Annotated in this window: 52 protein-coding genes and 1 tRNA gene (1 of these 53 only partly in view); 22 read left to right on the forward strand and 31 right to left on the reverse strand. The window is 69.8% G+C overall.

Annotation, left to right across the window (positions count from 1 at the left end):
* Window positions 1–347: 347 nt before the first annotated feature.
* The gene (locus tag ACTHK2_RS17430) at window positions 348–842 is read left to right on the forward strand and encodes a hypothetical protein (RefSeq protein WP_440247009.1); all 495 of its coding nucleotides are present in this window, start codon (window positions 348–350) and stop codon (window positions 840–842) included.
* A gap of 57 nt (window positions 843–899) precedes the next feature.
* Window positions 900–1,817: a branched-chain amino acid transaminase gene (locus ACTHK2_RS17435; RefSeq protein ID WP_440247010.1), complete on the forward strand. Its 918-nt coding sequence runs from the start codon at window positions 900–902 to the stop codon at window positions 1,815–1,817.
* 89 nt (window positions 1,818–1,906) lie between these two features.
* On the opposite strand, the gene ACTHK2_RS17440 is transcribed toward ACTHK2_RS17435, so the two are convergent.
* The 10 genes from ACTHK2_RS17440 to ACTHK2_RS17485 form a co-directional block, all read right to left on the reverse strand.
* Entirely contained in the window at window positions 1,907–3,352 is a 1,446-nt protein-coding gene (locus ACTHK2_RS17440; RefSeq protein ID WP_440247011.1) for a choice-of-anchor Q domain-containing protein, read from the reverse strand.
* An 88-nt stretch (window positions 3,353–3,440) separates the two neighbouring features.
* Entirely contained in the window at window positions 3,441–4,733 is a 1,293-nt protein-coding gene (locus ACTHK2_RS17445; RefSeq protein WP_440247012.1) for a sensor histidine kinase, read from the reverse strand.
* Window positions 4,717–5,403: a response regulator transcription factor gene (locus tag ACTHK2_RS17450; protein WP_131992204.1), complete on the reverse strand. Its 687-nt coding sequence runs from the start codon at window positions 5,401–5,403 to the stop codon at window positions 4,717–4,719. The genes ACTHK2_RS17445 and ACTHK2_RS17450 overlap by 17 nt, the downstream gene beginning before the upstream one ends.
* A gap of 405 nt (window positions 5,404–5,808) precedes the next feature.
* Entirely contained in the window at window positions 5,809–7,611 is a 1,803-nt protein-coding gene (locus ACTHK2_RS17455; protein WP_440247013.1) for a TonB family protein, read from the reverse strand.
* Complete coding sequence (locus ACTHK2_RS17460) at window positions 7,608–8,003, reverse strand: BlaI/MecI/CopY family transcriptional regulator (RefSeq protein ID WP_440247014.1); 396 nt, start codon at window positions 8,001–8,003, stop codon at window positions 7,608–7,610. Before ACTHK2_RS17460 ends, ACTHK2_RS17455 begins: the two co-directional genes overlap by 4 nt.
* Before the next feature lie 108 nt (window positions 8,004–8,111).
* Window positions 8,112–8,597 (reverse strand): hypothetical protein, encoded by a 486-nt coding sequence (locus ACTHK2_RS17465; protein ID WP_440247015.1) that lies wholly within the window; start codon window positions 8,595–8,597, stop codon window positions 8,112–8,114.
* 108 nt (window positions 8,598–8,705) lie between these two features.
* Window positions 8,706–9,344, reverse strand: coding sequence for a hypothetical protein (locus ACTHK2_RS17470; protein ID WP_440247016.1), 639 nt, complete (start codon window positions 9,342–9,344; stop codon window positions 8,706–8,708).
* Window positions 9,345–9,465: 121 nt separating this feature from the next.
* Entirely contained in the window at window positions 9,466–10,380 is a 915-nt protein-coding gene (rimK, locus tag ACTHK2_RS17475) for a 30S ribosomal protein S6--L-glutamate ligase (protein WP_440247017.1), read from the reverse strand.
* Window positions 10,377–10,862 carry an ATP-dependent zinc protease family protein gene (locus tag ACTHK2_RS17480; protein WP_440247018.1) on the reverse strand — a complete coding sequence of 162 codons (486 nt, stop codon included), beginning with the start codon at window positions 10,860–10,862 and terminating at the stop codon, window positions 10,377–10,379. Before ACTHK2_RS17480 ends, rimK begins: the two co-directional genes overlap by 4 nt.
* A 111-nt stretch (window positions 10,863–10,973) precedes the next feature.
* Window positions 10,974–11,047 (reverse strand) — tRNA-Gly (locus tag ACTHK2_RS17485).
* A 279-nt stretch (window positions 11,048–11,326) separates the two neighbouring features.
* Between ACTHK2_RS17485 and ACTHK2_RS17490 the strand changes: the two genes are divergently transcribed.
* From ACTHK2_RS17490 to ACTHK2_RS17520, 7 genes are all read left to right on the forward strand, one after another.
* Window positions 11,327–13,669: a DUF6600 domain-containing protein gene (locus ACTHK2_RS17490; RefSeq protein WP_440247019.1), complete on the forward strand. Its 2,343-nt coding sequence runs from the start codon at window positions 11,327–11,329 to the stop codon at window positions 13,667–13,669.
* Between the two features lie 300 nt (window positions 13,670–13,969).
* Window positions 13,970–14,170 carry a sulfur carrier protein ThiS gene (thiS, locus tag ACTHK2_RS17495; protein ID WP_440247020.1) on the forward strand — a complete coding sequence of 67 codons (201 nt, stop codon included), beginning with the start codon at window positions 13,970–13,972 and terminating at the stop codon, window positions 14,168–14,170.
* A gap of 100 nt (window positions 14,171–14,270) precedes the next feature.
* Window positions 14,271–15,074 (forward strand): thiazole synthase, encoded by an 804-nt coding sequence (locus ACTHK2_RS17500; protein ID WP_440247021.1) that lies wholly within the window; start codon window positions 14,271–14,273, stop codon window positions 15,072–15,074.
* Between the two features lie 81 nt (window positions 15,075–15,155).
* A complete protein-coding gene (trmB, locus tag ACTHK2_RS17505; RefSeq protein ID WP_440247022.1) occupies window positions 15,156–15,854 on the forward strand; it encodes a tRNA (guanosine(46)-N7)-methyltransferase TrmB in 699 nt (232 codons plus the stop codon).
* Window positions 15,855–15,989: 135 nt separating this feature from the next.
* Window positions 15,990–17,840, forward strand: a complete 1,851-nt coding sequence (locus ACTHK2_RS17510) for an SLC13 family permease (RefSeq protein WP_440247023.1) — start codon at window positions 15,990–15,992, stop codon at window positions 17,838–17,840.
* 65 nt (window positions 17,841–17,905) lie between these two features.
* The gene (locus tag ACTHK2_RS17515; protein ID WP_440247024.1) at window positions 17,906–20,113 is read left to right on the forward strand and encodes a hypothetical protein; all 2,208 of its coding nucleotides are present in this window, start codon (window positions 17,906–17,908) and stop codon (window positions 20,111–20,113) included.
* A 101-nt stretch (window positions 20,114–20,214) separates the two neighbouring features.
* Complete coding sequence (locus ACTHK2_RS17520) at window positions 20,215–20,583, forward strand: hypothetical protein (protein ID WP_440247025.1); 369 nt, start codon at window positions 20,215–20,217, stop codon at window positions 20,581–20,583.
* Window positions 20,584–20,589: 6 nt separating this feature from the next.
* Here ACTHK2_RS17520 and ACTHK2_RS17525 read toward each other — a convergent pair whose 3' ends face one another.
* Window positions 20,590–20,919, reverse strand: a complete 330-nt coding sequence (locus ACTHK2_RS17525; RefSeq protein ID WP_440247026.1) for a Rieske (2Fe-2S) protein — start codon at window positions 20,917–20,919, stop codon at window positions 20,590–20,592.
* Window positions 20,920–21,131: 212 nt separating this feature from the next.
* Here ACTHK2_RS17525 and ACTHK2_RS17530 point away from each other — a divergent pair, with 212 nt between their 5' ends.
* The 3 genes from ACTHK2_RS17530 to ACTHK2_RS17540 all read left to right on the forward strand — a co-directional run bounded on the left by ACTHK2_RS17530 (window position 21,132) and on the right by ACTHK2_RS17540 (window position 23,767).
* Window positions 21,132–21,419, forward strand: coding sequence for a hypothetical protein (locus tag ACTHK2_RS17530; RefSeq protein WP_440247027.1), 288 nt, complete (start codon window positions 21,132–21,134; stop codon window positions 21,417–21,419).
* A 157-nt stretch (window positions 21,420–21,576) separates the two neighbouring features.
* A complete protein-coding gene (gene yedA, locus ACTHK2_RS17535; protein WP_440247028.1) occupies window positions 21,577–22,497 on the forward strand; it encodes a drug/metabolite exporter YedA in 921 nt (306 codons plus the stop codon).
* A 304-nt stretch (window positions 22,498–22,801) separates the two neighbouring features.
* On the forward strand, window positions 22,802–23,767 hold the full coding sequence (locus tag ACTHK2_RS17540) for a TraB/GumN family protein (protein WP_440247029.1): 966 nt from the start codon (window positions 22,802–22,804) through the stop codon (window positions 23,765–23,767).
* Window positions 23,768–23,842: 75 nt separating this feature from the next.
* Here the strand turns inward: ACTHK2_RS17540 and ACTHK2_RS17545 are convergent, their stop codons facing one another.
* The 8 genes from ACTHK2_RS17545 to ACTHK2_RS17580 all read right to left on the reverse strand — a co-directional run bounded on the left by ACTHK2_RS17545 (window position 23,843) and on the right by ACTHK2_RS17580 (window position 32,001).
* Window positions 23,843–24,163: a YXWGXW repeat-containing protein gene (locus ACTHK2_RS17545; protein ID WP_440247030.1), complete on the reverse strand. Its 321-nt coding sequence runs from the start codon at window positions 24,161–24,163 to the stop codon at window positions 23,843–23,845.
* Window positions 24,164–24,253: 90 nt separating this feature from the next.
* Window positions 24,254–25,546 (reverse strand): kynureninase, encoded by a 1,293-nt coding sequence (gene kynU, locus ACTHK2_RS17550; protein ID WP_440247031.1) that lies wholly within the window; start codon window positions 25,544–25,546, stop codon window positions 24,254–24,256.
* A gap of 2 nt (window positions 25,547–25,548) precedes the next feature.
* Window positions 25,549–26,070 carry a hypothetical protein gene (locus tag ACTHK2_RS17555; RefSeq protein WP_440247032.1) on the reverse strand — a complete coding sequence of 174 codons (522 nt, stop codon included), beginning with the start codon at window positions 26,068–26,070 and terminating at the stop codon, window positions 25,549–25,551.
* A 3-nt stretch (window positions 26,071–26,073) separates the two neighbouring features.
* On the reverse strand, window positions 26,074–27,093 hold the full coding sequence (locus tag ACTHK2_RS17560) for an amidohydrolase family protein (RefSeq protein WP_440247033.1): 1,020 nt from the start codon (window positions 27,091–27,093) through the stop codon (window positions 26,074–26,076).
* Between the two features lie 257 nt (window positions 27,094–27,350).
* A complete protein-coding gene (locus ACTHK2_RS17565) occupies window positions 27,351–28,676 on the reverse strand; it encodes an ABC transporter permease (RefSeq protein ID WP_440247034.1) in 1,326 nt (441 codons plus the stop codon).
* Between the two features lie 11 nt (window positions 28,677–28,687).
* On the reverse strand, window positions 28,688–29,848 hold the full coding sequence (locus ACTHK2_RS17570; RefSeq protein ID WP_440247035.1) for an ABC transporter permease: 1,161 nt from the start codon (window positions 29,846–29,848) through the stop codon (window positions 28,688–28,690).
* 75 nt (window positions 29,849–29,923) lie between these two features.
* Window positions 29,924–30,616, reverse strand: coding sequence for an ABC transporter ATP-binding protein (locus ACTHK2_RS17575; protein ID WP_440247036.1), 693 nt, complete (start codon window positions 30,614–30,616; stop codon window positions 29,924–29,926).
* Between the two features lie 143 nt (window positions 30,617–30,759).
* Window positions 30,760–32,001 carry an efflux RND transporter periplasmic adaptor subunit gene (locus tag ACTHK2_RS17580; protein WP_440247037.1) on the reverse strand — a complete coding sequence of 414 codons (1,242 nt, stop codon included), beginning with the start codon at window positions 31,999–32,001 and terminating at the stop codon, window positions 30,760–30,762.
* A gap of 103 nt (window positions 32,002–32,104) precedes the next feature.
* Between ACTHK2_RS17580 and ACTHK2_RS17585 the strand changes: the two genes are divergently transcribed.
* From ACTHK2_RS17585 to ACTHK2_RS17600, 4 genes are all read left to right on the forward strand, one after another.
* A complete protein-coding gene (locus ACTHK2_RS17585) occupies window positions 32,105–32,527 on the forward strand; it encodes a DUF3052 domain-containing protein (RefSeq protein ID WP_440247038.1) in 423 nt (140 codons plus the stop codon).
* A 43-nt stretch (window positions 32,528–32,570) separates the two neighbouring features.
* Entirely contained in the window at window positions 32,571–33,257 is a 687-nt protein-coding gene (locus ACTHK2_RS17590; RefSeq protein ID WP_440247039.1) for a fumarylacetoacetate hydrolase family protein, read from the forward strand.
* Window positions 33,258–33,364: 107 nt separating this feature from the next.
* Entirely contained in the window at window positions 33,365–33,760 is a 396-nt protein-coding gene (gene mscL, locus ACTHK2_RS17595) for a large-conductance mechanosensitive channel protein MscL (protein ID WP_440247040.1), read from the forward strand.
* Between the two features lie 125 nt (window positions 33,761–33,885).
* Window positions 33,886–35,310, forward strand: a complete 1,425-nt coding sequence (locus ACTHK2_RS17600; protein ID WP_440247041.1) for a M28 family peptidase — start codon at window positions 33,886–33,888, stop codon at window positions 35,308–35,310.
* Between the two features lie 105 nt (window positions 35,311–35,415).
* On the opposite strand, the gene ACTHK2_RS17605 is transcribed toward ACTHK2_RS17600, so the two are convergent.
* The 6 genes from ACTHK2_RS17605 to ACTHK2_RS17630 form a co-directional block, all read right to left on the reverse strand.
* Window positions 35,416–36,387, reverse strand: a complete 972-nt coding sequence (locus ACTHK2_RS17605; protein WP_440247042.1) for a TrmH family RNA methyltransferase — start codon at window positions 36,385–36,387, stop codon at window positions 35,416–35,418.
* A 10-nt stretch (window positions 36,388–36,397) separates the two neighbouring features.
* Window positions 36,398–37,003: a GNAT family N-acetyltransferase gene (locus ACTHK2_RS17610; RefSeq protein WP_440247043.1), complete on the reverse strand. Its 606-nt coding sequence runs from the start codon at window positions 37,001–37,003 to the stop codon at window positions 36,398–36,400.
* Between the two features lie 176 nt (window positions 37,004–37,179).
* Window positions 37,180–38,709, reverse strand: a complete 1,530-nt coding sequence (locus tag ACTHK2_RS17615) for an MDR family MFS transporter (protein WP_440247044.1) — start codon at window positions 38,707–38,709, stop codon at window positions 37,180–37,182.
* A gap of 5 nt (window positions 38,710–38,714) precedes the next feature.
* Complete coding sequence (locus tag ACTHK2_RS17620) at window positions 38,715–38,924, reverse strand: hypothetical protein (protein ID WP_440247045.1); 210 nt, start codon at window positions 38,922–38,924, stop codon at window positions 38,715–38,717.
* A 64-nt stretch (window positions 38,925–38,988) separates the two neighbouring features.
* Window positions 38,989–40,104, reverse strand: a complete 1,116-nt coding sequence (locus ACTHK2_RS17625) for an HlyD family secretion protein (protein ID WP_440247046.1) — start codon at window positions 40,102–40,104, stop codon at window positions 38,989–38,991.
* Entirely contained in the window at window positions 40,101–40,568 is a 468-nt protein-coding gene (locus ACTHK2_RS17630; protein ID WP_440247047.1) for a MarR family winged helix-turn-helix transcriptional regulator, read from the reverse strand. The genes ACTHK2_RS17625 and ACTHK2_RS17630 overlap by 4 nt, the downstream gene beginning before the upstream one ends.
* Window positions 40,569–40,878: 310 nt before the next feature.
* Here ACTHK2_RS17630 and ACTHK2_RS17635 point away from each other — a divergent pair, with 310 nt between their 5' ends.
* From ACTHK2_RS17635 to ACTHK2_RS17650, 4 genes are all read left to right on the forward strand, one after another.
* Window positions 40,879–41,427 (forward strand): O-acetyl-ADP-ribose deacetylase, encoded by a 549-nt coding sequence (locus ACTHK2_RS17635; RefSeq protein ID WP_440247048.1) that lies wholly within the window; start codon window positions 40,879–40,881, stop codon window positions 41,425–41,427.
* A 134-nt stretch (window positions 41,428–41,561) separates the two neighbouring features.
* Window positions 41,562–43,382: an assimilatory sulfite reductase (NADPH) flavoprotein subunit gene (locus tag ACTHK2_RS17640; protein WP_440247049.1), complete on the forward strand. Its 1,821-nt coding sequence runs from the start codon at window positions 41,562–41,564 to the stop codon at window positions 43,380–43,382.
* 216 nt (window positions 43,383–43,598) lie between these two features.
* Entirely contained in the window at window positions 43,599–45,350 is a 1,752-nt protein-coding gene (gene cysI / locus ACTHK2_RS17645) for an assimilatory sulfite reductase (NADPH) hemoprotein subunit (protein ID WP_440247050.1), read from the forward strand.
* A complete protein-coding gene (locus ACTHK2_RS17650; RefSeq protein ID WP_440247051.1) occupies window positions 45,347–46,069 on the forward strand; it encodes a phosphoadenylyl-sulfate reductase in 723 nt (240 codons plus the stop codon). The genes cysI and ACTHK2_RS17650 overlap by 4 nt, the downstream gene beginning before the upstream one ends.
* Before the next feature lie 47 nt (window positions 46,070–46,116).
* Here the strand turns inward: ACTHK2_RS17650 and ACTHK2_RS17655 are convergent, their stop codons facing one another.
* Window positions 46,117–47,106 carry a LysR substrate-binding domain-containing protein gene (locus tag ACTHK2_RS17655; protein ID WP_440247052.1) on the reverse strand — a complete coding sequence of 330 codons (990 nt, stop codon included), beginning with the start codon at window positions 47,104–47,106 and terminating at the stop codon, window positions 46,117–46,119.
* Between the two features lie 322 nt (window positions 47,107–47,428).
* Between ACTHK2_RS17655 and cysG the strand changes: the two genes are divergently transcribed.
* A complete protein-coding gene (cysG, locus tag ACTHK2_RS17660) occupies window positions 47,429–48,901 on the forward strand; it encodes a siroheme synthase CysG (RefSeq protein ID WP_440247053.1) in 1,473 nt (490 codons plus the stop codon).
* Between the two features lie 62 nt (window positions 48,902–48,963).
* Window positions 48,964–49,920, forward strand: coding sequence for a cysteine synthase A (gene cysK, locus ACTHK2_RS17665; protein ID WP_440247054.1), 957 nt, complete (start codon window positions 48,964–48,966; stop codon window positions 49,918–49,920).
* A 71-nt stretch (window positions 49,921–49,991) separates the two neighbouring features.
* Here the strand turns inward: cysK and ACTHK2_RS17670 are convergent, their stop codons facing one another.
* The 5 genes from ACTHK2_RS17670 to ACTHK2_RS17690 form a co-directional block, all read right to left on the reverse strand.
* Entirely contained in the window at window positions 49,992–52,721 is a 2,730-nt protein-coding gene (locus ACTHK2_RS17670; protein WP_440247055.1) for a protein kinase domain-containing protein, read from the reverse strand.
* A gap of 94 nt (window positions 52,722–52,815) precedes the next feature.
* Window positions 52,816–53,526, reverse strand: coding sequence for an aspartate/glutamate racemase family protein (locus tag ACTHK2_RS17675; RefSeq protein WP_440247056.1), 711 nt, complete (start codon window positions 53,524–53,526; stop codon window positions 52,816–52,818).
* Between the two features lie 121 nt (window positions 53,527–53,647).
* A complete protein-coding gene (locus ACTHK2_RS17680) occupies window positions 53,648–54,658 on the reverse strand; it encodes a class I fructose-bisphosphate aldolase (protein ID WP_440247057.1) in 1,011 nt (336 codons plus the stop codon).
* 139 nt (window positions 54,659–54,797) lie between these two features.
* On the reverse strand, window positions 54,798–55,826 hold the full coding sequence (locus ACTHK2_RS17685) for a hypothetical protein (RefSeq protein WP_440247058.1): 1,029 nt from the start codon (window positions 55,824–55,826) through the stop codon (window positions 54,798–54,800).
* 25 nt (window positions 55,827–55,851) lie between these two features.
* Window positions 55,852–56,193 carry the 3' end of a WD40 repeat domain-containing serine/threonine protein kinase gene (locus ACTHK2_RS17690; protein ID WP_440247059.1) on the reverse strand. The gene runs 2,637 nt beyond the window's last position, so only the last 342 of its 2,979 coding nucleotides appear in the window; its start codon lies off the right edge, out of view; its stop codon occupies window positions 55,852–55,854.

A 56,193-nucleotide genomic window follows, 5' to 3' on the forward strand; every position in this document is an offset into this window, starting at 1 on the left:
GCCTTCCCGGCCCGCTGGGTGGGTTTCACGCCGCCTGCGGGCCCGGCTGGGGGTGGGGGGGGCGATCCCCCTCGCTTCGGCCCCCCCAAAACGACGACGCCCCGCACTGGGCGGGCTTTCGTCTCGTGTCGGTGATGTTGCAAACGACCTACACGCCGGCCCTCCGGTGCGAGCTGGCGTTATTGTTCGAAGCAACCGCGCGCAGGTTCGCGCACGCGCGGGGCGCGGGCTCGACGTGCTGCAGGCGGGCGGTGCGAATGGTCATGGCCGCACTACAGCACGGCCGCGCCGCGTCCGCAAGAGGGGCCGGTGTGCGCCGGTCCACGGCCGGGTGATAGCCTCGGGCCATGCGGATCACGTGCCGGCTACTGCTGTTCCCGATCGCCCTCGCCACGGCGCGTGCCCTCGCCCAGGACGTGGATGGCGACGGCCAGCGCGTGCACCGCTGCATCGGCCTGCATGGTGAAGTCGTGTTTTCCGGCTTCAAGTGCAATGCGAACGAGCAGGCCGGCATCAGCGCCGGCGCGCTCGCCGATCCGCTCGCTCCACCGCCGGCCGACGCGTGTCCCGCGTCATTCGAGGACCTGCGCGAACGCCTCGCCGCCGCGATCGCCCGCCACGACGCCAATGCGATCGCCGGCATGCTGCACTGGCGGGGTGTCGGTGGTGGCGCCGCGAAGCAACGGATGCGCGAATTGCGCGAGCTCGTGCGCGAGCCGTTGCTCTCGCTCGAACAAGGCGAGGGACTGCTCGTGCGCACGGGCAGCAACACCACCGGCGGCGTGCGCGAGCATGCATTCGGCATCGAAGTCGAAGCCGGCTGCTGGTGGCTGAGCTGGTGAAATGAGGCGGGTGGGCGGCACTGGTATCATCGGTGTTTTCCAGCGGAACCGGACGCCATGGCGCAGACCTACCCCGATCACATCTGGCACAACGGGCGCATCAAGCCATGGGCCGAAGCGACCGTGCATGTGATGGCGCACGCGCTGCACTATGGCTCGTCGGTGTTCGAAGGCATCCGCAGCTACGAGACGCCGCACGGCCCGGTGATCTTTCGCCTTACCGAGCACAACAAGCGCCTGTTCAACTCGGCGAAGATCTACGACATCCAGATCCCGTACACGCTCGAGGACATCAACGCGGCGTGCCGCGCGGTGATCAAGGCCAATGGCTTGTCCAAGGGCTACCTGCGCCCGGTCGCCTATCGCGGCCTCGGCGGCTTTGGTCTTTCCGCCGACACGCCGACCGACGTCGCGGTCGCCGCGTGGCAAATGGGCGCCTACCTCGGCGCGGGCGTGCTCGAACAGGGCATCGACGCCTGCGTGTCGAGCTGGCAGCGTTTCGCGCCGAACACGATCCCGGCGGGCGCGAAGGCCGGCGGTAACTATCTTTCCGGCCAGCTCGTCGCGCGCGAGGCGCGCCGGCTCGGTTTCGGCGAAGGCATCGCGCTCGCCTCGACCGGCCTGCTCAGCGAAGGCGCCGGCGAGAACCTGTTCCTCGTCTTCGACGGCGCGCTGCACACGACGCCGGTGAGTGCGGCACTGCTCAATGGCATCACGCGCAACACGCTCATCACGCTCGCGCGCGCGAACGGCATCGAGGTGGTCGAGCGCGACATTCCGCGCGAGTACCTCTATCTCTGCGACGAGCTCTTCATGTGCGGCACCGCCGCCGAGATCACGCCGATCCGGTCGGTCGACGGCAAGCCGGTCGGCGCAGGCAAGCCGGGACCGCTGACGCATCGCATCCAGGAATTGTTCTTCGGCCTGTTCAGCGGCAAGACCGAAGACCGCTGGGGCTGGCTCGAGCCGGTGTGACCTTCAGCGCGGGAGTCGGACGAACCGCGTGTTCTTCGCTCTCGTTCACCCGTGAAGCCGAGGGCGTCGCCCGGCGGCCACCCGCTCCGCTATCCGCCGGAACACGTCGGTGGATCGTCGAACCCGTCCACGAAGACGACATCGCCCTGCTGCACTTCGTAAGCGCCGATGTCGGCCGCTGCACCGGACACGCGCGCGAAGGGCGCTCCGCGCTGGTCCACGGCGAACGGGACGGTATTGTTGCCCTGGTCGATGGCGGGACTGCTCCACCACAACGCATGCGTCTGCGTCGGGCCTCCGTTGTCGCGCAACGGCCCGAGCTGCGGACATACGCCGGTCGTCATCGTGTTCTGCAGGCCGAGCAGCTCGGTCGCGAAAACGAGGTTGGCCTGCCCGCTGATCGGCACCAGGTTGATGCTGGAGAAATGCGCCACGCCGAGGTCGTCCGCACTGGTCGGCGGCGTGCCGTAGGCATTGTTCGAAAACACCGAGCTCTGCAGCGTCACCACCTTGAAGCCGTAGTGATTGATGTCGGTGTAGTAGGCGCCGGCGTCGGAAACCGCGAAGCCCGGCGCGTAGTGCGTCGAAGAGCCCGTCGCGGTACCTGCCGTGTTGAACGCCACGGTCGAGTTCTTGACGTCGATCGTTCCCGCATTCGTCAGCACGCCGCCGACGCGATCGGTCGCGGAGTTGCCGGATACCGTGCTGTCGAGCAGGGCGAACGACTGGGCGTTGCTCGCATAGTAGAGCTGGACGATGCCGCCGCCGCGGCGCGCAATGTTGCCCGAGATCGTGGATGCGACGATCGTCGCATCGCCGAGCAGGGCGCGCGCGCCGCCGCCGTCGCCGGCGGCCGCCGAGTTGCCGCTGACCGTGCTGTTGCCGAGGAAGATGTCGTGGTAGCTGAAGATGCCGCCACCATCGCCGACGGTGCCGGACCCCGAGCTGGTCGCGACGTTGCCGGAGATGTCGCTGTACTTCGCGAAGACGAGCTCGCGGGCGTAGACGCCTCCGCCGTGCGCCGACGCGCCGACCGCGGACACACGGCACGCGCGCACGCCGACGCGCGTCAAGTAGGCCTTGCCGTTCGAGGCGATGCAGCCGCCGTTGGCTTCCGCCCCCACGGAAGGGTGGACGTAGCCGTTGGCAGCCGTCAGGTCCTCGAGATTGAACGCGCCGTGCCCGGTGTGCCGGAACACACAATCGTTGTCGCCGGAGACGGTGAGCGCCTCCCTGCCCGGGCCTTTCAGCGTGATGTCGTCTTGTGCAAGCAGGACCGCACCGGTGGTCAGCGAGATCGTGCTGCAGGCGAGGGCGGTCATGTCGATGGTGTCGCCGGCGGCCGCGTTCGCGGCCGCGTAGCGCAGGCTACCGGTCGTGCCGCTGCCGGTCGCGGCCTCGTCGCAGGTGTCGACGGTCCAGGTGGTGGCGGCTGCCGCCGGCATGGCCGTGCCCAGGCACAGCGCGGCGGCGAGGCCGATACCCAGCGGCGTGCGGCGTGCGGATGCGTGCACGCGCGAAATCGAATCGAACATGGCGCTCTCCCGGCGTCGTGGTCGGCGGAATACCTCGCGGCCCGACGCCGCGCAGTCCTGCCTGCTACGCGAAAGAGTGCCGCGAAACCTAACGCGGGGAATTGAATTCAAGCGTCGCCGTCGCACCGCCCTGCGGCCGCGGCGCGAGCGACACGGTCCAGCCGTAGAGCTCGCACAGGCGCCGCACGATCGCGAGGCCGAGCCCGCCGCCCTTGCCGACGGTGGTGCCGCGCACACCGCGCTCGAACAGCTTGTCGGCGTCCTCGGGCTTGATGCCGGGACCGGTGTCCTCGACGGTGACGCGGCCGTGGCCGACCGTGACGATGACCTCGCCGGCCTGCGTGTACTTGAACGCGTTGCCGATCAGGTTGCTCAGTGCGACCGCGACGACCGACGACGGAGCGACGGTCGCGAGCGGCTGCTCGATCTCGACGCGCACGTCGACCGGCTTGTTCGCGACGTGCGGCCGCTGCGCGTCGACGACCTGCTCGACGACGCGGGCAACGTCGGTCGTCTCGCCGTCGGTCGGAGCCTGCCGTTCGCGTCGCGACAGCAGCAGCAGCGCGTCGATGAGTTCGCTCGACTGGCGTACCGCTCGCTCGATACGCCGGAGACGCTCGCGCAACTTGTCGGTGAGGTCGGGGGAACCCTGCAGCAGTTCGGTCGTGCTCGCGATAACCGCGAGCGGCGTGCGCAGCTCGTGGCTGACGTCCGCGTTGAACTCGCGGTCGCGCTGGACCATCTCGGTCAGGCGCGTCGAATAATCGTCGAGCGCGGCGGCGAGTTGGCCGACTTCGTCGTCGGCGAAATGTCCCTTGAGCAGTTCCGGCCGGCCCGAGCGGCTCATCGCGCGCACGCGGTTGGCGAGCTCGATCACCGGGCTCATCACGCGCGCCGACAGCCAGAAGCCGATCACCAGCGAGAGCACCGCGAACGCGAGCACCGAGGCCGCGAGCACGGTCAGCAGCTGGCGTTCGCCCAGCTTCTGCGTGCTCACGTCGAAACGCAGGTACGCCCAGAAATCGCCGTCCTTGTACACGGCGAGCTTGTACGGCCGCGTCTTGCCCTCGCGGCCGATGTCCTCGATGTCGTAGACACCGGCCTCGAAGTTCTGCCAGGCGAGCGGCACCGTCGCGGTGCGTCCGGCACGCACGATCTGCAACTGGATCAACGACATCGGGAACTGCGCGTCGGGCGAGAGGTTCTCGCGCTTGAAATCGACGAAATGGCGCAGCTCGCGCTCGAGCGTGGTGTTGACGAGCTGGTCCTCGAGGCGCGTGCGCATGTACACCGTCGCGGCGGCGAACAGCGCGGTCAGGCCGAGCCCGAACAGCGCGAAGGAGATGATGATGCGTGAGCGGAGCCTACGCCGGTAGCGCATCCGGATCGACCATGCGGTAGCCGATGCCGTGGCGGGTCTGGATCAGCGCCTTGTCGAACGGCTTGTCGATCTGGGCGCGCAGCCCGTGGATGTGCACGCGCAGCGAATCGCTGTCGGGCAGTTCCTCGCCCCAGACGCGTGTTTCGAGTTCCTGGCGGGTCACCACCGACGGCGCCGCCTCCATCAGCGACTGCAGCAGCTTGAGGCCGATCGGGTTGAGCGTGATCTGCTTGCCGGCGCGGCTGATCGTCAGCGTGTCGAGGTTGTAGGTGAGGTCGGCCAGCTGCAGCACGCGGCTCTTGCCGCCCTTGCCGCGACGGCCGAGCACTTCGAGGCGCGCGGCCAGTTCCTGCAGCGCGAACGGCTTGACCATGTAGTCGTCCGCGCCCGATTCGAAACCAGTGAGCTTGTTGTCGAGCGAATCGCGCGCGGTGAGCATGAGCACCGGCGTCTGGCGCTTCGCTTCCTGGCGCAGCTTGCGGCAGACCTCGAGTCCGTCCATGCCGGGCAGGCCGAGGTCGAGCACGATCACGTCGAAGTCGTTGACGACCGCGAGGTGCAGCCCGGTGACGCCATCGCCCGCGAAGTCGACCACATGGCCCTTGTCGGCGAGGAAGTCGCCGATGTTCGCCGCGATGTCGCTGTTGTCTTCGATGACCAGAATGCGCATGGGTATCTACTTTAACGCGTGGATCCGCCGATGCGGAGCACACCGGCGCGTAGGAAGTTCCTCACCATGAGGCCACGCCGGCCAATGCCAAGCGCCCGGTGCGTGTGCTCTTCATGGAAGTGCGGCCATGGATGGCCGCTCTGGACTGACCGCAAGCAGAAAATCCACATGCCGGGTCGATCCCTGTCCGAGGCAGCGATCACGGATGATCGCAAAAGCAAAAGAAAATGGCCCAAGGAGGTGTCATTGGGGGAACACACCTCGCTTGGGCCAAAAAGCTACTGCCCCGATTACCGTACTCTGCCAGTCACCAGACCTGACTTAGGAGTGTCGAGCAGAACTACAGTGGGACGGACTATAGGTACGGATTGATTAAACGATCGTTAAGCCCCTCTGAGGCTTGCGTTAACCACCGTTCTTCGGCGGCCATGCATTCACGTTCGAAACCTGCGCCGGCCGCCCTTCGGCCGGGTCGCGGCAGATCAGGGAGCCGGGCGATTGCACGCATTCGTCATGCGTCGCGCCACGCCCCTTCGGTGCGAACACGAATGCCTGCGTGTAGCGCATCGGATGGTCGGGCAGCGAGGCGGGGTCGAATCGCCACTGGCGCAATGCGCGTTCCGCCGCACGCTCGAAGGCGCCGTCCTGGCCGCCGTGGAATTCGATGTCCTTGACCGATCCGTCAGAAGCGATCGAGAACGTTGCCTCGACGCGGCCGCTCTGCGAGGAGTAGTAGTTCGGGAAACTCGGCGCAACCACGTAGGTCGCGACCGGCGCCTTCACCGGCGCGGGTGCGGCGACGGGTTCCACCGGCGCCGACGCGATGTCGGTCGCGGGCTTGGCGATCGCCGGCGTGGAGGCGGCCGGCGCGGAGGTCATCGTGGCCTGTTGGATCGCGTCGGTCGCCGGCACGGCGGCGGCCGGCGCGCGTGCGACCGGCGCAGATGCCGGCGGCGCGACGACGTCGCCGGCGGGCGCCGGAACGACTTCGCGCAGTGGCTCGGCCACGGCGGCCGCGGCGGCCGTCGCGAGGCCTGCCGTCGTCGGCGCGGGCGTTTCGGCCGACGGCGCGGGCTCGGGCGGCATCACGCTGGCAAGGCGCAGGCGCGGGCGCTCGTACGGCAGCGACAGCGCAGCGAACGGGAGCGTGCGCATGTCGGTCGAGCGGATCCAGTCGATCGACAATGCCTGAGGATTGAACACGCGGTTCGCACGCTCGATCCGTTGCGCGACGAACAGCGCACCGATGAACGCCGCGCCGATCAACAGCCAGCGCCCGGGATGGCGCGCCTGCGCGGTCGCGCGCGGTGCAGGCAGGCCGACGATGCGCCGCACGCGCTCGATCAACTGGCCGCCGCTCGCGGCGAGCACGACCGGCGCGGCCGTCTGCCGCAGTTCCTCGAGTGCCGCGAGCGTACGCGCGTATTCACGCGGCTCGCCGCGGACGAGGCGCAGCACGAGCGCGTCACAGCACAGTTCGCGTTCATTGCGCACTTCGCGCGAGATCCAGTGCACGACCGGATGGTAGAAGAGCAGCGTCTCGAGCACGGCCTGGGCGAGATTGACCAGGTGGTCGTAACGACGCAGATGGCCCAGTTCGTGAGCGAGAATCAGTTCCACTTGCTGGCGCGGAAAACCGAGCGCGACCGCCGTGGGCAGCAGCACGACCGGGCGCAGCCAGCCGAGCAGCATCGGCGTATCGATGCGTTCGGAGACGAGCACGCGCACGCGGCGCACGAAGCCGAAGCGACGCGTCAGCGCGACCAGCATCGCATCCAGTTCGGGGCTCGATTCGGCCCACTGGCGCGCGATGCGCGCGAAGCGCCGCCACTGCTGCAGCGCGCGGCCGGCGACGCCGATCACGCCGGCGAGCCAGAGCAGGACCAGCCAGGGCAGCACGCGATCGATGCTCGCTGCGACATCGAAGGCGGCCTCGGCCTGGGCCAGTACCGCCGCGCCGCCAGCGGCGGCAACGGGCGCGAACGCCACTTCGACGGGGCCCTGCGGTCGCAACGCCACCAGCGTCGCGAGCGGCCAGAGCGCGAGCAGCGCGAGCGCGGCCAGGCCGACGGCGTAGCGGGCATTGCAATGTGATTTCGGCAGCAGCGCGCGCGCGGCGGCGTAGCCTGCACCGATGACCAGTCCCTGCCAGAGAAAATGCACCAGGGTCCAACCCAGCGCATGGATCCACGGCAGTGCGGCGCTCATGACTGCGTGCCTTCGAGCTTGTCGAGCAGCGCGCGGATCTCGTCGAGCTCCTCGCGCGTCGCCTTCGGCCGGCCGCCGAGCGCCTGCAGCACGAGCTGCGAGGGGGAGCCGTCGAACACGCGCTGCACCATGTCGACGACGAAGCGCTTCTGCGTGCGCTCCTTGCTGACTGCCGGGCGGAACACGTGCGCGCGCTCGGAGTCGTCGCGCAGCACCAGGCCCTTGCCGTGCATGATCTGCAGGAGCTTCAGCGCCGTGGTGTAGCCGGCTCCCTCGTCGCGGTAGAGCGCTTCGTGCACATCGCGCACCGTGCTCGGCCCGCGTTCCCACAGCACGTTGAGGATGCCGAGTTCGGCCTCGGTGGGCTTGGGCAGATTTTCGGTCTTGGACACGGCGTTCACCTGACCTCGCAGTGCTTTCGTACGAGAAGACTACACGATCCCGGCCCGATTGCCAGATCGCCCGCCCCGGCCGGGATCCGGGGCGGGCGGCGGGTTGGATCAGCCGCCGGCGGAGGACTTCAGCTGAGGCGTGTTCTGCGTGCGCTGCAGGTATTGCGAGTCGTTGCGGCGGCGCGCTTCGAGTTCACCCGCGGTCTTGCAGGTCTTCACCGGGATGTTCGAGCCGATCGGCTTCTCGTTCTTGCAGATCAGGCGCTCGTTGTCGCGCTTGGCGAGGATCGCGTTGACCTCTTCCTGCTTGTTGAACATCGCCGTCTTGTCGGCGTCGCTCATCTGCGCCACCTCGGTCTTGTCGCCGAACAGGCGCTCCATCTCGTCGAGGCGCGCATTGACCTTGCTGCGCTCGTCCGGGGTCACGTACGAATAGCGCCCGCCGGCGTCCATCTGCTTGCGTACCCAGGTGGACACCGTCTCGAACGCGTACTTGCTGCTGGCGTTGACGGCGGGATCGACCTTTTCCTTGGCCGCGAGCGGCAGCGACACGAGGAAAGCGACGGCGAAGGCGAACGAAAGAACGGGCTTCATCACAACAGGATCTCCGGAAACGTTACGAGGGATGGAGGCGACCCGTCCGCGGGGCGGACGCGGGAGCGCCGAATGCAGTTACCCGCGCGGCGGGTGTCGGGGGACGACTCAGCGCCCTGCGCTGGCAGCTTGGAGGCGTTCCGTCGCGTTGCGCATGCGCGGCAGGCCGCATCCGCCTTCGCCGCCGCGACCGGGCGTGCTGCCGGTACACTGGGAATGGGCCCAGGTATCCATCTGGCGTTCGGTCTCCCGACGCCCTTCCTTCGCCTGGGCGTACGTATGGCAGTACGTTTCCATGATGTGCGAACCGACCTTGGTGCGGCGCTCGCAGATCACGCGGTCGTCCTCGCGGCCCGCCTTTGCGGCGGCTCGCGTCATGCGGGACGTCGCCGGACCGGCCTGCTCGGCCAGCACGCTGTCGTGCGTGGCGAGCAGCGCATTGACCTCTTCCTGCGTGTTGTACAACGCGACCTTGTCTTCCGCACGCATGCGGTCGATCGAGCCGTTCTTTTCGAAAAGGTCCTGCATGCGAGCGAACTTCGCATCCAGCGCCACGCGATCGGCCGGATCGAGCGAAGCGTAGCGGCCGCCCGCCTTCATCTCGTCGTGGACCCAGGTGACGACCTGCTGGAACGTATCGGCGCTGTCGGCGTTGGTGGCCTGACGGTAACTGGATTCCTTCGCCTGGATCGTGCCCGCAAGGCAGGCCAGCGCGCCTGCGCACAGCATCGTGATGATCGGTTTCATGCGATTGCCCCTTGTTTCGTGGCGCGGCGTTCGCGCGCGGATCGCTCGCGGCGCCGGGCGGCGGAGGAGCACGCGCCTATCCTAGGAAGCCCTCGCACGCATGTCAACGATTCCTGTCGTACTATTTTTTTCGTGCTGGACGGCGGCGCGGGCGCGCCGCGGCACCGCGCCCGCGCTGCAGGTACTCGACGATCGCACCGGCGACGTCGACCCCGCTCGCCGCCTCGATTCCTTCCAGCCCGGGCGAGGAGTTGACCTCGAGCACGAGCGGGCCCCGCGCCGAGCGCAGCAGGTCGACGCCGGCCACGCCGAGCCCCATCACGCGCGCCGCACGCAAGGCGGTCTCCCGCTCGGTGGCCGACAGGGTCACCGCGGTCGCGCTGCCGCCGCGGTGGATGTTCGCGCGGAAGTCGCCTTCCGGCGCCTGCCGGCGCATCGCCGCGACGACTTCGTCGCCGACCACGAAGCAGCGCAGGTCCGCACCGTCCGCCTCGCGGATGAACTCCTGCACGAGGAAGTTCGCATAGAGGCTGCGGAACGCTTCGATCATGCCAAGCGCGGCGCCGCGTTTCTCCGCGAGCATCACGCCCTGCCCCTGCGCGCCTTCATTGAGCTTGATCACGTGCGGCGGCTCGCCGAGCATCGTCAGCAGGTCGCGCGTGTCATCGGGGTTGTCGCCGAACACCGTCACGGGCAGCTCGATGCCTTCGCGCGCGAGCAGTTGCAGCGAACGCAGCTTGTCGCGCGCACGCAGGATCGCGTCGGAGGAATTGGGCGTGTACACGCCCATCATCTCGAACTGGCGCACGACGGCCGTGCCGTAGAACGTGATCGAGGCGCCGATGCGCGGGATCACCGCGTCGAAGCCGCGCAGCGCGCGTCCCTTGCAGTGGATCTCGAAGGCACCGGCGGCGATGCGCATGTAGCAGCGCAGTGGGTCGAGCACGCGCACGCTGTGGCCGCGCGCACGCGCGGCCTCGACCAGGCGGAGGGTGGAATACAGGCGCGCGTTGCGCGACAGGATGGCGATCTTCATGCGCGGAGCGGCGATGGCCCGGTCGGCGCCCGCGCCGGGCGCGGGCAGGTGTAGGAAAGGTCGGGATCGATGCGGAACCGCCCGGCGAGGGCCGAGCGCCCGAGCAGCAGCGGGAACAGCATCGCACCGCGATCGGTCAGGTTCATTTCGGTTGTGTAGCGATGGCCGGCGATCTCGACCTCGGTCGCGATGAACCAGCGCTCGTTGCGATGCCCGCCCGAATCGGTGACGTGGCGACGGTCGAGCACGGGCGCCGTGCACGCGACGTAACGATCGAGCCGGCGCCGCAGGCGCACGCGAAAGCGGACCTGCAGCACGCCGTCCGCATGGAACGTCTCGATCGCCTCGACGTGCAGCGACGACGATCGCGCACCGCTGTCGAGCTTGGCCTTGATCGAAGCGATGCCGAGGCCCGGCAGGCCGGCCCGTTCGCGCCAGCCCAGGCTGATGCGGTCGGCGGCGGGCGACGCGGCGATGGGCATGGCGTCTTGGCGGGGCACGTGCGGAACCTCGGACGGCGCGCATCGATACCGGGCGAACCGGCTCGCGTGCATGGGAAACGGCGTGTCGGCGTGGCGCCGATCGCAATCGGATGGAGCGGGTGAAGGGAATCGAACCCTCGTCAGTAGCTTGGGAAGCTACAGCTCTACCATTGAGCTACACCCGCGCAGGACCGGCGATACGCGTGCCGCGCACCCGGCGTCGGCGAAGCGTAGCCGTGGCGCCGCACGCCGACAAGCGGCCCACGCCACGGGGCGCGCCGGCAGGCTGAACGCAGGTTCAGCGCCGTTTTGAGGAAGCGTAAGCACGGGCCGCGCGGAAAGTCGGCATTCAGCCTCGTTCGGCGGATACTGTTCCCGGCCTGTCGACCTCGGGCGGCCGATGCACTGGGGGAATAACGGTCCCACCGCGGCCGGGGTCGGCGTAGGCTCCATGGAGACCATCGATGTACACGAAGCGTTTCTTTCCACGTGCGTGGTGCGCCGCCGCACTGGCAACCGTGCTCGGCGCGTTTGCGAGCGCTGCGTTGGCGGACCCACCCGAGCGTGTCGCGCGCGTCGGGTTCCTGCGCGGTGAAGTGAGCTTCCAGCCGGCCGGCGACGAGCGCTGGGTCGAGGCGTCGTTGAACCGCCCGCTCGGCACCGGCGACAAGGTCTATACCGATCGCGATTCACGCGCCGAGTTCGAAGTCGGCGCGGCGGTCATGCGCATCGACGAGCGCACCACCTTCAACCTGCTCAACCTCGACGATGAGATCGCGCAGATCGAGCTCACCGAAGGCGTGTTGAACCTGCGCGTGCGCCGGCTCGAACGCGGCGAGAGCTACGAGGTGGATACCCCCACCCTCGCGTTCGTCGTCAACGAGCCGGGTGAGTACCGCATCGACATCGCCCCGCAGGGCGACTCGACGATGGTCACCGTGTTCGACGGCGGCGGCGACGTCTACGGCGAGAACAACGCGAGCTACAGCGTTCGCGCGGGCAATTCGTACCGCTTCAACGATTCCGCGCTGCGCGACTACGAAGTGCTCGACCTGCCGCGCGCCGACGATTTCGACAACTGGGTCGCCTCGCGCAACCAGCGCTACCAACGCTCGGTGTCGAGCCGCTACGTCGCCGAGGACATGATCGGATATGCCGACCTCGACGATGCCGGCTCGTGGGAAGACGATCGCGAATACGGCAGCGTCTGGTATCCGACCTCGGTATCGGTCGGCTGGGCGCCCTACCGGTACGGCCACTGGTCGTGGGTCGACCCATGGGGATGGACCTGGATCGACAACGCGTCGTGGGGCTTCGCGCCGTTCCATTACGGTCGCTGGGTCTACGCGCGCAACCGCTGGGGCTGGTGCCCGGGTCCGCGCCACGTGCGGGCGGTGTACGCACCGGCCCTGGTGGCCTTCGTCGGCGGCAGCGGCTGGGGCGCCAACATCTCCATCGGCGGCGGCGGCCCGGTCGGGTGGTTCCCGCTCGGCCCGCGTGACGTCTACGTGCCGTGGTACCGCGCCTCGCGCGGTTACTTCCACAACGTCAACGTGCGCAACACGACCGTGATCAACAACACCTACATCACGAACGTGTACAACAACTACTCGGCCGGTCGCCCGATCGTCAACGCCGAGTACGCCTATCGCAACAATGTGCAGGCCGTCACCGCAGTGTCGCGTGACGTGTTCGTCGGTGCCCGTCCGGTCGGCGAAGCGCGCGTGCAGGTCAACCCGGCGCAGTTGCGCAATGCGCAGGTGGCGAGCCGCCTCGCGATCGCGCCGACGCAGGCGAGCTTCGTCGCCGCCAATGCGCAGCGTGCACGGGCGACGCCGCAGGCCGCGGCGGTCGATCGCCGCGTGATCGCGCGCACCGCGCCGCCGCCGCAGCCGGTCGCCACCGCCGCGCGCGTGCAGGCGATCCAGCGCAACAACGCGCAGCCGCTCGCACGTGACGAGCAGCGCCAGCTCGCCGCGCGCCGCCCGGCCGCCGAGAGCGCCGTCGCCCAGCGCGTGCAGGTGGTCGGCCAGGGCCGGGGCGCGACGCCGCCGCAGCCGCTGCCGACGCGTGGCGCTGCCGCTGCACGCACGCCGGCGGCGGAGCGCGCCGTGCCGGGGAATACGCGCGGGCCGGTGAACGCACCGGGGAACGCAGGCAACGCCGTGCAGCGCGGCGACACCGTGCGTACACCGCAGCAGGAACGCGGCCTCCCGTCGTCGCGCTTCGCCCCGCACGGCGACCGCTCGACGCCGGCGCAGGACCGTGGCAACGCCGCGCCGCAGCGCCAGGCGCTGCCGCAGCGCGAAACGCGCGAGACGCCGCAGCCGCGCCAGGCACCGCAGCGCGAAACCCGCGAGGCGCCGCCGATGCGCCAGACGCCGCAGCGCGAAACGCGTGAAGCGCCGCAGATGCGCCAGGCGACGCCGCAGCGCGAAACGCGTGAAGCGCCGCAGATGCGCCAGGCTCCGCCGCAGCGTGAAACGCGTGAAGCGCCGCAGATGCGCCAGGCTCCGCCGCAGCGCGAGTTGCGCGAGGCTCCGCAGATGCGCCAGGCTCCGCCGCAGCGCGAAGTGCGCGAGGCCCCGCAGATGCGCCAGGCTCCGCCGCAACGCGAAGTGCGCGAGGCCCCGCAGATGCGCCAGGCACCACCGCAGCGCGAAGTGCGCGAGGCGCCGCAGATGCGCCAAGCGCCGCCGCAGCGCGAGGCGCGCCCGGCGCCGCAGCGCCAGGAACCGCAGCAGCGTTCGCAACCGCAGGAGCGCCGCCAGGACGACAAGAAGGACGACGACAACCGCCGCCGCTGAGCCGATGGCGATGAGACCGGACGCCGCGCCTCGTGCGCGGCGTCTTTTTTGACTCAGTCGGGATGCGGCCTTCGATGCCGAGGTAAGCAACGCCGTCATTGGAAGCCGGAATCCGGCTCCTCTGCGGCGCGAGCGCGCTCGCTGCCGATGCGGGTGGAACGTGGCCACGGCACCGGCCTTCGAAAGTACCCTGATGCGGCGGGCGTCTCACCCCCGTCGACACTGTCCAGAGCAGTGGGAAGGCGGCCAAAGCCCCCACGACCCGCGGCATCGCCGCGACGCGCCGTTACAATCCCCCGCATGAACATCCTCCTCAACGGCGACTCGCGCGAAGTCGCCGACACCTGCACGCTCGCGCAACTCCTCGACGAGTCCGGCTACGCCGCCAGGCGCATCGCGGTCGAGGTCAACCGCGAGATCGTTCCGCGCAGCCGCCATGCCGAGGTTCGCCTCGCCGACGGCGATCGCGTCGAGATCGTGCACGCGATCGGCGGCGGTTGAGCCTCGCGCGATGATGCGCCCGACGCAGGCGCGCGGGGCCGCGCATGCGCGGCCCGAAATCGGCGAAAATGCTGCGTTCGACCCAGCCGATGCCGCCGCCATGAACACGCTTGCCCAATCGCCGCTCGCCACCGACACGCTCGTCATCGCGGGCAAGCCATATCGTTCGCGCCTGCTGACGGGCACGGGCAAGTTCAAGGACCTCGACGAGACGCAGCGCGCGACCGAGGCCGCGGGCGCGCAGATCGTCACCGTCGCGGTGCGGCGCACGAACATCGGCCAGGATCGCGACGCGCCGAACCTGCTCGACGTGCTGCCACCGGATCGCTACACGATCCTGCCGAACACGGCGGGCTGCTACACCGCCGACGACGCCGTGCGCACCTGCCGCCTCGCGCGCGAACTGCTCGATGGCCACACCCTGGTCAAGCTCGAAGTCCTCGGCGACCAGAAGACGCTGTTCCCGGATGTCGTGCAGACGCTCGCCGCGGCGGAGACGCTCGTGCGCGAGGGATTCCACGTGATGGTCTACACGAGCGACGACCCGATCCTCGCCCGCCGCCTCGAGGAGATCGGCTGCGTCGCGGTGATGCCGCTCGCCGCGCCGATCGGCTCCGGCCTCGGCGTGCAGAATCGCTGGAACCTGCTCGAGATCGTCGACAACGCGAAGGTGCCGATCATCGTCGACGCCGGCGTCGGCACCGCGTCGGATGCCGCGATCGCGATGGAGCTCGGCTGCGACGGCGTGCTCATGAACACCGCGATCGCGGGCGCGAAGGATCCCGTGCTGATGGCACATGCGATGAAACTCGCCGTCGAGGCGGGCCGTGCGGCGTTCCGCGCGGGGCGCATTCCGCGCAAGCGCTTCGCGTCCGCATCGAGTCCGGTCGAGGGACTCATCTAGTGCGCTCGACCGTGATCGCGAAGCGCCGCGGGCGCCCTCTTCCGGCCTCTCGTCCCATCTGCGTCGCGCACATCGTTCCGCATGGATGAGTCGGCCCGCCACGATCGGCGCATCCGCAGCTTCGTGCTGCGCCAGGGTCGCTTCACGACCGCGCAGCAGCGCGCCTTCGACGAACACTGGGCGCGCTACGGCATCGATTTCGACGCGGGCGCGAGCGCGCCGCGCGACCTCGACGCGCTGTTCGGCCGCCATGCCGGGCGCGTGCTCGAGATCGGCTTCGGCAACGGCGAGCAGCTGCTGCATTCGGCGCAGGCCGAACCCGCGCGCGATTTCATCGGCGTCGAGGTGCATCGGCCCGGCGTCGGCCGGCTCATGAATGCGCTCGCCGATGCCGGGGTCGACAACGTGCGCCTGTACAACCACGACGCCGTCGAAGTGCTCGAGCGCGGGATCGCGCCGGCCTCGCTCGCCGAAGTGCGCATCTACTTCCCCGACCCGTGGCACAAGAAGCGCCACAACAAGCGCCGGCTCGTGCAGCCGGCCTTCCTCGCGCTGCTCGCGAGCCGCGTCGTACCGGGGGGACGCTTGCATTTGGCGACCGACTGGGCCGACTATGCCGAGCATATGCGGGACGTGCTCGCCGCCGCGCCAGACTGGCGCGTCGATGCCGGGCATGCCGATCCGGCCGTCCGCCCGCCGTGGCGCATCGAAACGCATTTCGAACGCCGCGGCCTGCGACTCGGCCATGGCGTATGGGATTTCGTCCATGTACGAACCTGAGCGTGACTGACGCGGACGGAACGACCGCAGCGAATGCCGCGGCAGCAGGCGCGCGGCGCCATGCCCGCGACGTTTCGCCGCCACGCCGCGCCGGGAAGCGCGGTTCGACGCACCTCGAGTGATTGCAAGCCCCGAATGGACGCCGGCCTGACCCTCACCACCAACATGGCGCTCGTGTTCGCCCTGCTCGCGTTCACGGTACTCATGCTGGTGCTCGAGTGGATCCGCGCCGACCTCGTCGCCCTGCTCGTGATCGTGTTGATCGGCATCACCCGCCTGCTGCCGGTGGACCAGCTGTTCGACGGCTTCGCCGGCAACGCGGTGATCTCGTTGATCGCGGTGATGATCATGGGCGCCGGCCTCGATCGCACCGGCGTCCTGAACAAGGCGGCCTCGTTCATCCTGCGCCTCGCCGGCGGTGTCGAGGGCCGCGTGTCGCTGCTCGTCAACGCGATGGTCGGCAGCCTGTCCTCGGTCATCCAGAGCCAGGCGCTGTCGGCGCTGTTCCTGCCCGTGGTCAGCCGCGTCAGCGCGCGCACCGGCCTGCCGCTGAAGCGGCTGCTGCTGCCGATGGCGTGCATGATCCTGTGCGGCACGAACACGACGATGATTTCCAACTCGCCGCTGATCCTGCTCAACGACCTCATCGCGAGCGCGAACCGCAACCTGCCGCCGGGCGCGCAGACGATCCAGACATTCACCCTGTTCGCGATCGCCCCGGTCGGCGTGCCGCTGCTGCTCGGCGGGCTCGCCTACTTCGCGCTGTTCACGCGCCGCCTGCTGCCCGGCGATGAGGACCGGCAGAAGGTCACGCCGGGACGCACCGAGACCTACTTCGCCGAAACCTACGGCATCGACGGCGAGGTGCTGGAACTCACCGTCACCACCGACAGCCCGCTGGTCGGCATGAGCGTGGCGGAAGTCGAGCAGCTGCGTGGCGCGCCGCTGATCCTCGCGTTGAAGACCGGCAGCGAGGCGCGCCTCGCGCCGCCGGCGGACCAGATGATCTGGGTCGGCAGCGTGCTCGGCGTGCTCGGCAAGCGCGAGGCGGTGAACGACTTCGCGAACGTGCAGCTGTGCCAGGTGCAGTCGCGCCTGCGCAATTTCGCCGACCTGTTCAACCCCGCGCGCGCGGGCATTTCCGAGGTCGTGATCCCGCCGAACTCCACCTGGATCAAGAAGACCGTCGGCGAGCTGCGCCTGCGCAAGACCTATGCGATCTCGGTGCTCGCGGTGAACCGCGGCGAGCAGGTTTTCCGCGAGGACGTGCGGCAGGTCGCGCTGCGGCCCGGCGACACGCTCGTGCTGCACAGCTTCTGGCGCGACCTCGCGCAAACGGCCGAGTCGCGCGATTTCGTCGTCGTGACCGATTACCCGAAGGAAGAACACCGGCCGAGCAAGATCTGGCACGCGGCGACGTTCTTCGCGGTCGCAATGGGGCTCGGCCTCTTCACCGACCTCAGGCTGTCGGTCGCGATGCTCGTCGGTGCCGTCGGCATGCTGCTCAGCGGCGTGCTCAACATGGACGAGGCCTACGGCGCGATCAACTGGAAGACGATCTTCACGCTGGCCTGCCTGATCCCGCTCGGCGCCGCGATGGATTCGACCGGTGCCGCCGCATGGATCGCGCAGGAGGTGCTGAAGTACCTCGGCGAGTGGCCGCAATGGGGACTGCAGGCGGTCGTCGCCGTGCTCACGCTGCTGATCGCCCAAGTGGTGTCGAACGTCGGCGCGACCGTGATGATGGTGCCGATGGCGATCAACGTCGCGCTCGCCTCGGGCGGCAACCCGGCGCTGTACGCGCTCGTCGTCGCGGTGTCGACCTCGAACGCGTTCATCCTGCCGAGCGCGAACCCGGTCATCACGATCGTCAGCGGCCCCGGCGGCTATCGCGCGCGCGACTTCCTGCGCGTCGGCATCCCGTTGACGCTGCTCATGCTCGTGATCCTGCTGGTCAGCGTGAATTTCTGGTTCGGCCGCGCCTGACCGGAGCGCTACGCGCGGTCGCGATCTCCGCTAGACTGGGCCTTCCTGCATAGTGGAATTGTTCCATGGATCCGACGTGCGCGAATCGGTGGCTGCGCCGGGTGTTGCGCGCATGCATCCTCGTCGTCATGCTGGTCGCGCCACTCGTGGGCCAGGCGCAGACCGTGTTGCCACTGCCTTCCGGCGTGCGCAACGTGGCCGGCGCCGTGCGCGCGATCGTCGTACAGGAAGACGGGCGCGTCGTGCTCGGCGGCTCCTTCTCCGCGATCGACGGTGTCCCGCGCAGCAACCTCGCGCGTCTCAATGCGGACGGCAGCGTCGACATCGGCTGGAATCCGGGCACGGACGGTACCGTGCTGTCGCTCACCGCGACGGCCACGACGATTTATGTGGGAGGCTTCTTCGACCATGTCGGCGGGCAAGCGCGCACGAGCATCGCCGCTGTCGATTCGGCATCCGGTGCAGTCCTCGATTGGAACCCCGGCACGCCCGGCACGCTGGCGAGCTTCGTGCTCGCGCTCGCCAACGACGGCACGACCGTCTACGCCGGAGGCGCATTCCAGGCCATGGGTGGCGAGGCACGCGCGAACCTCGCCGCGATCGACGCGAACACCGGCGCCGTTCGTGAGTGGAATCCTTCGGTGCAGGGATTCATCACCTCGACCGTCCAAGGACTCGTCCTCGCCGGGGGCAAGGTCATCGTCGGCGGGCTGTTCGACCACGTCGGCGGCGAGCCCCACCCGCTGCTCGCCTCGATCGACGCATCGAGCGGCGTCGTCGATGCGTGGGCGCCGGCGTTCGACGCGCTCGCGTTCGGTGTCCAGGCGCTCGCCACGGATGGCCAGACCCTCTACATCAGCGGCGACTTCTTCGAGATCGACGGGGAGTCGCACCCGGGGTTGGCCGCGATCGACCTCGGCTCGCACCAGGTAACGGCGTGGAGCCCGGAGCTAACCGGCACCGTCTCGAGCCTGGCGGTCTCCGGCGCGCATGTCTATGCGGGAGGTCGCTTGGCGGAAAGCGGCGGCGGCCCCACCGATGCCGGCGTCGTGGAACTCGCGGCGTCCGATGCCGCCATCATCGGCTGGCATCCGTCGCTCGAGGGCGACGACGTGAACGCCATCGCCTTCGATGCCGGCCACGTCCACCTCGGCGGGCAGTTCACCCGTGCGAACGGCTCATCGACGGGTGGATATGCGCGCCTCGACGCGGGCTCGGCGGCGCTCGACGGGTCGCCGCAGGTGGCCGCCCTCGCGTCGGTGGAGGCCATGGCGGTGCAACCCGACGGACGCGTCGTCATCGGCGGGCGCTTCACCGAGGTCGGTGGTGTCGAACGAAGCAACATCGCGCGACTGGAGGCGGACGGGAGCGTCGACGCCAGCTGGAACCCGGGTGCGGACCGCGCGGTGCACGCGCTTGCCTTGCACGATGGCACCGTCTTCGCGGGCGGTTCATTCCTCACCATCGCAGGACAGGGCCGTTGGGGCCTGGCAGCGATCGACGGCGGCACGGGGGCGGCGTTGGCGTGGAATCCGGCCGGCACCGCGAGCGCCGTGTATGCGTTGCTGGCATCGGGCGGACAGCTGTACGTCGGGGGCACCTTCACCAAGATGCAAGCGGCAAACCACCGCAACTTCGCGGCGTTCGATCTCGCGTCGGGCAACGTGCTCCCGTGGGCGATCGACGCCGACGCACTCGTGCGGGCAATCGCCGCCACGCCGACGCGGGTTTATTTCGGCGGCCAGTTCGGTACGGTTGCGGGCCAGCCACGATCGCGCCTCGCGGCGATCGACGCCACCAACGGTGCGCTCGATGCATGGAATCCCGCAGCGGACTCACCGGTGCTGGCGCTCGCGGTCGCCGGCGATACCGTGTATGCCGGCGGCTATTTTTCGCAAATGAATGCCCTGCCCCGGGCCGGCTTTGCGGCAATGGACGCCGTCGACGGGAGCCTCCAGGCTTGGAATCCGATCGTCGGAGGCAGCGCGGTCGCGCTCTCGACGAGCGGCACGCACCTGTACGCGGGCGGCTACTTCCGGACGGCGCCGGAGCTTCCGTGGCGCAGTGTTGCGGCGTTCGACCTGGCGACCTCCACGCTCACGCCGTGGTCGGTCGACCTCGATTCGGGCGCCGCCTCGCTCACGCTCGCCGGCGACGCCGTCTTCGTCGGCGGAGGGTTCGAACATGTGAATGGCCAGCTGCACGTGGGCATCGTCGCGCTCAGCGTATCGGACGACGCAATCTTCGCGGATGGTTACGACGGAGCCGACTGACCGCGTCGATGTTGCGCAAGAACGGCAACCCGCGGTCGGCGTAAGATCGGCTCGGAGATCACGCCCGCAGGGATGCGCCCCTCGCTGGAGGTGCTGCCATCATGAATCGAATTGCCCTGGTTGTGCTCCTTGCCGCGCCTGCGTTGAGCGGGACGGCTCTGGCCGATGGTTGCCGCGTCACCGGCACCGTCTACGACGCCGATGGCCGCCCGCTGCGTTCGGCGGTGCTCCGCCTCGTCGATCTCGAGACGCGCCAGGCGGCGTTCAGCGCCGCCGACGCGAAAGCGGATTTCAGTTTCGACGCGCTCGCACCGGCCGACATCGGCCGATATCGCATCGACGTGCTCAGCGTCCCGACCACCGTCACCGGTTCGCGCATCCCGACCCGCTCGATTCTCGGCACGACGCCGACATTCGCCTGCGGCTCGGGCCAGCTCGCGCGCCAGGACGTGCGCGTGCAGGTCGACTGACGACCCTCAGCGCAGGCGGACCGCGCCATCGACGACCTCGACCGCAAGCGCGGCGAGGCCGTTGCTGCACGGGCCGCCGAGGCAGGCGCCGTCCACGACGCGGAACGTCGCGCCGTGGGCGGCGCAGACGAGGCGGCCGTCGCTGACGAGGAAGCGCCCGGGCGCGTAGTCGAGGCGCCGGCCCGCGTGCGGGCATTCGTTGTGGTAGGCGTACGCGCGCTCGCCCCGGCGCAGCACGATCAGCTCGAAGCCCCCGGTCGAGCTGTCCACGTGCACCGCGATCGCGCCGCCGTCATCGATGTCGTCGAGCCGGCACAGCGGCGCGGAAGGTTCCATGGCATCCAGCACTTGTCGTGACGGGCCGCTACCCCATATGTTCGGAAGGTGGCGTGCCCGGCGGGGCGCGCATTCTGGCATACGGGGCGCGGCGCGGTCGCCGCCGGCGCGTTTCCGTACACTGTCGTTCAGCTGTTCCGGACACCCGCCGCACGCTGCATCCGACGCGGTCCCGGAAGGCGCCGGACATCGAGTCCTACGGAGTTGCATTCATGTTCCATGCCGGCCTGCGCCTCGTGAAATCCCGCCATCCGCTTGCGCGCCTCGCCACCGCGTTGATCGCGATCGTGCTCGTGGCGGCGCTCGTCGCGATCGGCGTCTTCGTGTTCGCCGTGCTCGTCGTCGGCGGCGCACTGTTCGCGCTCGTGCGCGTGCTGCGTGCGCCCTCGCAGTCGGCCGCGACGACGGCACGCGCGCCGGCTCCCGCGGGGATCATCGAAGGCGAGTTCACCGTCGTCGACGGCGGCCCGACGCACAAGCGCGCACCGAGCGGAGTCTGACGGCGCCGATGGCTCCATGAATTAGCCACGCGGCGGGCCTCGCTGCAACCCCTTGCCCGTTGTATATCTAACGCCCGCGCATCGCGCGCCGGGCCGAGCGGTCGCCGCGGATGAGCGAGGCGGGTCCCGCCGCACCCCTTTCCCGAGATTGCCCGCCATGAACGATCTGTCCCGCAGCGGTCGCCTCGACGCTTCCGCTTCCGCCCGATGGCTTGGCCCGCGCGTGCTCGTTCCGGTCGCCCTGCTCTCGCTGTACTTCGTCTGGGGGTCCACTTACCTCGCGATCCGCGTCGCGGTGGCGAGCTGGCCGCCCTTCCTGATGGCGGCGGTGCGCTTCCTCTGCGCGGGCGGCGCGCTCTACGCGTTCCTGCGCTGGCGCGGCATGGCCGCGCCGACACGGCGTCAGTGGCTCAATTCGGCAGCGACCGGCGTGATGCTGCTCGGATTCGGCAATGGCCTCGTCTGCTATGCGGAGCAGAGCGTCGCCTCCGGCCTCGCCGCGGTCGCCGTCGCGAGCATGCCGCTGTTCGCGGCGGTGTTCGGGGGCATTTATGGCCACTGGCCACGCCGGCTCGAATGGCTCGGCCTCGGTGTCGGCTTCGCCGGCGTGATCCTGCTCAACCTCGGCGGCAGCATGGCGGGTTCGCCGATCGGCGCGATTGCGCTCGTCGTGGCGGCGGGCTCGTGGGCATTCGGTTCGGTCTGGAGCAAACGCCGCGACATGCCACCCGCCGCGATGAACACCGCCGCGCAGATGCTCACGGGCGGCGCCGTGTTGCTCGTGTTCGCGCTGCTGATCGGCGAGCGCCTGCCGGTCTCGCCGCCGCTGTCGGCCAACCTCGCACTCGTCTACCTCGCGATCGCCGGTTCGCTGGTCGGCTTCAGCGCCTACCTCTACCTGCTCAACACCGTGCGTCCCGCACTCGCGACGAGCTATGCGTACGTCAATCCGCCGGTCGCGGTACTCGTGGGCGCGGTGTTCGGTGGCGAAGCCGTGCACGGCTTCGATGTCGTCGCGATGGCGGTGATCCTCGGCGGCGTGGCCTTGATCGCGCTGGCACGCGAACGCGGGGCATGAGCGACGCCTGCCTGGCGGCGTTCTCGCCGAAATCCCCTCCGACCGGATAAACGTTCGTCGTCCCGGCGAATGCCGGGACCGGTGTCCCGCCGTCGACACGAGGAGCTGGATTCCGTCGTGCGGCGGAATGGCGGGCCGTTGCACCATGGCGCCGGCCGCCGCGCGCCTGTGGGCCTAACCGGAACTTGACGCAACGCGACGGCATTTGCGGAACACTCCGCGTCCCTCGAATGGAAATCGATCGATGCGTCGTTTTGCGCTCCGCGTTTTCACAGGCTTGCTGCTGGCAGGATCGGCCCATGCAGTGGAACCGTCGACGACGTCCGACGCGTCGCTCGAAACGATCGTCGTCACGGGCGAACAGCCGGGCCCGGGCCTCTGGAAAGTCTCCAAGGGCGGCCACGTCATGTGGGTACTCGGCACGCTTTCGCCGCTGCCGAAACGGATGGAATGGCGCACCGCCGAGATCGAACGGCGCATCGGCGAATCGCAGGAAGTGCTGCTCGGGCCGCGCGTGAAAATGGAGGCGAACGTCGGCTTCTTCGGGCGGCTTGCATTGCTGCCTTCGCTGGTCGGCATCCGTGACAATCCGGGCGACGCGAAGCTCGTCGAGGTGCTGCCCACCCCCTTGTACGAACGCTGGCGCGTGCTCAAGCAACGCTACATCGGCCGCAGCAACAAGGTCGAGCAGTGGCGGCCGATTTTCGCCGCGCGCGAACTGTACGAATCGGCGATCCGCCATGCGGGGCTCGTCGAGAAACCGCTCATCACCGATGCGGTGCGCGCGGCTGCGAGCGAGGCGGGCATACCCCTCACGCCGGTGCTGCTCGAAGTCGGCATCGACGCACCGAAGGCGGCGCTGAAGGATTTCAAGAAGGCCGAACTCGATGACCAGGAGTGCTTCCGCCTCACGCTCGAACGCGTGGATACGGACCTCGCACGCATGGCCGAGCGCGCCAACGCGTGGTCGACCGGCGACCTCGCCGCGTTGCGCGCGTTGCCGCACGTCGACGAGATGGGTCCGTGCCGCGCCGCCATTACGAAGCTCGCGCTCATGCGCGAGCGCGGACTCGACGACATTGAGGCGAGGCTGCGCGGGGCCTGGCTCGATGCGGCCACGAATGCGCTCGCGCGCGACGCCACGAGTTTCGCGTTGCTGCCGATGCATCTCGTGGTCGACACGGACGGCTACCTCGAGGAGCTCCGTCGTCGCGGCTATACGGTCGTCGCGCCCGACGAGGACGCGGTCGCATCGTCCGCACCGCCATGAAAGGAAAAGGGCGGCCCGCGAGGGGCCGCCCTGCAGATCACTTCGCCTGGTCAGTCAGGCGATCACGCGAGCCGGTCAGCGTTCCCACCGTCCGTTGTGGTACCGCCAGCGGTCACCATCGCGGTCCCAGCGCGACGGCACGTAGTGGTAGCCGTGGCGCTCGCGTTCCCAATGACCACGATGCCAACGGTGGCGATGGTGGCTCCAGCCCCAGTAGCCCGGCACCCACACGTAGCCGCGACGCGGGGCCGGCACGACCTCGGCACGCAGCGGCGGCGGCGCGACGTTCGCATAGACGTCGACGTGGACGCGCGCCTGAGCCGGCGTCGCCGTCATTGCGCAGGTACCGCCGATCGCGAGAGCGGCGGCCAGCAGCAGTTGCTTGTGGACGTGCATGGTTTGACCTCCAGGTAGCACCCGACAGGGCGTTCCAACCGGTTTCCACGCTAGCGATCGGCAGCTGAATGTGTGCCAAGCCGGCGCAGGTCAGGCTCGGCGCGTTGCCGCCCATTCACGCACCGCGAGCACGAAGCGCAGGCAGTCCATGCGGCGGTTGTACAGCGGCGTCGGCGCGGCACGGATCACGTCGGGTTCGCGCCAGTCGACGACGATGCCGCGGGCATGCAGGTGGTCGAACAGCGAGCGGCCTGCCTCGCGCGGACCCTTCACGCGCAGCGACAGCTGGCAGCCGCGCCGCGCGGGTTCGCGCGGCGTGGTGATGTCGAGCACGTCGCCGGCGTGCTCGCGGATCAGCGCGTCGAAGTAGGCGGTCAGCGCTTCGGACTTCGCGCGCAGCGCCGCCATGCCCGCGCGGCGGAAGATCGCCAGCGACACGCGCAACGGCGCGAGCGCGAGGATGGGCGGGTTCGACAACTGCCAGCCGTCGGCGCCCGGCGTCGCGTCGAACTCGGGTGCCATGCGGAAGCGCGTCGCCGGGTCGTGGCCCCACCAGCCGGCGAACCGCGGCAGCGCCGCGCGCGCGTGGCGCTCGTGCACGAAACAGCCGGCGACCGCGCCCGGGCCCGAATTGAGGTACTTGTAGCTGCACCAGACCGCGAAATCGCAGCCGCTGTCATGCAGTTGCAGCGCGAGGTTGCCGGCCGCATGGGCGAGGTCGAAACCGACGATGCAGCCTTTGGCGTGCGCGGCGCGCACGATCGCGGCGACATCGAAGGCCTGTCCGGTGAGGTACTGCACGCCGGAGAGCATGACCAGCGCGATGCGCGAGCCGTGCTGCTCGATCGCGCGCACGATCGCCGCGTCCGACAGCGTGCCGCCCGGCTCGTCGGGGTCGAGTTCGATCAATGCGGTGGCCGGGTCGTGGCCGTGGAAGCGGATCTGCGATTCGACCGCGTGGTGGTCGGACGGGAACGCGTTGCGCTCGATCAGGATCGCGTTGCGCGTGGCGTCCGGCCGGTAGAAGCTGACCATCATCAGGTGCAGGTTCACGGTCAGCGAATTCATCGCGACGACTTCGTGCGGCAGCGCACCGACGAGTGCGGCGAGGTCGTCGCGCACGAAGCCGTGGTACGGCATCCACGGATGGCGGCCGCGGAAGTGCGCTTCGACGGCGAGGCGGTGCCAGTCGTCGAGTTCGTCCAGCAGGGCCGCGCGCGTCGCGCGCGGCTGCAGGCCGAGGGAATTGCCGCACAGGTAGGTCTGCTCGGAGCCGTCGTCGTTGCGCGGCATGAGGAATTCGTCGCGGAACGCCGCGAGCGGGTCGCGCGCGTCGAGTTCCAGCGCCTGCGTTTCGAGCACGGCCGTCGCGTGGTCCGCCATCGTCAGTGCTTCAGCGATGCGACGACCGAAGCGCAGGCCGCGTCGAACTCGCTGTTCCACGTGGCCGGCGTCGTCGCGAGCAGCGGCCGCTGGCAGCGCACTTCGACGGCGATCGTGCCGGTCAGCTGGAAGCTGTCGCGCACGAGGTAGCGGGTCTTGCCGCGCACGACGAAGTACTGGTGCGCGGAGCTGTCCTTGTTGGACGAATCGGTCTCGTAGCCGCCCTGCGCCTTGGAGCGCTCGAACTCGTCCTGCACGGTCGCGGCGAATTCGGACGGATCCTTCAGCTGGCGCGTCTTCACGGTCACGTTGGCCGAGTCTTCGCTGCCTTGCGCGGAGGGATCCGGAACCTGGAATGCGACCGCCTGCGGATTGCCTTCGGCTTTTTCCATGATCGCGGTCCAGCTCGCGGGAACATGGAAACGGACTTGGTCGCCGTTGAGCGAATAGTCGGTCTTGCCTTGCGCAAGGGCGGCGGAGGCGGTGAGCGAGGCGAGCAGGATGAACAGGGGGGTCGGCTTCACGGGTCACTCCGTATCGTCGGCGAAACGCGAAAGGGGAAGGCCGAGCCAGTCCAGGGCAGTACCGTGGAACAGCCGGGCCTGTTCGGCGGGGGGCAGGCCGAGCGCGGCGATGCCGCTGCCCGGCTCCTGCTCGCCGAGCGGGAAAGGATAGTCGGTGCCGAGCATGACATTGTCGGCACCGGCGACATCGAGCAGGTAGCGCAGCGCGGCGCGGTCGTGCACGCACGAATCGAAGTAGATGCGGCCAAGGTACTCGCGCGGTCCGCGCGCGTTGTCGGTCGCGACGAGGTCGGGGCGCATGCGGAAGCCGTGTTCGATGCGACCGATCGTGTACGGGAACGAGCCGCCGCCGTGCGCGAAACAGACCTTGAGTCGCGGCAGGCGTTCGAGCACGCCGCCGAAGATGAGGCAGCAGACCGCGCGCGACTGTTCCGCCGGCATGCCGACGAGCCAGGGCAGCCAGTACTTGGGCATCGACGCGGCACCCATCATGTCCCACGGGTGCACGAGGATCGCGGCGCCGATCTCGGCGGCGGCCTCGAAGAACGGGAACAGCTCCGGCGCGTCCAGGTTCCAGTTCTCGCAATGCGAACCGATCTGCACGCCGGACAAGCCGAGTTGTTCGATGCAGCGCTCCATCTCCTGGATCGCCAGCGTCGGCGACTGCAGCGGAACCGTGCCGATGCCCGCGTAGTGGCGCGGATAGCGGCGGCAGAGCTCGGCCGTGTGGTCGTTCAAGTGGCGGTGCAGTTCGAGCGCCTGGTTGGGCTTGGCCCAGTAGGAGAACAGCACGGGCACGGTGGAGACGACCTGTACATCGACGCCGAACCTGGCGTAGTCGGCGATGCGCACTTCCGGATCGAACGCATTCGCCCAGACTTCACGGAAGAACTTGCCGTCCTTGTAGATGCGATGGCGCCCCTCGGTTCGGACCATGACCGGGAAGCGGTCATCGCCGTACTTTTCGGCGAGATTGGGCCAGTCGGGCGGTAGGATGTGCGCGTGGGTGTCGATCTTGAGCATGCGGGACGGGAGTGTACCCGCATGCGCGCCGTGGCGGACCCGCGCGGCGAAAAAAGTCCACCACCAAAGTGGGCCGTGGCCCACCGGCTTGCACGACCAACCCGGGCATCCGCACGCAGGCGCCATTGCGAAACGCCAACGCGCGCCGTGAGACTCGCCGCCAGGCGCCGCGCTTTACCGGCGCGCTCGTGCCGCTGCGACCCACCCTGCGGAATGACGACGCCGGAGGGTGGTCGCAGCCAAGGGAATGCGCGGACTCACAGTTCGCGCAACGCGGTCGTCACCGGCAGGCGCGCCGCGCGCAGCGCCGGGTAGAGACCGCCGATGAAGCCGATCGCGAGCGCCCACTTGAGGCCGGTCCACAGCACCGCAGGCGCGACGTTGAACTGGAATGTGAGCTGCCCGGTCGTGCCGGCGGCGAGCGTCGAGGCGGTGTAACCATTGAACACGAGCCACGCGACGAGCCCGCCGAGCACGCCGCCGACGAGGGCGAGCAGCATCGTCTCGAGCATGATCGCGACGACGACCGGCACGCCGCGGAAACCGATCGCGCGCAAGGTCGCGATCTCGCGCGCCCGCGTCGCCACCGCCGCGAACATCGTGTTGAGTGCACCGAACACCGCGCCGATTGCCATGATCGCGCCGACCACGATGCCGATCGCGGTGATCACTTTCGACGTGCCTTCCGACTGCTTGCTGAAATAGTTGACGGTGGTGTCGACGTCGACCTGCAGGCGCGGATCGGATACGAGCGCGGCCTTGAACGGTTCGAAGGCCTCGGGCCCGGTCAGGCGCGCGAACACCGAGGTCGAGCTGTTCGCGCCATTCGGCCGATAGGTCGGCCCGACCACGTCGGCATCACCCCACAGTTCCGATTCCATCGCATCCTTCGACTCGAAGATGCCGACGATCTTCCACATCTGGTTGCCGAGCTTGATCTCATGGTCGACCTCGAGACCGTCGAACTGCCGCTGCGCGCCCCTGCCCGCGACGAGTTCGCGCAGGCCGGGCGTGAACCTGCGACCTTCGACGATTTTCGCATTCGTGCGCAGCTTCCACGCCATCTCGCCGATGCCACGCAACTGCACGCTGCCGAAGTCCTCTTCGGGGTTGCCGCCCTTCATCGGCAGATTCGCTGCGACGACGAGTTCGGGCGACGCGATCGGCCGACCCTGCTCGTCCCTGGCGATGCCCGGTGCCTGCGCGATGACGACCGCGGCGTCGTGGCCGAGCACCGAGGAGACCTCCGACGCCGACGCGCCGCGCAGCACGATCGCGGTGTCCTCGCCACCGGTCCGGCGCAGCGTCTCGCGATAGCCATTGGCCATCGCGAGCATCGCGACGAGCACGGCGACCACGCCGGCGATGCCGACGACGATGACCGCGGACGAGCCGAGCCGCTCGCGAAGGGTACTGACGCCGATCGCCGTGACCGAAGCCGCCTGGCGACCGCGTCGCGTCAGCGCCATCCACAGGCCGAGCACGAGCGCGAGCAGCACCAGGCCCGGCCAGGGCAGGACGAGAAACACGACCACGCCGACGATGACGACGATGAACGTGGCGAGTCCAATCAGGAATTTCATGCCGTTCTCCTTCAGCGTCCGGCCAGCGCATCGACGATGTTGAGGCGCATCGCGCGGATCGCCGGCACCGCGCCGACGACCACGCCGATCACGACGGCGAGCACGACGCCGAGTCCCCAGCTCTTCGCGCCGACGTGCGCACCATTGATCATGCCGCCGCTCATCGCGGGCAGCGCCGCGCCGATGAGGCTCACCAGCGCGAGGCCGACGAGGCCGCCTAGCAGGAGCAGCAGCACCGATTCGGCAAGCACCATGCCGAGCACCTTGCGGCTCGAAAACCCGATCGTCTTCAGCACCGCGAGTTCGTTCGTGCGTTCGCGCACCGCCTGCATCATCGTGTTGCCGGTCAGCAGCACGAGGGTGAAGAACACCGCGCCCATGATCGAGGTGACGATGAGGCCGATGTCGGCCATCTGCTTGATCCAGTTCCTCGTCGCGGCCTGCTCGGTCTGCGTCTTGGTCTCGTGGTCGGAGTTCGCCGAGATCGCATCGATCGCCTTGGCGATGCGGTCGGACTCGTTGACGTCCTCGACGCGGGTCACGTACCAGCCGACCGAGCCGCGGTTGTACGGCGTCGTCTCGTCGAAGGTCTTCCAGTGCAGCACGATCATCTGGCTCTGGAACGCCTTGTTGTCCTTCGACTTCATCGTACCGACGATCTGGAAGTTCCAGTTCTTGCTGCCTTCCTTGTTCGGGAAGATCTGCGACTGCAGCGGCAGCCGGTCGCCGATCTTCCAGTTGTACTTCTTCATGAGGATGTCGCCGACGAGCACGCCGTCGGCGGTCGCGTCGAATGCCTTGCGCTCGGCCGGATCGACCTGGACTTCGGGGTAGACGTCGAGGTAGTTGTCGCTGACCGCGAACGTGAAGACCTGGTTGTGTGGGTCCTGGTAGGCGCCGCCGAACCAGTTCGCGTGGGCGACATCCTTGACGCCCGCAACCTTCGCGATTTGCTGCTGCAGGCTCTTGGGCAACGGCTGGATGAACGAGAGCTTCGCGCCGGTCTGCAGGCGCTCGGCGCCGTTCGCGGACTGGCCGGCTTCGGCGAACGATACGCGCACCGCGTCGAGCAGGCCGAACAGCAGGAACGCCATGATGATCGACAACAGGGTGAGGGTCGTGCGGGTCTTGCGCCGGAACAGCGCGGCCCAGATCAGGTGGAGGTATTTCATGGCTTAGCCTCTTGAGGGCTGAGGGCTGAGGACTGATGAACTGCGTAGGGGCTGGCGGGTTTTTGTCCCTCGGCCCTAGGCGCTCAGCCCTTGCTGTTCCACCAGCGTTCCCTTGTCCAGATGCAACGTATGGCTCGCGTACTCGGCCGCCTTCGGATCGTGCGTGACCATGATGATCGTCTTGCCGTGCTCGCGATTGAGCGTCTGCAGCAGGCCGAGCACGTCTTCGGCCGACTGGCGGTCGAGGTCGCCGGTCGGCTCGTCGCAGACGAGCAGGTCGGGATCGGAAACGATCGCGCGCGCAATCGCGACGCGCTGCTGCTGGCCGCCCGAGAGTTCGGTCGGCTTGTGGCTCGCGCGTTCGGCGAGGCCGACGAGCTGCAGTGCGATGCTCGCATTCTTCCTGCGCTGCGCGGCCGACAGGTTGGTCAGGAGCAGCGGCAGTTCCACGTTCTTCTGCGCCGACAGCATCGGCAGCAGGTTGTAGAACTGGAAGATGAAGCCGACGTGCTCGGAGCGCCACTTCGCGAGCGCACCCTCGCCGAGGCGGTCGATGCGATCACCACCGACGCTGATGCTGCCGTCGGTGGGCGAATCGAGGCCGCCGATGAGGTTCAGCAGCGTCGTCTTGCCGGAACCGGACGGACCCATCAACGCGAGGAAGTCGCCCTTCGCGATGTCGAGTTCGATGTGGTGCAGCACCTCGACCTTCTGCTTGCCGCGCTCGTACACCTTGCTGACGTTGCGGATCTCGACCAGGTTTGCCATGACGGTAGTCCTCGGATGTGCAGTCGTTCATCGGTCGCGCCGTCGCACGGCGCACGAACGCGGGTCGCGGCCCGCGGTACCGGCGGGCCTCGCCCGCCCCTGCCCTTTTGCGCGCCGCCCCGGCCGCGTCTCTTGCGCGTTCGTTACTTCCTGATCGCGACACGCGCGCCGTCGACGAGTTCCGCCGTCGGCTGGCGCACGATGCGCGTGCCGAGGCCGATCCCTTCGACGAGGCGCTGGTCGGCGTAGGTCTGTCCCGGCGTCACCGCACGCAGGCGCGCGCGGTCGCCGTCGAGCGCGAACACGACGCTCCTGCCGTCGCGCTGCACGATGCTCGACGACGGCACGAGCACGCCCTTCGGCGGTTCGGCCGCGGCGGCCTGCGCTTTGCCCGAATCCTCGAGGAACGACACGCGCACGCCCATGTCGGGCACGATGCGCGGGTCCTTCTGCGCCATCGCGACGCGCACCTTCACGGTCGCCTTGCCACGATCGGCGGTCGGGATGATCGCGATGACATGGCCCGCGATCTTCCAGTCCGGATACGCGTCGAGGACCGCCTCGACCGGCTGCTTCGCCGTGACGCGATTGATGTAGGACTCGTTGACGTCGACCTCGACCTCGAGCGAATCCATGTCGCCGATGGTGCCGACGCCGGTGCGCGTGAAGCCGCCACCGGCCGACAGCGGCGAGACGATCTCGCCCGGCTGCGCGGCTTTCGCGATCACCACGCCGGCGAACGGAGCACGCACCGTGCAGTAGTCGAGTTGCACGCGCGCGCCGACGACGGCCGCCTTGGCCACGTCGACCTGGCGCCGCTGCGATTCGAGCTGCGCCGCCTGCGCGTCGACCTGCGTGCGCGCGAGTTCGACCGCCTGCTTCGACACGAGCTTGCGCCCGACCAGCTCCTCCGCGCGCGCGACGTCGCGCCGGCTCTGCGCGAGTTGCGCGGCCACCTGCGCGAGCTGCGCCTGCGCCGCGCGGTATCCGGCTTCGGCCTGTGCGAGCTGCGCCCGCTGCGCGGTGTCCTCGAGATGCGCGAGCACCTGCCCCGCCTCGACCCGCTCGCCTTCCTCGATGAGCACGTCGACGAGCGTGCCGGTGATCTGCGCCGACACGGTCGCCTGGCGCCGCGCGGTCACGTAACCGGTCGCCTGCAGCACTGCGAGCGGGCCGGCGCCGGCCGCGCTCGGCGCGCTCGCGGTCACCGCGTCCACTTCGATCGCCTTCGCGTCGCGCAGGAACCACCAGCCGCCGACGGCGGCGATGCCGAGCGCGAGCACGCCGACGAGCGCGCCGATCCAGGCGCCCGCGCCGCGACCCGCATGCTCCGCCGGCGCGCTGCGATCGATGCGCAGCTGTTGCAACAGATCCGATTTCTCCATGCCGCACCGCTCCCGCGTGGACGCACAGCCCTCAAGTCTGCCATAGACTGGCGTTGCCGCCGCTGCTGGACAAGGCGGGCCGATCACGCGACGGAGATGACAGATGTCAGGCGCAGCAACGGGCTATTCCGGCAAACCGGTCTGGCAAAAACTCGGCCTCGCGGCGGAGCAGCGCGTGCTGGTGCGGCATGCGCCGTCCGACTACGCCGTGCTCGTCGGCACCGAACCAGGATTGCTGCGGCTCGTCGGCCCACGTGCGGCGTTCGATCTGGCGCACGTGTTCGTGACGACGCGCGCGCACCTCGCCCGCGAACTCGCGGCGCTCGACGCGCGCCTGCCCGACGCCGGGACGATCTGGGTATCGTGGCCGAAGAAGAGTTCCGGCGTCACCACCGATGTGGTCGAGGACACCGTGCGCGAGGTCGCGCTGCCGCTCGGCCTCGTCGACGTCAAGGTATGCGCGGTCGATGCGACCTGGTCCGGGCTCAAGCTCGTGCGGCGGCGCGAGCGGCGCGGCGCGCGCTGACGGCCCTGCTATCCTGCCGCGATCGCCGCCGCGGCCCATCGCCATGACCTTCGCCATTCCCGCACCGTTCGTGCCGAGCCTGCCGGTCGCCGACGACGACATGCGCTTCCCGATTCGCCGCATCTACTGCATCGGGCGCAACTACGCCGATCATGCGAAGGAAATGGGCGCGGCGGTCGAACGCTCGCAGCCGATGTTCTTCATGAAACCGGCCGATGCGATCGTCGCCGACGACGGCGACATCGCCTACCCGCCCGCCACGGCCGACCTGCACCACGAGGTCGAGATGATCGTCGCGCTCGCGCGCGGCGGCCACGACATCCCGAGCGAGCATGCGCTCGACTGCGTGTTCGGCTACGGCGTCGGCCTCGACCTCACGCGCCGCGACCTGCAGGCCGCGGCGAAGGCGAAGGGTCATCCGTGGGATGCAGCCAAAGCCTTCGATGCGTCCGCGCCCGCATCGGCGCTGCGCCGCGTCGCCGACGTCGGCCATCCGCGCCATGCGCGCATTTCGCTCGAGGTCAACGGCGAACTGCGCCAGCAGGCCGACATCGCCGACATGGTCTTCGACGTCGCCGCGATCATCCACGAGCTGTCGCGGCTGTGGACGCTCGCGCCCGGCGATCTCGTCTATACCGGCACGCCGGCCGGCGTCGCCGCGCTGCACCGCGGCGATCGCGTGCATGCGCGCCTCGAAGGCATCGCCGAGCTGGCCGGCCGCATCGTCTGATCGCGCCGACCACCTGTTGCAGCGCGGCGCAGCGCGGCGCGCGAACGGCGTAAAGTGCGCTCGCCGACGTGCCGGCGCCACGTTCCCGACCCCTGGAGGAAACCGCAATGGGCATGCTTTCCGAATTCAAGGCCTTCGCAATGCGCGGCAACGTGATGGATCTCGCCGTCGGCGTCGTCATCGGTGCCGCCTTCGGCAAGATCGTCACGTCGCTGGTCGACCAGGTCATCATGCCGCCGATCGGCATGCTCATCGGCGGCGTCGACTTCTCCGCCTACAAGTTCGTGCTGCAACCCGCGGGGCCCGACGGCAAGGGCGAGGTCGCCCTGCAGTACGGCGCGTTCATCAACACGGTCATCCAGTTCCTCATCGTCGCGCTCGCGATCTTCCTCGTCGTCAAGATCATGAACCGCATGATCCGCAAGGAAGAAGCCGCGCCCGCGCCGCCGTCGGCGGAAGTCGTGTTGCTGACCGAGATCCGCGACCTGCTCAAGAAGGGCTGAGCGGCACCGGTCGTCGTCACGGCGGCGGCCACCAAGCGGTTCCATCGTTTTCGTGACGTTTGGCCCGCTGCGGTTCCCCGCACGCGGCGCATACTCCCGGTTTACCCTCGACCGGAGTACCGCCCATGAGTCGCCTGCGCCCGCTCGCCATCGCCCTCCTCCTGTCCTCGGCGCCTGCGCTCGCGGCGGACAAGCCGACCTCGATCGCCGCGGCCGACCTCGAGCGGGCCGCGCAGCTGCGTGACCAGGCGCTGCAGGACGACACCGCCTACGATTTCGTCGCCGGCATCACCACCGAAGTCGGCGCTCGCCTCGCCGCCGGCCCGAACGACGAGAAGGGCCGCGACTGGACGATCGCGAAATTCCACGCGCTCGGCTTCGACAAGGTCTGGACCGAACCGGTGACGTACCCAAAGTGGGTGCGCCGCAGCGAGCATGGCGAAATCCTCGCGCCGCACGCGCAGCCGCTCGTGCTCGCCGCGCTAGGCTACTCGGCCGCGACGCCGGCCGGCGGGCTCGAAGCCGAGGTCGTCGGCTTCCCGACACTCGACGCGCTCAAGGCCGCCGACCCGGCGAGCCTGCGCGGCAAGATCGTGTTCGTCGGCGCCCGCATGCAGGCGCATCGCGACGGCCACGACTACGGCATCGGTTCGGCGGTGCGCACGGGGGGACCGGCGATCGCCTCGCACAAGGGTGCGGCCGCCTTCCTGCTGCGCTCGGCGGGCACCGACAACAACCGCCTGCCGCACACCGGCGTGACCAACTTCACCGGGGCGACGCCGATTCCCGCGGCAGCGTTGTCGGCACCGGACGCCGACCTGCTCGAGCGCATGCTGGCGGCCGGCAAGCCGGTCACGATCCGCCTCGCGCTCGACTGCGGCATCGAAGGCGAGTACACGGGCGCGAACGTGATCGCGGAACTGCGCGGTTCCAGGAAGCCCGACGAGTATTTCGTGATGGGCGGCCATCTCGATTCGTGGGACCCCGGCACGGGCGCGATCGACGACGCCGCCGGCATCGCGATCGCCGCCGGCGCCGCGAAGGTCATCGCGGGATTGCCCAAGCGCCCCGCGCGCAGCATCCGCGTGGTCGCGTTCGCGAACGAGGAATCGGGCCTGTTCGGCGGCAAGGCGTACGCGCAGGCGCACAAGGCCGAGATCGGCAAGGCCGTGCTCGGTAGCGAGTCGGACGCCGGCGCCGACCGCATCTGGAAGATCACCGCGAGCGTGAAGCCGCAGGCACGCGACGCGGTCGCGCAGATCGCCGCGGTGCTGCAGCCGCTCGGCATCGAGTACGACGCGAACGAACCCGGCAACGGCGGCTCGGACCTCTCGGCCGTCCACGCGGTCGGCATGGCCGCGGTGTCGCTCCACCAGGACGCGACGCGCTACTTCGACTGGCACCACACCGCCAACGACACGCTCGACAAGATCGATCCGCAGCAGCTGCGCCAGAACGTCGCGGCGTACGCGGTCACCGCCTACCTTGCAGCGCAGGCCGAAGGCGACTTCGGCTCGAAGCCGGGCGCGTGGGCCGACGAGCACGAATGACGGATGGCGCCGGCGCCCGGCGCCGGCGCATCCCACGCATTGAAAGCAGACGCGCTGCGCGATTTCCGCACGCGCAGCGCGAGGGTTCCGGAACGCTCCGCGGCCTCAGGCCCGCGACTGGCGCCAGTATTCGCCGAGCAGCACCGCTACGCTGGCCGCGACATTGAGACTCTCGATCGCGCCGCTGCCGGGAATCGTGAGGCGCAGGTCGGCGCTGCCGATCATCGCCTCGCTCATGCCCTCGCCTTCCGCGCCGAGCACGAATACGAGCCGCCGCGGCAATGCCGTCGAGTACAGCGGCGAGCCGTCGCGCGGCACGGTCGCGGCGAGCACGTAGCCACGCGCGTGCAGTTCGCGGAGCGCATGCTGCGCATCGCCCGCCTGCACCAGCGGCACGGCCTCCGCCGCGCCTTCGGCGACGCGCGCCGCGGCGCCGGACACGTCGAGGCCGGCCTGCGCCGGCACGATCACGCCGCCGACGCCGAAATGCGCCGCGCTGCGCAGCAGCGCACCGAGATTGTGCGGATTGCCGACGCCGTCGAGCCAGAGCAGCAACGATGCCTCGGGCGCGTGCGGCTGCGCGTCGAGCAGCGCGGCCAGTGCGGGCGGATCCGGACGCAGCAGGTCGAAGCACACCCCCTCGTGATGGCGCGAAGCGGTCAGGCGATCGAGGTCCGCCGTTTCGACCACGCGATAGCCGATGCGGTGCTGCACGCACCAGGCGAGCACGGCCTTGAGCGCGCCGATGCGCGCTTCGGTGAGATACACCTTGCGCAGCGCCTCGGGCCGCCGCGCGAACGCGGCGAGGCAGGCGTTGAGTCCGTACAGGCGCTGTTCGCGCGACGCTGGCTCGCGCGCGGGCGCGGGTTCGCCCGCATGCAGGGTTGGGGAACGACGTGGGTCACGCGCGGGCGGCGGCGGATCGCGCCGCGCGTCGCGGCGTTCGACATCGCGCTCCGCGCGTGGACGCGCGCCCGGCGTGCGCCCCGCCAGCGCTTCGCGCTCACGCTTCGACGGCCGGTCGGTGCGTGGCTTGGCGCCCGCCCAGGGAGAATCGGTCCGCGTGTCCTTGGCCATCTTCGTCTGCTCAGTCCCGTTCGCCGCGCGCGGTCATTGTCGCAGGTTCGCCGGGCGCCGCCGCGGCACCGAGTTCGCTGCGCACGCGCGCGTACATGACGATGTCGAGCAGCTCGCCGCGCTTGACCACCGCCGACTTGTGCACACCCTCGCGCTCGAACCCGGCTTTCTCGAGCACGCGCATCGAAGCCGGATTGTTCGCATAGACCGTCGCGTAAAGGCGATGCAGGCGGAAAGCCTCCATCGCGCGCGGCGCGAACGCGGCGACGATCGCGCTCATCAGCCCGCGCCCCCAGTAATGCCGCCCGAGCCAATAGCCGAGTTCCGCCGAATGGCGATGCACATCGGTGCCCGGATGCAGGCTCACGCCCCCGACCGCGGCGCCATCGAGTTCGATTGCCCAGGCGCGATCGGATTCGTCGACCGCACGCGCGAGCCACGCGCGCCCGTCGTCACCCGTGTACGGGTACGGAAAGCGGTCGCGCAGCCCGCGCGACACGTCGGCGTGGCTCGCATTCGCGACGAGGCTGTCGAGATCATCCGTCCGCCACGGCCGCAGGAGCGCAGGGCCGCAGTCGAGGTGAGGCAGTGGGAGGTCGGCGAGCGCGGTGGGCATGGGCGGACTGATGGCTGATGGCTGAGGGCCGAGCTGAGGACTGAGGACTGAAAAAGCATCGCACTGCGCGACACGATGGGGAACCGGCCTGGCGCACGCCGAGCGGCGCCGTTCACGGCGCGCTCTTCAGCCCAGGGCCCCAGCCCTCGCCCTCGCCCTCGCCCTCGCCCTCGCCCTCAATGATCCGCCACCACCGCCGGCGCCGCGCCGCGCCGCACGGGCTTCAGCAACAGCAGCAACGGCATCGCCACCACCGTCATCACCATCATCAGCCAGAAGTCGTCGAGGAACGCGATCGCGCTCGCCTGCCGCGTGACTTCGCCGTTGAGCGCGGCGAGGTTGGCGGCACCGTGGCCGAGTGCCGCGGCGAGCTGCGCGGCGTTGTCGCCGTATGGCGTGAGGCGCGCGGCGATTTCGGCATGGTTGAGCTGGGTGTTGCGCGAGAGCAGGGTCATCACGATCGAGATGCCCACGCTCGAGCCGATGTTGCGCATGAGGCTGAAGATGCCCGCGGCCTCGGTGCGCGCGGCCATCGGCAGGGTCGAATAGGCGATCGTCGAGATCGGCACGAACACGAGGCCGAGGCCGAGTCCCTGCACGACCCCCGTGCCGACGATCGTCGACTGCGGCACGTCGAGGTTGAAACGCGTCATCATCCACAGCGAATACGCGGTGAGCAGCATGCCGATGCCGGCGAGCACGCGCGCGTCCGCACCGCGAGCGAGCAGGCGCCCGACCAGCATCATCGCGATCAGCGTGCCGACGCCGCGCGGCGCGAGCAGCAGGCCGGTCGTCACGACCGGATAGTTCATGAGGCCCTGCAGGAACGGCGGCAACAGCGCCATCGTCGCGAACAGCACGACGCCGAGCACGAAGATGAAGAGGTTGCTCGCGAGGAAATTGCGATCGGCGAACAAGCCGAGGTCGAGGAAGGGCTTGGCACTGAATTTCCAGTGCACGGCATAGAGGTAGAAGCCGAGGAACGCGAGGGCGGCTTCGATCTGGATCTCGACCGAGCCGAACCAGTCCTGCTGCTCACCGCGGTCGAGGAACAGCTGCAGCGCGCCGATACCGATCGCGAGGAACGCGAAACCGCGCCAGTCGAAGCGCGACACGCGCGTCTCGTCGGTCGGCAGGCTCGCGGCGACGCCGAACAGCGCGAGCGCGCCGATCGGCACGTTGATGAGGAACACCCAGTGCCAGCTGTAGCTGTCGGTGAGCCAGCCCCCGAGCGGCGGCCCGAGGATCGGCCCGACCATCACGCCCATGCCCCACAGCGCCATGGCCGCGCCGTGCTTCTCGCGCGGATAGACATCGAGCAGGGTCGACTGCGACAACGGCACGAGCGCCGCGCCGAACAGGCCCTGCAGCAGGCGGAACGCGACCATCGCGCCGATGCTCGTCGCCATGCCGCAGAGCACCGAGGCGAACGTGAAACCCGCGATCGCGATAAGCATCAGGCGGAGGCTCCAAATCACCGAGGCGAGCCAGCCGGTCGCCGGCGTCGCGATCGCGGCGGCGACGATGTAGGAGGTCAGCACCCAGGAGATCTGGTCCTGCGTCGCCGACAACGTGCCCTGCATGTTCGGCAAGGCGACGTTCGCGATCGTCGTGTCGAGCGCCTGCATCAGCGTCGCGAGCATCACCGACACGACCAGGAGGCCGCGGTTGGCGACTTCGCGATGGGTCTGGTCGACGGCGCTCACGACGATCAGCGCAGCGCGTCGCCGAGCGTGCTCGCGTGGCGCGTGAACGCGTCGCGGGCGATGCGGCGCGCGATTTCGCGATAGACCGGCGTCAGCTCGCCGGTGCGATCGGTGAAGGCGAATTCGACGTCGAGCGCGGCAGCGGCAGGCAGCGGCGCGGCGTGCGGCCACGCGATGGTGTCGCTCAGGGGTTCGTAGCTCTGTTCACGAAACATGGTGGATGTCCGTTCGGTTCGGGGTGGGTATGCGGGGCCGTCTTGGCGCGGCCTTTCGTTCGGTTCACGGCGCCTGTGCGACGCTCGTGCGTGGCTCCGGATCAGGGCCCTGCCAGCGGCCGATCACCGAGTTCTGCTTGCCGGTGTCGATCTCGACCACCGCGCTCATGCCCGCGCGCAGGATCATCCCGTCCTGCGGCGCGGCCGCGAGGGCGAGGCGCACCGGGATGCGCTGCACGATCTTCACCCAGTTGCCGGTGGCGTTCTGCGCGGGTAGCAGCGAGAACTCCGAGCCCGACGCCGGGCTGATCGAAGCGACGCGCGCCTGCCACTTGTGGCCGGGGAACGTGTCGACCTCGATCGTCGCGGGCTGGCCGACGACGACGTGGGTGAGATCGGTTTCCTTGAAGTTCGCGTCGACCCACAACGTGTTCGCGACGAGCGGCATCGCCGCCTGGCCGACCGCGAGGAAATCGCCCGGCTGCAGCGTGGTCTTGCCGATCGTGCCGTCCATCGGCGCGCGTACGGTCGCATGTTCGAGATCGAGCTTGGCCTGCGCGAGCTGCGCGAGCGCGAGCTTGTAGCCTGCGAGCTGCTCGTCGGGCGTGCTCGGCAGGCCGCCGAGCATGTTCTGCGCCTTGCTCAGTGCGGCATTGTTCGAGTCCTGCTTCGCCCGCGCGGCCGCGAGGTTGTTCGCGGCGTCGTCGAGCGCCGCCTGCGCGACGAGGCCGCGCTCGCGCAATTCCTTCATGCGCGCGAACTGCTGCTTCTTGTAGTCGAGGTCGGCCGCCGAGGAGCGCACGTCGGCCTGCGCCGCGTTGTAGCCGCTGCGCGCGGCATCGAGCAGGCTCTGCACCGATTCGACCTGCGCCTGCATGCGCGCCGCGGCGATCTGGAGGGGTTCCGGATCGATGCGGAACAGCACGTCACCCTTGTGCACGACCTGGTTCTCGCGCACGGCGACCTCGACCACGCGCCCGCCGACCTGCGGCGCGATCGTCACGCGATCGGCCTGCACGTAGGCATTGTCGGTCGAGGCGTAGCGACCCGAGGTGAGATAGAGGAACGCGCCTGCACCGAGCACGAGCGCGGGCCCGGCGATCCAGAGCGTCGTGCGCAACCAGCTGCGCTTGCGCGGCGCGGGGGCGGAGGTGTCGATCTGCGGCTGCTTGTCGGTCATGACGCTTCCCGTTGTTCGTGGGCCGGCTCGTCGTCGAGCGCGACCAGGTTGTCCTTGAGCCGCGCGAGCACGCGCAGCAATGCTTCGAAGTCGGCGGGCGCGACGCCGCGCAACGCTTCCTCGCGCAGGGCGGCACCGATCACTTCCATCTCGTCGACGATCGCGTGTGCCTTCGCCGTGAGGTGCAGGCGCCAGCGTCGGCGGTCGGCCGGGTCGGCACGGCGTTGGACGAAACCGGTCTTCTCGAGGCGGTCGACGACGCGACCGACCGGGATTGGCTCCATGTCGAGGTATTCGGCGAGTTCCGCCTGGCTGAGGCCCTCATGGCGCCCGATCACCTTGAGCGCGCGCCACTGCGCACGCGTCAGTTCAAGCCGGGTCGCGCGGCGATCGAAATGCTTGCGCATGAGCCGCGTGACGTCGTGCAGCAGGTAGGCGAAGGTGTTGTCGGTGGTCTTGATCATGATGGCTGCGAATATTATGTCCTAGGCAATATAATTTCAATACCTGACGGTACAAATTATTTGCAGTGCAGCAAAGCGGCATTCTCCCTTGCAGAACAGTGGCTTGTTGGAAGACCCGAGCAAATGGATGCCCACTTTTGCGGGCATGACGTCGACGTGGGCTGTGGCGGCGCGCTCGTTGCCGCCGCCCATGACCGGTCCTGACGGCAGCCCCGGGCGTCGGGCGGGGCCGGGCACGCGCAAGCCGGCTGACACCGCGGTCCTCGCGGGCGATGATCGCGGACGCCACCGACTCGACGTCGCACCTGCCATGAATGCCTTCCTCTCCGTCGTCGAAGCCGACATCACGACGCTTGCGGTCGATGCGATCGTCAACGCGGCGAACGAGTCGCTGCTCGGCGGAGGCGGTGTCGACGGCGCGATCCATCGCGCCGCCGGGCCGGCACTGCTCGCCGCCTGCCGTGCCCTGCCCGAGGTGCGCCCCGGCGTGCGCTGCCCCACCGGCGAGGCGCGCATGACCGCCGCCTTCGCCTTGCCCGCGCGCCACGTCATCCATACGGTGGGCCCGGTCTGGCGCGGCGGCGAGCGCGGCGAAGCGGATCTCCTCGCCGCGTGCTACCGCTCCACGCTTGCGGTCGCGCGCGAGCACGGCGTCGCCACGATCGCCTTCCCCGCGATCAGCTGCGGCGTATATGGATACCCGGTCGACGCCGCGACCGCGATCGCCGTACGCGAAGCGCGCGCGTGGCTCGCGCGGCACGAGCGGGCCGCCTGCAAGATCGTGTTCTGCGCGTTCGGCGCGGCGATCGCGGGCGCGTACCGGCGCGAGCTCGCGCGCGCCGCGCTGCCAGGTGCCTGAACGCGGGCGCGGGCCGGGCAATGGTGCAGCCGGGGTCGCGTGGCCGCGAATATGCCCATGACAATACGTTCTTTCCGCGCCGTCGCGGCGGAGCCTAGCATCGCCGGCTCGTGGACGTTTGGACGTCCAGATGGATGGAAGCCGTGTCCGCCGTGCCGCCCCTGCCGATCGTGCCGCTGCCCGAGGAGAAGTCCGCCGCGGCACTGCGCCTGCTCGAGGGCCTCGACGCGCCCGCGTTGTGGTGGCTGTCGGGCTACGCCGCCGCGCTCGCGCGCAGCCACTGCGCGCTGCCGCAGCCGGCCGCGACGGCCGCACGCGACGCACTCGCACAGGCACGCCTGACGGTCGTCTACGGCAGCCAGACCGGCAACGCCCGCCGCCTCGCCGATCAGCTCGCGCGCGACGCCGAAGCGGCCGGTCTCGCTGTTCGCCTCGTCCGTGCGGGTGCATACCCACTGCGCGAACTCGGGGTCGAACGCCTGCTCGTCATCGTCATCAGCACCCAGGGCGACGGCGATCCGCCCGACGACGCACGCGGTTTCGTCGAATTCCTGTCCGGCAAGCGCGCGCCCGGACTCGCCGAACTGCGCTATGCCGTGCTCGCGCTCGGCGATTCGAGCTATCCGCAATTCTGCGCGATCGGCCGCCGCGTCGATGCGCGCCTGGCCGAGCTCGGCGCGGTGCGCCTGCTCGAGAGCGGCGAAGCCGACGTCGACATCGAGACGGTCGCGACGCCGTGGCTCGCGCGCGCGCTCGAGCTTGCACGCGAAGCCCTCAAGCCGGCCACGCGCAGCGCCACCGTCACGCCGCTGCGTGCGGCCGCGCCCCTTGCCCCCGCCAGCGAATGGACGCGGGCGCGGCCGTTCGCGGCCGCGCTGCTGGCGAACCAACGCATCGTCGCGCGCGCGAGCGCGCGCGACGTCCGCCCCATCGAGCTGTCGCTCGCCGGCGCCGGCCTCGCCTACGAGCCCGGCGACGCGCTCGGCATATGGCCGACCAATCCGCCGGTTCTCGTCCGCGCCGTGCTCGAAGCGACCGGCCTCGACGGCGACGCGGCGGTCGGCCACGACGGCCGCACGCTCGCGCTGCGCGACTGGCTTGCGCGCGAACGCGAGATCACGCGCCTCGCGCGCCCGTTCGTCGCCGAGCTCGCCGAGCGCGCGCGCAGCAGCGAACTCAACCGCCTGCTCGCCCCCGACCGCCGCGAAGCGCTCGCCGCACTGATGGCGAGCCACCAGCCGATCGACCTCCTGCGCGAGCATCCCGCCGCGTGGGACTCACACGGCCTCGTCGCCGCGTTGCGCCCGCTCGCGCCGCGGCTGTACTCGATCGCGTCGAGCCGCAAAGCGGTCGGCGACGAAGCGCATCTCACCGTCGGCGTGGTCGCTTACGACGCGTTCGGCACACGCCATGCCGGCGCCGCATCGCATTTCCTCGCGCAGGCCGGCGACGATACGCACGTGCCGGTCTACGTCGAACCGAACGAGCGGTTCAGGCTGCCGGCGGACGCCGCGCGCGACATCGTCATGATCGGGCCCGGCACCGGCGTCGCGCCGTTCCGCGGCTTCCTGCAGGAGCGTCGCGAGATCGGCGCGCGCGGCCGCCACTGGCTGGTGTTCGGTAACCGTCATTTCCGCAGCGAGTTCCTCTACCAGGTCGAATGGCAGGAGGCCCTGCGCGAGGGCAGCCTCCATCGCCTCGATCTCGCCTGGTCGCGCGACGGCGCACGCTCGTACGTGCAGGACCGACTGCGCGAGCACGGCCGCGACCTCTACGCCTGGCTCGACGGCGGCGCGCACCTTTACGTGTGCGGCGACGCGACGCGCATGGCGAAGGACGTGCACGCGGCGCTCGTCGACGTCTTCGTCGAGCAGGGCGGCATGGACCGCGAACGCGCCGAGGAGCGCCTGCTTCAGCTTGCCGAGGACGGACGCTATGCGCGCGATGTGTACTGAGGATCGCGCGGAACCATCGCGGCTGAAGCCGCTCCCGCCCAGCTTCGATCGCGTCGGGCCGAAGTCCCTCGCGTCCGGCCTCGATTCCGCGGGAGCGGCTTCGGCCGCGATCGTCGCGAGCTCGACGCCGCTGCCGTGTGCGTGTCGACCGATGCCCCCGTGAAGCCCATCGCGGCCGCAGCGGCCGCGCGTTCCGACCCGAGATCACCCAATCCCATGCCCATCGCCCTCTCCGAACTCGAACGCATCAAGGCCGGCAGCCGCCACCTGCGCGGCACGCTCGCCGCCAGCCTCGCCGACCCCGTGACGGGCGCGATCAGCGAATCGGACAACAAGCTGCTCAAGTTCCACGGCAGCTACCAGCAGGACGATCGCGACCTGCGCGACGAACGCCGCCGGCAGAAACTCGAGCCGGCCCATGCATTCATGATCCGCGCGCGCCTCCCGGGCGGCGTGGTGACGCCCGCGCAATGGCTCGCGTTCGATGCGATCGCGCGCACCTACGCCAACGGCAGCCTGCGCATCACCACGCGCCAGACGTTCCAGTGGCACGGCGTGATCAAGCGCGACCTCAAGGCGACGATCGCGGCGATCAACGCGAGCCTCGCCGACACGATCGCCGCGTGCGGCGACGTCAACCGCACGGTCGTCGCGTCGGCCAACCCGGTCGAATCGGCCGCGCACGCCGAGGCGTATGCGTGGGCCAAGCGCCTGTCCGAACACCTGCTGCCGAAGACGCGCGCCTATCACGAGATCTGGCTCGACGAGATGCCGAACGACGCGACGTCAGGCGCCGACGGCGACGCGCGCGCGATGACGCGCGTCGCCGGCACCGACGATGTCGAGCCGCTCTACGGCGCGACCTACCTGCCGCGCAAGTTCAAGATCGGCATCGCGGTGCCGCCGACCAACGATGTCGACGTGTTCGCGCAGGACCTCGGCTTCATCGCGATCGTCGAGGACGGCGTGCTCGCCGGCTTCGACGTCGCGATCGGCGGCGGCATGGGCGCGACGCACGGCGACCCGACCACGTATCCGCGCCTCGCCGACGTGATCGGGTTCGTCACGCCGGGCGAGGTGCTCGCGCTCGCCGAACACGTGATCGGCGTGCAGCGCGACTGGGGCAACCGCGCCGAGCGCAAGCACGCGCGGCTCAAGTACACGATCGACCACCGCGGCCTCGGTGCGTTCGTCGCCGAGCTCGAACGCCGCCTCGGCTTCGCGCTCGCACCCGCGCGCGCGTTCCGCTTCGAGCACAACGGCGACCGGCATGGCTGGATCCGAGGCGGCGATGGCCGCTGGCATCTCACGCTGCAGGTCGAAGCCGGCCGCATCGTGGATCGCGACGGCCAGGCGTGGCTCAGCGGGTTGCGCGAGCTCGCCGCGGCGCACGCGCAGGCGGATTCGGCGCTCGAGTTCCGCCTCACCTGCAACCAGAACCTCGTCGTGGCCAACGTCGACGACGCACGGCGCGCGGCGGTCGATGCACTCGTCACGCGCCACGGCCTCGACGGCTGGCGCCGCGGCAGCGCGATCCGCCGCCATGCGATCGCCTGCGTCGCGCTGCCGACCTGCGGCCTCGCGATGGCCGAGGCGGAACGCTACCTGCCGGACCTGCTGGCGAAGATCGAACGCCGTCTCGATGCGCACGGGCTTGCCGACGCGCCGATCGTCCTGCGCGTGTCCGGCTGCCCGAACGGCTGCTCGCGGCCTTATCTGGGCGAGATCGCGCTGGTCGGGCGCGGGCCGGGGCGCTACGACCTGCGCCTCGGTGCCGACTTCGCCGGGCGAAGGCTCAATCGTGTCTTTCGCGAGAACATCGCCGAAACCGAGATCGTCGACGCGCTCGACCTGCTGCTCGCGCGCTATGCCGCCGATCGCATTAAGGACGAGGGCTTCGGCGACTTCGTCCTGCGCACCGGCATCCTCGCGCCGGCGCCGCGCATTCCCTCCGAGGTGATCGCATGATCGCGCCCGACATCGTCAGCGCCGCCGAAGACGCGCGCGCGCTCGCCGACCTCAACCGCTGGCTGTCGCGGCAGGATGCCGCGGCACGGGTCGAGTGGATGCTCGACACGCTGCCCGGTGCGCACGTGCTGTCGTCGAGCTTCGGCGCGCAGGCCGCGGCGAGCCTGCATCTCGTCACGAGCCGGCGACGCGAGGTGCCGGTCATCCTCATCGACACCGGCTACCTGTTCCCGGAAACCTACCGTTTCGCCGACGCGCTGACCGATCGCCTCGGCCTCAACCTCAAGGTGTACCGGCCGCAGATCGGCATCGCATGGATGGAAGCGCGCCACGGCCGCCTGTGGGAACAGGGCCTCGACGGCATCGAGCGCTACAACCGCCTGCGCAAGGTCGAACCGATGCAGCGCGCGCTCGACGAACTCGGCGCGCGTACCTGGTTCGCCGGCTTGCGCCGCGCGCAGGCGGCGAGCCGCGCCGGCACGAATTTCCTGGAGTTGCGCAACGGCCGCTGGAAGGCACACCCGATCGCCGACTGGAGCGACCGCGACGTCGGCCGCTACCTGGCGCAGTACGGGCTGCCGTACCACCCGCTGTGGGACGAGGGCTACGTGTCGATCGGCGACGTGCACACGACGCATCGCTGGGAACCGGGCATGAGCGCGGACGACACGCGCTTCTTCGGCCTCAAGCGCGAGTGCGGCCTGCACCTCGAAATCTGAGGCCCGAGGCCCGTCACCGCGCGCGCACGCGCGCGGCGACGGCCGGCTCAGGCGGCGAGCCGGGCGGGATCGAGGTCGCGCCAGCGCGGCGGCACCGGCCATTCGTCGACCGCGATGCCGTGGTCGAACGCGCGGCGCACGTCGCGACGATCGAGGTGCGGCGCGAGGCGCGCGATGAACTCGAGCGCGTACTCGCGCAGCACACGATCGCGGCGCAGCACGATCCAGGTCGTACAGGTCGGCAGCAGGCCATCGATCGGAAGGCCGACGACCTCGCGATCGGCGGGATCGAGCGCCATCTCCGCGAGCACGCCGACACCGAGTCCCGCGCCGACGTAGGTGCGGATGAGGTCGGCATCGCGCGCGGTGAACGCGAGGCGCAGCGGCAGGCCCGCGTCGCCGAAGGCGCGGCGCAGCGACGATTCGGGCTTGAGCGAGGACTCGTAGCTGACCAGCGGATGCGCGGCGAGGTCGGCAAGGGTCGGCGCCCGGCCGAGTTTCGCGAGCGCATGCGCGTGCGGCACGAGCACGACGCGATCCCAGCGATAGACCGGCAAGGCGAGGCCCGCGGACGGTGGCGCCCCGGCGGTCGACACGATCGCGAGATCGCTCTGGCCGTGATCGAGGAGTTCCAGGATCTCGGCATCGCCGCCCGGCTGCAGGTGCACGCCGACTTCCGGATAGCGGCGATGCAACGCGGCGATCGCGGCCGGCAGCGCGTAGCGCGCCTGCGTATGGGTGGTCGCGATGCGCAATTCGCCCTGCGCCTCGTTGCGCAGGTTGGCGGCGAGTGCGCGGATGTTCGCGGCTTCGGACTGGATGATGCGGGCGCGCTCGATCACCTGCGCGCCGGCGGCGGTGATCGCTTCGAGGCTCTTGCCGCGCCGCGTGAAGAGGGAGAAGCCGAGTTCTTCCTCGAGTTGCTTGAGCTGCTTGCTGAGGCCGGGCTGGGTCGCGTGGACGCGCTCGGCGGCGAGGGTGATGTTGAGGCCGGAATCGGCGATGGCGATGAGGTAACGCAGCTGGGTCAGCGTCATGTCGGTGAGTCCACGGGCGGCCTGTGTCGGCGATGGGTCGAGTCGATGATCGTGGTCGGGCAACACATCGCCTTGAACATGGCCTTGGACTTCGGGAATTTCATGGTCGGCTCCTGGGACTCGGTTGCGTGGCGCGCTGGGCGCGGATCGCGCAGCCTACCCGAGCCCCGTTTGGAAGTCTATCCGTCCAAAATGGCGTTCGCGGGCGGTCACCGCGCCCGGTCCTGCGACATGACCGGCCGTCATAAGCGCCGCGGGCCGGGTCATTTCCGCGGCGTCGGCCCTCGCCCTAGCCTGTCCCGCCGTCCTTGCGTACGTCGCCATGTCGCTGTATCCACTATTCGCCGACCTGCGCCAACGCGCCGTCCTCGTCGTCGGCGGCGGTGCCGTCGCGGCGCGCAAGATCGATGGGCTGCTGCGCGCTGGCGCGGCGGTCACGGTCGTGGCGCCCGCGCTCGAACCCACGCTTGCTGCACTCGCCGCGCATGCACGCATCCGCCACGTCGCGGCACGCTACGCCGACGAGTGGCTCGATGAAGTATCCCCCGGCGGCGAGAAATCCAACGGAGGCGACGAGCCTTCCGGCTACTGGCTCGTCATCGTCGCGACGAGCGACGGCGCGCTGAATCGCCGGATTGCCGCGGCGGCGCAGCGGCGGCGCGTGTTCGTCAACGTCGTCGACGACGGGACGCTGTCGAGCTTCCACGTGCCGGCGGTGGTCGACCGCGCGCCGCTGCAGGTCGCGATCTCCTCGGGCGGCGCCGCGCCGATGCTCGCACGCCTGCTGCGCGAACGGCTCGAGACGATGCTCGACGACGCGCTCGGGCCGCTGGCGGCGCTCGCCGCACGCTTTCGCGCGCGCATCCGCGCGCGCCATCCCGAGCCGGCGGCGCGCCGGCGCTTCTACTCGTCGCTGTTCGGGGGGGCCGTCGCGGACCTCCTGCGCAAGCACCAGCCCGCGCTCGCCGAAGCGGCTTTCGAAGCGGCCGTGCAGGCGCCGGCCGCGCCGATCGCAGGTTCGGTCGCGCTCGTCGGCGCCGGTCCCGGCGATCCGGGCCTGCTCACGCTGAAGGCGCTGCGCGCGCTCAACGAAGCGGACGTGATCCTGCACGACCGCCTCGTCGGGCCCGGCGTGCTCGCGCTCGCGCGTCGCGACGCGACGATGATCGAGGTCGGCAAGACCGGCGGCGCGCACTCGACCGCGCAGGAGCGCATCCATGCGCTGCTGCTCGAACATGCACGCGCGGGCCGCCGCGTCGTGCGGCTCAAGGGTGGCGATCCGTTCGTGTTCGGCCGCGGGGGCGAGGAACTCGAATTCCTGCGCGCGCACGGCATCGGGTACGAAGTCGTGCCGGGCATCACCGCCGCGCTCGCCTGCGCCGCCTACGCGGGCGTGCCATTGACCCATCGCGCGCACGCGCAGTCGGTGCGTTTCGTCACCGCGCACTGCCGCGATTCGCTCGACATGCTCGACTGGCGCGCGCTCGCGCAGGAACGGCAAACGCTCGCCGTCTACATGGGCGTGGCCGGGCTCGAGACGCTGCGCGAGCGCCTGCTCGCGCACGGCCGTGCGGCGGCGACGCCGTTCGCGCTGGTCGAGAACGGCTCAACCGAAACGCAGCGCGTCATCGCCGGAACGCTCAACCAGTTGCCGGAACTCGCGAACGCGCACAGAGTACGCACGCCGGCGCTGCTGATCCTCGGCGAGGTCGCCGCACTCGCCCGGACCCTGCACTGGTACGGCACGCCGCCGCTCGGTGGCGCACCCGGCCCGTCGCTGCGGCACGCGGCCTGATGTCAAGCTCGCGGACCTTTCGGCGTTCATTGCCGGACCGCACCGAACCCTGAGGACTCCCCATGATCCACGACAGCATTCTCGACACCATCGGCCGCACGCCGGTCGTCAAGCTGCATCGCCTCGCCCCCGAGCACGTCGATCTGTACGTGAAGGTCGAGGCGTTCAATCCCGGCGGTTCGGTCAAGGACCGCCTCGCGATTGCGATCATCCTGGACGCCGAGCGGAAGGGCCTGCTCAAGCCCGGCGACACGATCATCGAGGCGACCTCGGGCAATACCGGCGTCGCGCTCGCGATGGTCGCGGCTGCGCGCGGCTACAAGTTCGTCGCGATCATGACCGAGACGTTCTCGATCGAGCGCCGCAAGCTCATGCGCGCGTACGGCGCGAAGGTGATCCTCACGCCGGCGGCGGAGCGCGGCAGCGGCATGGTGCGCAAGGCCGAGGAACTGGCGAAGAAGCACGGCTGGTTCCTCGCGCGGCAGTTCCAGAACCCGGCCAACCCCGCCTACCACCGCCAGACGACCGCGGCGGAGGTCCTGCGCGATTTCGCCGGCCGCCGCCTCGACTACTTCGTGACCGGCTGGGGCACGGGCGGCACGCTCACCGGCGTCGGCGAGGTGCTGCGCGCAGCGCGACCCGAGGTGAAGATCGTCGCGAGTGAACCGGCCGGCGCGGCGTTGCTGTCCGGCAACGAGTGGAAGCCGCACAAGATCCAGGGCTGGACCCCCGACTTCGTGCCCGAGGTGCTCGACCGCAAGGTCGCGCACGCGATCGAGCCGGTCGACGACGTCGTCGCACGTGACACCGCGCGCCGCCTCGCGGCCGAAGAAGGCATCTTCGTCGGCATCTCTTCGGGCGCCACGCTCGCCGCGGCGCTCAAGGTCGCGGAGTCCGCGCCGCAGGGCTCGGTGCTGCTCGCGATGCTGCCCGATACCGGCGAACGCTATCTGTCGACGTTCCTGTTCGAGGGCGTCAATGAGGGATCGGACGAGGAATGGCTGGCGGGGCTGGGATGAGAGGCGGGGCCGAGGGCTGCCGAGCATCGCGGCTGAAGCTGCTCCCGGGATGCTCCTGCAACGTGCTTGCTCTACCGCGCGCGCAGCCGCTGCAACGCGTCGCGTGCGTAGGTGCTGAGGTCCTTGGTCGCGGCCGCGTCGGGCGGCAAGGGTGCGAGCAGGCGCTCCGCCTCGTCCGCGCGGCCATTCGCGGACGCACACGACGCGGCAAGGATCGTCGCTTCCACGCGCACGGCCGGCGCGGCGCCGTCGGCGGACAGCGCCGCCTGCGCCGGGGCACAGTCCGGCGGCATGCGCCCGAGCCGCAGCAGCAGGCGCGCATGTTGCGTGCGTACCGCCGCACCAGGCGCGCCCGTGAGGCGCGCCTTCGCGCCTTCGGTATACGCCATCGCTTTGGACGCGACGTCGAGCGCGCGCTCGTCATCGCCCGATTCCTCGAGCGCCTTGGCCAGTGCGGCGCTCGCCCGCGCGGCGGTGCGACCGGACATTTCGTTCCGCCGCTGCGAGATCGCGAGACTCTCCTCGAGGTACGCCACCGCGTTTCGTGCATCACCCGCGAGCGTGTGGCTGGCACCGACGTTGACGAGGATGTCGGCGACGCGCCGATGGTCGGGTGCGAGATGGCGACGCTCGATCGCGAGCACCTGGTCCATCACGGCCGCGGACTCGGCGAAGCGCTCGAGGTTGCGCAACGACACCCCCCAGCTGATCTGCGCCGGTACGGTGCGCGGGTCGCCCTTGCCGTAGACGCGCTCGGCGAGGTCGAGTGCTTCGCGACAGAGCTGCTCCGCCTCGGCGTAGCGCTGCATGTGTCCGAGTGCGAGCGAGTAGGCATGCGCGATCAGCGCACGGCGCGCGAGCGGGATGTCGGCGCCTTTCGTCGCGCGATAGCTCGCCTCGGCGAGCGCGACCGCTTCCTCGCCGCGGCCGAGACCTTTCAGCACGACCACTGACACCGGCAGCATCTGCGCGACGTCCTCCGACACCGCGCCTTCGCGCTCCAGCCGCACCGTGTAGGCGCGCTCGAGATAGTCCCACGCCTCGCGGTCGCGATCGAGGTTGTTGAGCGCGTTGCCGGTCGAGGCATCGACGTGCGCGAGCATCAGCGGATCATCGATGCCGCGCTCGAGGATCAAGCGGCGCGCGATGCCGTAGTGTTCGAGCGTGTCCTCGTAGCGGCTGTTGTTCGAGTACGCATAGGCGAGGCCCATGTGCGCGCGCACGAGCGCGCGTGCATCGCCGCTGCGCTCGGCCTCGGCGAGCGAACGCTGCATGAGGTCCTGCACGCGCCGGCCATCGCCAAGGCCCGAATGCGCGCGCGCCATCGCGCCGAGCAGGGCCGACCGCGTGGCCGGATCGATGTCGGTCTGCGCGTCGATGCCGGCGACACCGTTGGCGAGCAGTTCGCTCGCGGCGGGGTCGTGACCGTCGGTGTTGGCCGGGTCCGCCCCGGCGAACACGCCGGTGAGGAAGTCGACGACGGCGGCCGAGTTGCGCGCCTCGAGCTGCGCCACGTCGCGCTGCTCGCGCGCGATGCGCGCCTGCCACAGGGCCGCGCCGAGCCCGGCGACGAGCGAGATCGCGGCGACCGTCGCGAGGCCCGCGGCGAGCGCGTGCCGGCGCACGAAGCGCGCGAGCCGATACGAGACGTTGCCGCGCCGCGCTTTCACCGGCGCATGCGCGAGGTAGGCGGCGACGTCGGCGGCCATCGCCTCGACGCTCGCATAGCGCTGCGCCGGCTCCTTGCGCAATGCCTTCAGCACGATCGCGTCGAGGTCGCCGCGCAGGCGCGCGCGCAGCGCGGACGGCTGCAGGCTGCGCACCTGCGCGAGCGCGGCGCTGCGGGCATCCGGCTGGGTGACCGCGCGCGACGGCCGCAGCGGCTCGGCGGTGAGGATCGCCTGTTCGTAGGCGGCCGGCGAGGCGCCGGTCGCGTCGTACGGGCGCCGGCCGGTCAGGAGTTCGTACAACAGCAGGCCGAGCGCGTGCACGTCGACACCGGTCGTGACCGGGTGCCCCTGGATCTGCTCGGGCGCCGCGTACTCGGGCGTGAACATGCGCAGCGCGGTCGCCGTCGCCGCGGCGTCGCCCGCGTCGAGCAGGCGCGCGATGCCGAAGTCGAGGAGCTTCACGTGTCCCTGCGCGTCGACGAGGATGTTCGAGGGCTTGAGGTCGCGATGCACGACGAGGTTGCGATGCGCGTAGGCAACCGCGTCGCATACGGCGAGGAACAGCGCGAGTCGTTCACCGATGCCGAGGCGGTGCGCGTCACAGTGCGCCGCGAGCGTACTGCCGTCCACGTATTCGAGCGCGAGGAAGGGCCGCCCCTCGTCGTCGACGCCGCCGTCGAGCAGGCGCGCGATGTTCGGATGATTCAACGTTGCGAGGATCTGCCGTTCGGCGCGGAAGCGATGCGACAGCGTCTCGCCCGCCCAGCCGCCGCGCATGAGCTTGACCGCGGCCTGCTGCACGTACTCGCCGTCGTCGCGCTCGGCGAGGTAGACCGCGCCCATGCCGCCGCGGCCGAGTTCGCGCAGCAGCCGCCAGACGCCGACGCGCCGCCCGATCCACGCGTCGCGCGCGTGCTCACGTTCGCCGAACGCCTCGACCAGATCCGGCGTCGCGGCGGCGAGCCCGGTCGCCGCGGCCGCCGCGTCGGCACGCAGCAGCGCCTCGACCTCGCACCGCATCGCCTCGTCCCCCGCGCAGGCGTCGTCGAGGAAGCGTTCGCGCTCGTCCGCGTGCAGCTCGAGCGCGCGCTCGAACAGCGCGCGCATGCGTTCCCACGCCTGCTTGTCCATCGCCGCCCGCCCCCTCGCCGCCGGCATCGCCGGAGAGCCTGCCACGGCCGCGCGCCACCGCGTACGGGGACTTTCCCCCACGCCGCCGGATCCGCTATCCCTGCGTGCGCGCCTCGCCGGCGAGCGCGGCGTCGACCGCGGCCTGCGCGTGCAGCGCGGTCGTGTCGAACAACGGCACCGTCGCATCGGTCGCGCCGACGAGCAGGGCGATCTCGGTGCAACCGAGGATGATCGCCTCGGCGCCGTCTCCGACGAGCTCGCGCATGATGTCGCGGTAGGCCGCGCGCGAATCGTCGCGCACGATACCGAGGCAGAGTTCGTCATAGATCACGCGATGCACGCGTTCGACCGCGGCGTCGCCGGGCACGAGCACGTCGAGCCCGTGCGCGCGCAGGCGGTCGCGATAGAACGCCTGCTCCATCGTGAAGCGCGTGCCGAGCAGGCCGACACGCCGGGCGCCGGCGGCCTTGATCGCGGTCGCGGTCGGATCGGCGATATGCAGCAACGGAATCGCGACAGCGGCCTCGATCGCGGCCGCGACCTTGTGCATCGTGTTCGTGCAGAGCACGACGAAGTCGGCGCCCGCGCGTTCGAGCGACTGCGCCGCCTGTGCGAGTGCCGCGCCCGCGGCGCCCCAGTCCCCTGCATGCTGCAGCCGTTCGATCGCGTCGAAGTCGACGCTGTGGAGCACGAGCCTGGCCGAATGCAGCCCGCCGAGACGTTGCTTCACGCCTTCATTGACGAGGCGGTAGTAGACGGCGGTCGATTCCCAGCTCATGCCGCCGATCAGGCCCATCGTCTTCATTGGCGCATCGTCTCCAGCGCAGGGGCCGCGTCCATCGCGGCATGCCCATCACCACCAAAGAAAACGGGCGCCGCAGCGCCCGTTTCCGTATCCCCGACGCGATCCACCGGATCGCGCGGCGTCACGCCACCTTCTTCCATTGGCCGAGCGCGGCGAGGCCGTTCTGCTTCGCGCGCAGCACGACCATGTCCTGCGCGGCCTTGAAGTTGGCCTGCATGTCCTTCGCCCACAGCTGCAGCGCGGCGGTCTGCATCGCACGGCCGTAGGAGAACGACAGCGGCCACGGGTGCGGGCCCATCTGGTTCATCGCGTTGAGGTGCGCGGTCGCCTGCTCGTCGCTCTGGCCGCCGGAGAGGAACACGATGCCCGGCAGCGTCGCCGGCACCGCCGACTTGAGGCAGCGCACGGTCGCCTCGGCGACGGTGTCGACGTCCGCCTGGTCCGCGCAGTCCTTGCCGGAGACGACCATGCTCGCCTTGAGGATCGTGCCTTCGAGCAGCACGTTCTGCTCGTACAGCGCGCCGAACAGCGAGCGCAGCGTCGCTTCGGTGACTTCGTAGCAGACGTCGATGTCGTGGTCGCCGTCCATCAGCACTTCGGGCTCGACCATCGGCACGATGCCCGCTTCCTGGCACAGCGCGGCGTAGCGTGCGAGCGCATGCGAGTTCGCCTCGATGCAGGTGCCGCTCGGCGTGTCCTCGCCGATCGTGATGACCGCGCGCCACTTGGCGAACTTCGCGCCGAGCTTGGCGTATTCGGCGAGGCGCTCGCGCAGGCCATCGAGGCCTTCGGTGACGAGTTCGCCCGGGAAGCCGGCGAGCGGCTTGGCGCCGATGTCGACCTTGATGCCGGGCAGGATGCCCGCGTCCATCATGATCTTGGTGAACGGCACGCCGGCCTTGGTCGCCTGGCGGATCGTCTCGTCGTAAAGGATCGCGCCGGAGATGTGCTCGCCGAGCTTCGGCGCGGTCAGCAGCATCTCGCGGTAGGCGCGACGGTTTTCTTCGGTGTTCGGCACGTTGACCGAGTCGAAGCGCTTCTTGATCGTGGCGGTGGACTCGTCGATCGCGATGATGCCCTTGCCCGGTGCCACCATCGCCTGGGCGACGCTTTCAAGCTCTTCGATACTCATCAAACGGCTCCGTGACGAAACGAAAGGAGGCCGCGGCCGCTGGATCAACCGGCCGGGCGGAGTGATTTTCAGGGGCGGGGATTATAGGTCAGTTCCGCCGCAGGTGCTGCCCGCCCGGAACCGTTCAGGCCGCTCGCGCTCAGTGCGGCGACTGCCATTGCCGCGCGAAGGCGACGCCGAACGCATCGCCGTCGGCGAGCTCGAGCGCGAGCGCCTGCGTGCCGGTCGAGGTGTCGACGAGGACGCTGCCGTGCTCGTCGGCAAGCTCGTCGGCGAGCTCGCCGATCACGAACGCCTCGACGAGCCAGCGGAACGCGCCGGCGAAATCCGGACAGGCGCCATTCGCCGAGAGGTTCTCGTCACCGCCTTCCTGCGAAGTCCAGTAGTAGATGCCCCCGGCCCCGCAGGCCTTGGTGGGCGGCGGCCGGTACAGCAGGCCGCCGAGGCCGTCGCCGACCTCGGTGAACAGCAGCGTGCTCGATTTCAGCAGCTCCTGCATCTTCGGCGAGTAGTCCTCCTGCATTGCTTCCGCCGGCGTGCCCCAGTCCTTGAGGATCGCGCTGTAGGCGTCGCGCAGGTGGTCGGCCGACGTCATCGAATGGTCGCCGATCGTGATCGCCCCGACCGTGCGCTGCATGGAGAGGAAATCCGCCGGAAGGTCGAAGCCGAGGCGCTGGCGCGCACGATCGAGCTCCGCCGCGCCGACCGGCTTGCCGGCCTCGAGATGGATCGCGACGTCGTGCTCGCGGGCGAATGCCTGGGTCGCCTCGATGAACGCGGCGACGCGTTCGCCGAACGGCCGGCCGTTCTTCGTAAGCGTGGCCGCGGCGGGCGCGAAATCGAGCAACGCGATCGCCTGCTCGCCCTTGCGCGCGCGGCCCTTGCCGTCGCCGCGCAGCACGTACTCGCCATGCGCACGCAGCGCGTGCGGCCCGGGCGCGAGCTCGAAGCGGCACATCACGCTGCGTTCGGCGCCGCCACCGTTGTCACCGCGCAGGGTACAGGCCGGCTTGCCGTCGACGTCGACGACGATGTCGATGTGTGCGGCCTGCCAGGATGACAGCACCTCGACCGGCACGGCCTTCGCGGGCATGCCGGCGAAGGCCGCGCAGCATGCGAGGAGGGGCGCGAGCACGCGCGATGGGTGGGCGAAAGGTCGTGCGGTCATGGAATCCTTCCCGGCATCCGTTCGTTCAGTCAGCGCGCAGGCGACTACCGGCAGGCGCAGCCGCATCGTCGACCAGTGGCCCCTCGTAGAGTACGACGAGTGGCAGTCGGAACGCTTCCAGCGCGAGGAGGTGGCCGCCCGAATCGGCGAGCCAGAGCCGGTCGGCGGTCGCGTCGAATTCCGCGGCCGTGAGATCGCCGAGGTCGCTGCGCACTGCCGCTTCGACGCGCAGGTGCAGCGCACCGTCGGCGCTGCGTGCAATCACGTAGCGCAGCACCGCACCGCGCCCTGCAGCGAATGCGCCGCCGTGGCCGTCACTCGTGAGCGTCCACAGGCGGTGGCCGAAATCGGGCAGCGCCAGCAGGCG

The organism is Dokdonella sp. (assembly GCF_051958935.1).
Taxonomy (GTDB): domain Bacteria; phylum Pseudomonadota; class Gammaproteobacteria; order Xanthomonadales; family Rhodanobacteraceae; genus Dokdonella_A.

Coding starts and splice junctions, on each gene's coding strand:
- ACTHK2_RS17430 (WP_440247009.1), top strand. CDS start 348: ATGCGGATCACGTGCCGGCTACTGCTGTTCCCGATCGCCCTCGCCACG.
- ACTHK2_RS17435 (WP_440247010.1), top strand. CDS start 900: ATGGCGCAGACCTACCCCGATCACATCTGGCACAACGGGCGCATCAAG.
- ACTHK2_RS17440 (WP_440247011.1), bottom strand. CDS start 3,352: ATGTTCGATTCGATTTCGCGCGTGCACGCATCCGCACGCCGCACGCCG.
- ACTHK2_RS17445 (WP_440247012.1), bottom strand. CDS start 4,733: ATGCGCTACCGGCGTAGGCTCCGCTCACGCATCATCATCTCCTTCGCG.
- ACTHK2_RS17450 (WP_131992204.1), bottom strand. CDS start 5,403: ATGCGCATTCTGGTCATCGAAGACAACAGCGACATCGCGGCGAACATC.
- ACTHK2_RS17455 (WP_440247013.1), bottom strand. CDS start 7,611: ATGAGCGCCGCACTGCCGTGGATCCATGCGCTGGGTTGGACCCTGGTG.
- ACTHK2_RS17465 (WP_440247015.1), bottom strand. CDS start 8,597: ATGAAGCCCGTTCTTTCGTTCGCCTTCGCCGTCGCTTTCCTCGTGTCG.
- ACTHK2_RS17470 (WP_440247016.1), bottom strand. CDS start 9,344: ATGAAACCGATCATCACGATGCTGTGCGCAGGCGCGCTGGCCTGCCTT.
- rimK (WP_440247017.1), bottom strand. CDS start 10,380: ATGAAGATCGCCATCCTGTCGCGCAACGCGCGCCTGTATTCCACCCTC.
- ACTHK2_RS17480 (WP_440247018.1), bottom strand. CDS start 10,862: ATGCCCATCGCCGCGTCGCCCGCCGCCGACCGCATCAGCCTGGGCTGG.
- ACTHK2_RS17490 (WP_440247019.1), top strand. CDS start 11,327: ATGTACACGAAGCGTTTCTTTCCACGTGCGTGGTGCGCCGCCGCACTG.
- thiS (WP_440247020.1), top strand. CDS start 13,970: ATGAACATCCTCCTCAACGGCGACTCGCGCGAAGTCGCCGACACCTGC.
- ACTHK2_RS17500 (WP_440247021.1), top strand. CDS start 14,271: ATGAACACGCTTGCCCAATCGCCGCTCGCCACCGACACGCTCGTCATC.
- trmB (WP_440247022.1), top strand. CDS start 15,156: ATGGATGAGTCGGCCCGCCACGATCGGCGCATCCGCAGCTTCGTGCTG.
- ACTHK2_RS17510 (WP_440247023.1), top strand. CDS start 15,990: ATGGACGCCGGCCTGACCCTCACCACCAACATGGCGCTCGTGTTCGCC.
- ACTHK2_RS17515 (WP_440247024.1), top strand. CDS start 17,906: ATGGATCCGACGTGCGCGAATCGGTGGCTGCGCCGGGTGTTGCGCGCA.
- ACTHK2_RS17520 (WP_440247025.1), top strand. CDS start 20,215: ATGAATCGAATTGCCCTGGTTGTGCTCCTTGCCGCGCCTGCGTTGAGC.
- ACTHK2_RS17525 (WP_440247026.1), bottom strand. CDS start 20,919: ATGGAACCTTCCGCGCCGCTGTGCCGGCTCGACGACATCGATGACGGC.
- ACTHK2_RS17530 (WP_440247027.1), top strand. CDS start 21,132: ATGTTCCATGCCGGCCTGCGCCTCGTGAAATCCCGCCATCCGCTTGCG.
- yedA (WP_440247028.1), top strand. CDS start 21,577: ATGAACGATCTGTCCCGCAGCGGTCGCCTCGACGCTTCCGCTTCCGCC.
- ACTHK2_RS17545 (WP_440247030.1), bottom strand. CDS start 24,163: ATGCACGTCCACAAGCAACTGCTGCTGGCCGCCGCTCTCGCGATCGGC.
- kynU (WP_440247031.1), bottom strand. CDS start 25,546: ATGGCGGACCACGCGACGGCCGTGCTCGAAACGCAGGCGCTGGAACTC.
- ACTHK2_RS17560 (WP_440247033.1), bottom strand. CDS start 27,093: ATGCTCAAGATCGACACCCACGCGCACATCCTACCGCCCGACTGGCCC.
- ACTHK2_RS17565 (WP_440247034.1), bottom strand. CDS start 28,676: ATGAAATTCCTGATTGGACTCGCCACGTTCATCGTCGTCATCGTCGGC.
- ACTHK2_RS17570 (WP_440247035.1), bottom strand. CDS start 29,848: ATGAAATACCTCCACCTGATCTGGGCCGCGCTGTTCCGGCGCAAGACC.
- ACTHK2_RS17575 (WP_440247036.1), bottom strand. CDS start 30,616: ATGGCAAACCTGGTCGAGATCCGCAACGTCAGCAAGGTGTACGAGCGC.
- ACTHK2_RS17580 (WP_440247037.1), bottom strand. CDS start 32,001: ATGGAGAAATCGGATCTGTTGCAACAGCTGCGCATCGATCGCAGCGCG.
- ACTHK2_RS17585 (WP_440247038.1), top strand. CDS start 32,105: ATGTCAGGCGCAGCAACGGGCTATTCCGGCAAACCGGTCTGGCAAAAA.
- ACTHK2_RS17590 (WP_440247039.1), top strand. CDS start 32,571: ATGACCTTCGCCATTCCCGCACCGTTCGTGCCGAGCCTGCCGGTCGCC.
- mscL (WP_440247040.1), top strand. CDS start 33,365: ATGGGCATGCTTTCCGAATTCAAGGCCTTCGCAATGCGCGGCAACGTG.
- ACTHK2_RS17600 (WP_440247041.1), top strand. CDS start 33,886: ATGAGTCGCCTGCGCCCGCTCGCCATCGCCCTCCTCCTGTCCTCGGCG.
- ACTHK2_RS17605 (WP_440247042.1), bottom strand. CDS start 36,387: ATGGCCAAGGACACGCGGACCGATTCTCCCTGGGCGGGCGCCAAGCCA.
- ACTHK2_RS17610 (WP_440247043.1), bottom strand. CDS start 37,003: ATGCCCACCGCGCTCGCCGACCTCCCACTGCCTCACCTCGACTGCGGC.
- ACTHK2_RS17620 (WP_440247045.1), bottom strand. CDS start 38,924: ATGTTTCGTGAACAGAGCTACGAACCCCTGAGCGACACCATCGCGTGG.
- ACTHK2_RS17625 (WP_440247046.1), bottom strand. CDS start 40,104: ATGACCGACAAGCAGCCGCAGATCGACACCTCCGCCCCCGCGCCGCGC.
- ACTHK2_RS17630 (WP_440247047.1), bottom strand. CDS start 40,568: ATGATCAAGACCACCGACAACACCTTCGCCTACCTGCTGCACGACGTC.
- ACTHK2_RS17635 (WP_440247048.1), top strand. CDS start 40,879: ATGAATGCCTTCCTCTCCGTCGTCGAAGCCGACATCACGACGCTTGCG.
- ACTHK2_RS17640 (WP_440247049.1), top strand. CDS start 41,562: ATGGAAGCCGTGTCCGCCGTGCCGCCCCTGCCGATCGTGCCGCTGCCC.
- cysI (WP_440247050.1), top strand. CDS start 43,599: ATGCCCATCGCCCTCTCCGAACTCGAACGCATCAAGGCCGGCAGCCGC.
- ACTHK2_RS17650 (WP_440247051.1), top strand. CDS start 45,347: ATGATCGCGCCCGACATCGTCAGCGCCGCCGAAGACGCGCGCGCGCTC.
- ACTHK2_RS17655 (WP_440247052.1), bottom strand. CDS start 47,106: ATGACGCTGACCCAGCTGCGTTACCTCATCGCCATCGCCGATTCCGGC.
- cysG (WP_440247053.1), top strand. CDS start 47,429: ATGTCGCTGTATCCACTATTCGCCGACCTGCGCCAACGCGCCGTCCTC.
- cysK (WP_440247054.1), top strand. CDS start 48,964: ATGATCCACGACAGCATTCTCGACACCATCGGCCGCACGCCGGTCGTC.
- ACTHK2_RS17670 (WP_440247055.1), bottom strand. CDS start 52,721: ATGGACAAGCAGGCGTGGGAACGCATGCGCGCGCTGTTCGAGCGCGCG.
- ACTHK2_RS17675 (WP_440247056.1), bottom strand. CDS start 53,526: ATGAAGACGATGGGCCTGATCGGCGGCATGAGCTGGGAATCGACCGCC.
- ACTHK2_RS17680 (WP_440247057.1), bottom strand. CDS start 54,658: ATGAGTATCGAAGAGCTTGAAAGCGTCGCCCAGGCGATGGTGGCACCG.
- ACTHK2_RS17685 (WP_440247058.1), bottom strand. CDS start 55,826: ATGACCGCACGACCTTTCGCCCACCCATCGCGCGTGCTCGCGCCCCTC.